The sequence below is a fragment of the Synechococcus sp. W60.3 genome (assembly GCF_047502615.1).
Classification (GTDB): Bacteria; Cyanobacteriota; Cyanobacteriia; order Thermostichales; family Thermostichaceae; genus Thermostichus.
The window spans coordinates 1-45,000 of sequence record NZ_JANSHJ010000019.1; the positions used below are offsets into that span (position 1 = coordinate 1).

Consider the following 45,000-nt stretch of genomic DNA (forward strand, 5'->3'; position numbering starts at 1 on the left):
ACCAGTCCGTTGAAGCAGCAACTCCGAGAAGTGATTCTCGGAAGCTCCCGTCTACGGCCCGTCAGGGCTTAGCGGGAGAGGATGTCACTTGGATACGCTCTATGCCTGCGTTAAGCTGCTGGAATACTCTCTTCAGCCGGGGGCCCGTTCGAGTTGCGGATCCCCTTGGTAGCCCCTTAACTCTTGCGGACTATGCTTGAAAACGCCATTGTGCTCATCACCGGCGCCAGCAGCGGCATCGGGGCAGCCTGTGCCACGCTTTTTGCCCGTTCTGGAGCCAAGCTGATCCTGGTGGCCCGCCGTCAGGAGCGGCTACAGGAGCTGGCCGCGGAGTTGCAGCAGGCTTACGGTGCTTCCTCATACTTGCTGACTTTGGATGTGCGAGATAGGGCAGCCGTGCAGCAGGCGTTCCAGTCTTTGCCGCCGGCCTGGGCTGAAATCGACATTTTGATCAACAACGCCGGCCTCAGTCGCGGCTTGGACAAGCTCCACAGCGGGGCTGTGCAAGATTGGGAGGAGATGATCGATACCAACCTCAAGGGCTTGCTGTATGTTACCCGCGCCGTCTTGCCCGGCATGGTGGAGCGGGGCCGGGGCCATGTGGTCAACATCGGCTCCATTGCCGGTCGCCAGACCTACCCCGGCGGCGCCGTCTATTGCGCTTCCAAGGCCGCCGTGCGGGCCATCTCCGAGGGACTGAAGCTGGATCTGCTGGGCACCTCCATTCGCGTCACCGAGATCCAGCCCGGCTTGGTGGAAACCGAGTTCAGCCAAGTGCGCTTCCGCGGCGATCGCGAGCGGGCGGCAGCCGTCTACCGGGGCCTCACCCCCCTGACGGCGATGGATGTGGCCGAGGTGGTGCTGTTTGCCGTTACCCGTCCCCCCCACGTCAACCTGAGCGAAGTCTTGCTGCTGCCCACCGACCAGGCCAGCACGACGATGGTGCATCGTCGCTAGGGATGTGATGCCGTATCCGTCGTTGTTGGGTATTCACTCCCCCATGCCTGGGCGACAATGGCGGCAAAGGGGGTGGGCCCATGGGACTGGAAAGCGGGATCCTCATTGGGTTGGGCATCGGCCTACTCGGCACGCTGATTTTGCTCTGGCAGAGCCGGCGCCGCTTCGGCCGCCAATTGCAACAGTTGGGATCCCTGATGCACCTGGCCCTGCCTCTCAGCTCGCCTGAACAGATGCTCAGCCGGCTCAGCCACCACCTTCGCCAACAAGAACTGGAGTGGGCCCGCCAAAAACGATACCTACAGGACTGGCGGTATCTCAGCCACCACCTGCCCTGGGGATATCTGCGGGTAGACGAGAACAACGTGGTCTGGGAGTGTAACCCTGCCGCCCAGCGTCTGCTGCGCATCAGCCAGTGGCAGCCGGGCATCAAGCTCCTGCTGGAGTGGGTGCGCTCCTACGAGTTGGATCAGCTTATCGAAGCCACCCGCCGCCAGGAAGCTACCGCTCCCATCCAGAGCCGCGAGTGGATCTTCTACCCTTCCGGGGGCGAGGACAAACCGGTGCCGCTGCGGGCTTGGGGGCTGCCCCTGCCCCAGGCCCACGTGGCCATCTTCTTGGAAGACCGCCTAGAGGCAACTCTGCTGGCCCAACAACGGGATCGCTGGGCCTCGGATGTGGCCCACGAGCTGAAGACCCCCCTCACCTCGATTCGCCTGCTAGCGGAAACCCTGCACAGCCGCGTCGATGCCGCGCAAGCAGTTTGGGTGGAACGATTGCTGAACGAGACGCTGCGCCTCAGCCAGTTGGTGCAAGACTTGCTGGAACTGAGCGCCCTCAACCTGGGGGCCGCATCGCGATCCCAATGGCGCTGGGTGGATCTGGCAAGCTTGGTGCGCGAAGCCTGGCAGAGCCTGGAACCGCTGGCCAAGCCCCGCCAGCAGGAACTGGATCTAAGCGGCCCCTCCCAGCTCTATCTCTGGGGAGATGAACAGCGCCTCTACCGCCTCGTCCTTAACCTCTTGGACAACGCCATCAAATATGGCGGAACCGACTCCCCCATTCACGTGGCCCTGTCGGAACAGGAATCGCAAGTGCGGCTGGAGGTGTACGACCATGGCCCTGGCCTGCCGGAGGATCAATTTGAGCTGGTCTTTCAACCCTTTTACCGCACCGACGCGGCGCGGGCCCGCAGCAAAGGCGGCACCGGCCTGGGGCTGGCGATCGTGCGGCAAATCGTGGAACTACACGGGGGTACAATCCGTCTGCGCAATCACCCGCAAGCAGGTGGGCTGTGGGTGCAGGTGGAGCTGCCCCGGAAACACGCCGATGCCCTGTGAAAGCTGCCCAGAAGCGCTCCCATCAACATCACCAAGCCCTTCGACCTGAGAACTGCCCCAGATTTTCCTCCGGCGGGGCTATCCATGTTGGAGGGGATCCCCTAGAATTGGTCTAGGTAATCCTTACAGTTTGTACACTGGGCATTCGGAATGGGCGCAGACTATCATTCCGCTGATTTGTTGTCGGAGCGTGAGCTGCAGGTTCTCGAGTTAATCGCAGCGGGCCTGACCAATCAGGACATTGCAGAGCGCTTAGAGATTAGCAAGCGCACTGTTGACAATCACATCAGTAATATTCTGAGCAAGACGCGAACGTCAAATCGCGTCGCTTTGGTGCGCTGGGCCTTGCAATGGGGAAAAGTTTGCCTAGATCAGGTCAATTGCTGTACGTTGGCCAACGACAAAATTGCTTAGCCACATCTCGGAGACTCTCTCTGCCCCCTCTTTGTTTTGGCAGGCAATTAAATGCAGAGCAGGGCTTTTTTACCTCAAAAGTAGCGAGACATTCGCAAGATGTCATTGGCCGTTGTGGTGAAGCTGTTTGTTACCTGGATCCCTAGTTTCTCCTTTCCTTGCCTATCGTGAGCCTTGCTGAGTTGAAACGCTACGCTGTTCGTTATGATTCCATGCCCCTGATGGTTTATCGAGAGGTGGCTGCCCATCTGGCCTGCATTCCAGGGGTGGAAGCAGAGCTGGAATGCAGAAAAGACTCCATCTTTCGCTACTCCGATAGCCAAATCGAGGCGCTGCAAATTCGCCAAGAGGCCGACGCTGACCCAGAGCAAGTTCAGCGCGTTCTTGACCACTACGGGACATGGCAGTACAGCCCGTTACAGGACTAGCCCTCCTGCATTGCCGAAGAGGGATTACCGGAAGGCCAGACCTTTGGGTTGTTTGGTGAGCACTACCACCTCCCCGCAGGGCGATACCGACCCACCTCCCAACTGGAACCGATAACTGGGCAGCCGCTCCAAACCAAGTCGAGACAGACCTTGAGCGCTCTGCGCCGCTAACGAGCTCCCGCTAGCGCATACAGGCCCCTCACCCTTAACCCCTCTCCCAAAAAAGGGAGAGGGATCCGCCGAGCAGCACAACGAACTGTCTTAGCAGGAATTGCCCGTACGACGGGGGTAACTCTGTCGATGGTTCTAGAAGCTCTGAGGCAGAGACTGTTTAGCGAGTTGGCTGACTTTGAGCAGGCAAGTGCAACTTACGAGCCAAACCCAGTCTTGCCAACACCCAAATGACCCAGTAGGTCATGTCAATTTCCCACCAGCGCAAACCTGCTTTCACGCACTTCGGGTCGGCGTGATGGTTGTTGTGCCAGCCTTCACCGTAGGTGAGGAGAGCCGCCCACCAAAGGTTACGGGCATTGTCGTCGCTCTCGAAAGTCCGGTAGCCCCAGAAGTGGCTGGCAGAGTTGATCAACCAGGTGCAGTGCAGCAGCAGCACTGTCCGCACGAAGATGCCGTAGATAACGAACGGCCAACCGCCGAGCAGGTAAAGCACTCCAGCCAGCGGCAGTTGCAGCAGCAGCCCATACTTGTCTAGCCAGCGATAAAAAGGATCCCGAGCCAAATCCGGCGCAAAGGCAGAATACTTCTCACGGTTAAAAAACTCTTCCCGTTGGTAAATGAGCCAGAGCATGTGGCTCCACCAAAAGCCCTTGCGAGCAGAGTAGGGATCCCGCTCTTCGTCTTCAGTAAAAGCGTGATGCTGACGATGGCCGGCCACCCAAAAGATCGGCCCCCCCTGGATGGCGAGAGCACCGAAGGTAGCAAAGACATATTCCAGCCACTTGGGCACTTGGAAGCTGCGATGGCTAAGCAGACGATGATACCCCAGGCAGATGCCCAAGCTGCCGAAGCACCAGTGAAGCAATAGGGCCACCCCCAAGGCTGGCCAGGAAAAGCAAACGATGCCGCCCACTAAAGCGAGGGCGTGAAAAACAACGAAAAAAAGAACAAATTCCCAGGCAAACCGAAAAGACTTTTGGGGCTCAGGCTGAGCTAGCGAAGCAAAACGGTTGGGATTGTCCAGCGATTGGGTGGGAAGGGAAACGGCCATGAACCAGCAAAACCTCAGAAAAGGAGTAAGGGCAGCGCAGGATCAAATACCTCCTCGCAAAGTTGCTTCTCATGCATAGGCCACCGCATCCCTGGCTTAGCTTACAACGAGCTCATGTCCCTGAAAGGCAAGCCGGGATCCCCAAAGGCCTGGCCAAGCAAGCTTCAGCAGTGAGAGCCGCTATGAGAGAGCAGAAAGGCAGCAGGTTTGATCTCGCCTGAGGCTAAGCTTAACGATATTTCACCTCAAATGCAAGTGCTGCTTGCAGATTGCCACTACCTTGAGCGCCTTCTCTCGACTCCTTACCCCATCACCTACCATGGCACGTCCTTCTTCCCGGCAAAGGCTGCTGAACGCGGCTCGAGACCTCTTCGTCCGCCAGGGCATCACTCAGACCACCACCCGTCAAATTGCAGACTTGGCCGGCGTTCATGAAGTAACCCTGTTTCGTCACTTTGGCAGCAAGCAGGGGCTGCTCCTGGCTGTATTTGCTGAGCTGGGAGTTTTCTCCGGCATTGCCGACTTACCCCTCCCAGCAGACCCCACTACCTTCCGGGGCTCTGAGCTACAAGCCATTCTCCTCCGCTATGTCCAAACCTGCTTCCAAGCTCTAGCTAATAACCCTGAGCTGGTGCGCTCGTTGGTGGGAGAAGCAGGCTTCTACTCCGAGGAGCATCGCCGCGCCTTGAGAGCAGGCTTCCTGCAGGCCCAAGAGCAGCTAGCCCACTACCTCCAGCAGCTCCCTAGCCCGGAGCTACAAGCCGTCGACTCTGGGTGCCTTCACGCAGCTGCTGGAGTTCTCCATCTGATGATTTTGGGGACGGCTGTATTAGCCGTTACCGCTGGCTTGCCTGCTGGCGACGGCGACCAGCCCTCCTCCGACCCAGCGGACAAGGGCACTTATGACAACAACAGCAGCACTCCCCCTCTCCTCTACGCCTGCGTAAAGCTGTGGATGGCAGCCTTGAGGGGCATGAAGGAAACCTAGTGCAAAAGACTCTCTCGGGGTTGGAAGGAGGCAATCCCAAAAGAAGAAGAAGAGATGAGGAGGTTGTAAGCCGGGTTCTGTAGTGGGGTGCTCCAAGGAGCAGCCCGCACTGGCGGTCATCTCTCTGGGAGTGATGTTGCCATCACCCTCTAGCGGCTCACCACCACCGAGACCACCCTCCCCCAACCGCTTGGCTGAGTACCGTGACCTCGATGCAGCCGACAGGGGCGAAGAACAGCCATAGTCCTGCGGCTGCGGCCTTGCTTTCCACCGGGGTTTACCGAGCCAGCGCCTCACGACGCTGCTGGTGGGCTCTTACCCTACCTTTGCACCCTTACCTGTGCTGGGATCCCAGCCATCGGCGGTATGTTTCTGTGGCACTATCCTCGCGGTTTCCCGCACTGGGCTTTCCCCAGCGGTGTGTTCTTCTGAAAGCCCGGACTTTCCTCATCCTGCTGCCTGGTGGCGGCAGCGAGGACGCGACCGCCTGCCCCTCCTATCTCTTCATTTCAATCCTAGCGCATCCCCCCAGCGCAGAAAATCTCTCTGCGCCTAGGCTCCGCGTTGCTGGCCAGCCGGCCTGCAAAGCTGACCCCGCTGTTCCTGCTCCGCAGGGACTCCATCCCCCTAGGTCTACGTTCCTGGTCGAGGAAAGCGCTGCATCAGCTCTTGGACAGCCTCGGCATGGTAGGAGCTGCGGGTAAGCGGGGAGGACACCACCTGCAAAAAGCCCAACTCTTCCCCCACCTGTCGCCAGTGGTCAAACTCCTCTGGGGGCACGTAGCGCTCCACCGGCAGGTGTTTGGGGCTGGGAGGAAGGTATTGGCCAAGAGTGAGGATGTCGCAGCCTACCCGGCGTAGATCTTGCATTATCTGCAAAATCTCCTCAGCGGTCTCTCCCAAGCCCAGCATCACCCCCGACTTGGTGTAGAGGCCGGGATCCCATTGCCGCGCCAGTTCCAAAAGCCGCAGGGAACGCTCGTAGTTCCCCTGGGGGCGCACTCGCCGGTAGAGGCGGGGCACGGTTTCCGTGTTGTGGTTGAGCACCGTCGGGCGGGCGGCGAGAATTTGCTCCAAGGCCTGCCAGTTGCCGCACAGATCTGGGATCAAGACCTCGATGGTTGTCTGGGGCATGCGGCAGCGGATTTCGGTAATGCAAGCAACAAACTGGCTGGCTCCCCCATCGGGGAGGTCGTCCCGATTCACCGAGGTAATCACCGCATGGCGTAGCCCTAGCCGTTGCACCGCTGTGGCCACCCGCAGCGGCTCAGTGGGATCCAAAGGCGGAGGCCGTTTGGTGAAGTCGATATCGCAGTAGGGGCAGGCGCGGGTACAGGCCGGGCCCATGATTAAAAAGGTGGCGGTGCCGTTGGCAAAGCACTCCCCTAGGTTGGGACAGGAAGCCTCCTCGCAAACGGTATTCAGGCCCAAGTCCCGCAGCAGTTGCTGGACGGATCCGGCCCGCTGGGGGGCTTTGGCCCGCAGCCAGGGAGGTTTGCCGCTAGGCGAAGAAACAGCGCTCAATGAAACCCTCCAACCAGAAATGGCGGCAAGCGTATCTCTCAGCTTAGCCTGTCATTATTGCCCAGCCGAGACCGGGCTCGGTGGCCAAAGCCCGAAAAAGGATAGCTCAGTAGCCCCGCCCTTAAAGGCGAAGCAAACTTTAGCTGCTCGCCAATGGTATAGTTGTCACCGAGGCGTACCGTTCTCAGGCGAGCCCCTAGTCACGGTGAAAAACCCAACCGGTGGCAAGCGTCCGGGAAATGCCAACGTCTCAGCCAACCTGCCCAGACAAGCCAGCAGAACCTTGGGGCCTTGCCTCAAGGAACTGTCTAGAGGCATCTTGACAGCGCCTTGACGAGAATCCCCCGCCTTTAGGCGGTGGGCGTGTCAAGGCATACTGGAAAGCGAATGTCGAGCGATAGGGATCCCCACATGGTTGTTGCTGCTCCTCCCTCTCTGGAACAACTTGCCATCAACACGATTCGTTTTTTGGCGGTGGATGCTGTTCAGAAAGCCAACTCGGGTCACCCCGGCCTGCCAATGGGGGCAGCACCCATGGCCTATGTGCTTTGGCAGCAGTTCCTGAAGTTCAATCCCCGCAACCCCAAATGGGTGGATCGGGATCGCTTTGTCCTCTCGGCAGGCCACGGCTGCATGCTGCAGTATGCTCTGCTGCACCTGACCGGCTTTGATGTGAGCCTAGAGGACATCAAGCAGTTTCGCCAGTGGGGATCCAAAACCCCCGGCCACCCGGAAAACTTTGAAACCCCCGGTGTGGAGGTAACCACCGGACCGCTGGGGCAGGGGGTGGGCAACGCCGTTGGGCTGGCCATTGCCGAGGCCCACTTGGCCGCCCGTTTCAACAAGCCCGGTCACACCATTGTGGATCACTACACTTATGTGATCTTGGGCGACGGCTGCAACATGGAGGGGGTAGCCTCGGAAGCGGCCTCGCTGGCCGGCCACCTCAAGCTGGGCAAGCTGATCATGCTCTACGACAGCAACCACATCTCCATCGACGGCAGCACGGAAATTGCCTTTACCGAAGATGTGGGCAAGCGCTACGAGGCCTACGGGTGGCATGTGCAAAAAGTGGAAGATGGCAACCACGACCTGAAGGGAATTGCCGCCGCTATCCAGAAAGCTAAAGAAGTTACCGACAAGCCTTCCTTGATCATTGTCGAGACCACCATCGGCTACGGATCCCCCAACAAAGCCGGCACGGAGAGCGTCCACGGGGCGCCGCTGGGGCCAGAGGAGGTGAAACTCACCAAACAAAATCTGGGCTGGCCGCTGGAGCCGGAGTTCTACATTCCCGACGAGGTGCTGGCCCACTTCCGCCAGGCCATCGATAAGGGGGCCAAGGCCGAGGCGGAGTGGAACGAGCGCTTTGCCGCCTACGAGAAGGCCTACCCGGAAGAGGCCGCCGAATTCAAGCGCATCATGGCCGGGGAGCTGCCCGCAGGCTGGAAAGAAGCGTTGGCTCCCATTGCCGAAACCGGCAAAGAATCCACCCGCAACCTCTCCAAGTTTTGTCTCAATGCTTTGGCCAAGGCGGTGCCAGAGCTGCTGGGCGGATCCGCCGATCTGGCCCACTCCAACATGACCTATTTAAAGGGGATCCCGGAGTTCCAGGCCGGCTCCTATCATGGGCGCAACTTCCGCTTTGGCGTACGGGAACACGGTATGGGGGCGATTGCCAACGGCATAGCCCTGCACGGCGGCCTCATTCCCTACGACGCCACCTTCTTGGTCTTCAGCGACTACATGCGGCCGGCCATTCGCCTGTCGGCCCTCTCGCGGGCGCGGGTGCTCCATATTATGACCCACGACTCCATTGCCCTGGGAGAAGACGGCCCCACCCACCAGCCCATTGAGACGCTGGCTTCCCTGCGGGCCATCCCCAACCTCTACGTCATCCGCCCCGCTGATGCCCGCGAGACGGTGGGAGCCTACCAAGTAGCCCTTGAGTCCACCTCCACCCCTTCGGTGCTGGTGTTTACCCGGCAGGCGGTTAACCCCGTGGAAGGCACCTCCATTGAGGGGGTGGCCAAGGGGGCCTATGTAGTGGTGGATACTCCCAACCCAGAACTGATCCTAATCGCCACCGGCTCAGAGCTGGAGCTGGCGGTGAAGGCCGCTGCCCAACTGCAGCAGGAAGGCCGGGCGGTACGGGTGGTCTCCATGCCCTGCATGGAGCTATTTGAGGCCCAGCCCCAGAGCTACCGCGACGAGGTCTTGCCCCCCAAGGTCACCAAGCGCGTCTCCGTCGAGGCGGGATCCACCTTTGGCTGGCACAAGTACCTGGGCTTTGAGGGGGTGGCCATCGGCATCGACCGCTTCGGCGCTTCTGCCCCCGGCCCCGTGTGCATGGAGAAGTTCGGCTTCACGGTGGAGAATGTGCTCAATACCGCGCGCCGTCTCCTAAGCTAAGGTTTCTGCTCCTCCGGCCTAAACCCAGCAGGGATCCCTTCTCTGCTGGGTCTTTTTTGCTGCCCAATGGTGGCACAACTTGACAAGACTTAGCGAAGGCTGACAACTTGTTCAGCAGGACTTGCAAAACATTGCAGTTGTTTCAAACAAGGTTAAGACCCTTGCCCCCTCCCCCCCACCTCCTTTCCCCTTGTGGGAGAGGGGAGCGAGAAAGTTGTTTCATAGTTTCATAACTTTGTTTAAAACGACCCCAGATCCGCTTTCCTCTGGAAAGCTAACCCTTTCCACCCCCGCCTTGAAGGGAAAACGTTGGCTTCTGGCGACATGCTGATGTTCCTGGAGCAACTGAGGATCTGACAGCTCGGCCTACTGCAGGAAGCCCGCCAGCAAAATCACCGCTCCCCCCACGACGGCCAAAATCGTCAGTACCCGGCCTGCGTTGGCACTGCCCTTCCAGGAGTAGTTTTTCTCCGGTTTTTCCAGTTTTTCTGGCATAGCCATGCCTCTTTATGCCCCGTTAACTCTAATTTAACCTTCTCCCCCGGAATTTCTGCCGTGCGGTGCTGCGGTAGCTGGAAGGGGAGCTTGCTGAGGCGTACCCTTGAAAAAACAGCGACCACCTGGCCCGGCCAGCCCTTTTTGGGAACAATACAAGCAGGCAAGGAAGGGGATCCCAATTTCAAGGCGCATTCTGAGGCAGAGGCATGAGGTACGCGAAAGGAAGCAAAAGACTCGGCTTGATCATGGTCGCTTTGTCAGCCTGGGTGGGTGGACACCGTGCTGTCGCTCAGCCTGCCTTTCGGACAGTGCCGCTGCCTCGCCTGCCGGTGGGTGTGGATCAATTGGTCTTCGATCGCCCGGTGGCCCGCTTCAACCCCAACCTGCCTGCTGAGCTGGTGATCCACAATCGCACCGGCCTGCCTCTGGAATACGGCTTTACCGATCCGCACCAGAAGGTGTCGGAACTTCCGCCGGGAGAAACGCTGCGTCTGAGCAACCTGCCGATCCCCAACTGCATGGCCATCAACACGCCGATGTTGTCCCCAGTGGGCTACCGGGTGAGCGTGGATCCCTTGAATGTAATCACCGTAGAGGTGCGCCTGGTCAACGATGTCTCCGGCGACCATTGTCTCGATTTACAAGAGACAGGCGCTATTTTCGTGAATTGATGCCAGCTTGAACGGGCAAAAGATAGCCTTTGGGATCCCGACCGGGTTCTAAACTTTGCGAAGATGAACGCCGCATCCCCCTATATCCCCCCGTACACGGGGGGACTGGGGGGCGGGGGGATCCGGGAACGTAGCCACCGACCGCCGCGCAGCAAAACCGAGCGTCGGCGGTCCAATAGTTGGGCGTTCTATCAACTGAGGCAGTTTGTGCACTACAAGGCAGCGAGAGCAGGTATCCAGGTTGTGGTGGTGCCACCTGCCTACAGCTCGCAGACCTGCCACCAGTGTTTTTGGATTGAGCAACGGGAAGGGAAGCATTTTCGTTGTGTGAACCCGCTCTGTGGTTGGGAAGGGGATGCAGATTTTAACGGTGCCAACGGGATTGCACTTTTGGGGGTTGCTGTAAACCAGCCCCCCTACATCCCCCCGCCCCCCTGCCCCCGTATACGGGGGTTGGGGGCTGGAAGGGGGGCGGTCGGAGCCGGGTAGTTTACATGGCAGTCAACCTTACTCGAATCTGACGTTGGAGCTGGGTCTGTTGGAGAGCCAACCCGAGGTTTAGGCGTATCGACAGCAATCGACCCCTATGACAGGATGCAAACAGGATGTCCAGGTCGATGTTCTTGTAGACTTTGCTCTGCCTTTGAGCTACTCGCCTGTAACCTAACTGAAGTGTCCTTTACTTTTACTTTTTTTGGATGGTCTCATGAGCGATAACTTGTATTCTTGGTTTCCCCGTGCCTTGGTGATGGGCGCTGCGGTGGTGGGGTTGTCGGGCCTGCCGGCAAGGGCTCAACAAATTACGGATCCCAGCCCGGCTCAAGCGGCCACCAATGTGGAGCCCACCTCGCCAATCTCGGCTTCTTTTCGCAGCCAAGATGGGGTCAGCGTGCGTCCGGAGACGGTGCGGGTTTTTGTTGATGGCAAAGATGTTACTGCCGAGTCGGTGATTACCCGGGATTTCTTCACCTACCGTCCCTCGCAGCCGCTACCGCCGGGACGGCGGGAAGTCCTGCTGGAGTTCACCAATACCCAGGGGGTGACCCTCCGCGTGACCTGGAGCTTCACCGTGGGTAACCCCGTCCGCGCCTCTATCGACCTGGTGGATCACAACGCCGGCAATCGCCCCTTGGCGGCGGGCGAGATCCTGCTGGTAACCGTCAAAGGCACTCCTTCCAGCCGGGTAACCGTTTACCTTGTCCAGGACGGGCGGCAGGTGCAAACCCTGCCGGCTCAGGAAGTTTCCAGCGGCACCTATGTGGTCAACGCCCTGATCGAGCCAAAAGATGCCACCCGCGAAGGGATCGTCATCGCTCGCCTGGAAAACGGCGGCCAGGTGCGCTTTATGACCGCAGAACAGCCCGCCCGCCTGATCGAGGGGGCCGCCGGTGGTATCCAGCGGCTCGCCACCCAAGAGGTTGCCGCGACGATCAGCCTCTCCAGCCTGCTGCCCCAGATCACCAACCTGCGCGATGGGGATCGGGTTTCCGGCTCTTCCTTTACGCTGCAGGGCACGACGGCTCCCAACGCTTCGGTGCGGGTGAATGTAACGGCTTCGACCTCGCTGGGGGGCATCATCAGCGCCCAACAGACGGTGACCAACCAAACTGTGCAAGCCGATGCCCAGGGCCGCTTCACCGTTACGGTGCGGCCGCCCATTCCGGCCTCCGGCACGGTGTATCAGATCAATCTCACGGCCACTTCCGGCAACCAAACCAGCCCGACGGTAACCTTGCGCCTCACCCAGCAGTAGCCTGTCGCCTTGGCTGGACTGAGAGTGTCGCCCTGCCGGCCTGGCAGTGGCGCCCAAGCTCCCCTCTCCCAGAGGGAGAGGGGCTGGGGGTGAGGGTCAATGGAAAGGCGGCTGAGAGATTTTTGGATTCTCAGAGTTTGCAGTTGGCGGGGATCCCTGGCGGTCTTGAGCGCGGGTTGGGGAGAGAGAAGACCGCTGTTGCCAGCGCCACAGGATCCCGGCCATGACCAGGGCGGGCGAGACGATCATGGCCAGGATCACCGGCAGGGTCTCCGGCAAGGCCAAGTAGGGGCCGCCATATTTGATGGCCGCGCTGATCCCGGCAGCGGCCACCATCAATTGCAGGGCAAACCAGAGGGTTTTGGGTTTCATGGTTGGCTGGGATCCCCTACCATGGCCGTGAGGATGCCGGCAACGCTCTCCAGATCTTCCGGTACTCGGTACAAAGTCAAGTCTTGTCGGATTGTCCGCGGATCCCCAAGGATCTGCCCGAACTGCCAGATAGATCCAATGGTAACAGCGCCGTAGATCTGCGCTTGCGGCTCCACCTGGGCCAGGGCGATCATCTCCACCGCCATTTGGACAAAAGCCCGCGTCAGATCGTCCTTTTTGGCTTCAACCACCAGCAGGATGTTCTTGCCCCGCAAGAGATAATCAAGGCTGCCCTTGAGCCAATTGTTGACCATCAGGGGATATTCCAGCCGCAAAGGAACTCGACAGTGAAGAGCCACTTCCGTCAGCACAGGGGCCACCAGCAGCTCTCGGCGGGCTGTCTCGCTGGTGAGGCTGACCAAAGGCAACAATTGTCGGATCCGGTTTTTCAGAGCTGGGGTTTGGGGTGGGGCAGGGGCAACGGGCCATGTCCACTCTCCTATCTCCAGACGGTAGCTAAACTGAGCCAGGATTTCCTCTGGCTCGTAGGGCATCTCAAAATAAGAGCGAAAAGTATAGGATTCGTCTTCCTTGAGAAGAGAGAGGTTCAGCATTGGTTACGACAAAAGCCCTGCTCAATCTGGCACAGCCAGAGCGGCAGCAATCCGCTCTTTGAGGGTAGCCACCACTTCCTCAATGGGAATTTCTACCGCTTGGCCGGTGGCCCGCTCGGCCAATTCCACCTTGCCTTGCTTAAGGCTGCGCCCGGTGGTAAGGCGGTAAGGGATCCCGATGAGATCCGCATCTTTGAACTTGACGCCGGCCCGCTCGTCCCGGTCGTCCCAGAGGGTCTCGATGCCGGCAGCAGCCAGTTCCTGCACCAATTTTTCCGCCACCTTCGTCTGCTCTGGGTCGGAGACGTTGGGCACCACCACCACCACGTGATAAGGGGCGATCGCCACCGGCCAGATGATGCCGTTGGCGTCGTGGGACTGTTCCACCGCCGCCTGGGCCAGGCGCGATACCCCAATGCCGTAGCAGCCCATCCACAGGGGCTGCTCGGATCCCTGCTCGTCGGTAAAGCTGGCCCGCATCGGCAGCGAAAACTTGAGGCCCAACTGGAAAATATGGCCGATCTCAATGCCGCGGGCGGTTTCCAGAATCTGGTCGGGGTTGAGCAGACAGCGATCCCCGGCTTGCGCTTTGCGCACGTCCACCACCTCCGGCAGGGGGTACTGCTCGCCCCAGTTGGCCCCCACTACGTGCCGCCCCACCTGGTTGCTGCCGGTTACAAAGTTTTTCAGCAGGGCTGCCGTCTGGTCGGCCAGGCGCAGGATCTGAGGGGCCAGGTTTTTCTGCCGGCCCAGGCAGCTATCCGGCAGGTCGGGCGCGATGTAGCCCACGGGGATCGGATCCCCTTGCCAGCTTTTTTGGATCTCCGCATCCGCCAAGGTGAGCTTGAGCAACTTGTTGGCTTGGTAGCGCTCCGCCAGACGGTTGAGGTGGTTGGCCAGCTTCACCTCATTGACTTCTTGATCGCCGCGGATGCTCAGCAGCACCACCACCCGTAGGCCGTTGTCGTAAAGGGCTTGGTAGAGGACGTTTTTGACAATCAGAGTGGGGGAGATCTTCAAGAAATTGGCCAGCTTCTCGATGGTTTCCGTTCCCGGCGTGTCCAGAACCTGGAAGGTGGTGTAGGGGGAGTCTGCTGCTGGCGGCGGAAGGGAGACGGCCTTCTCCACATTGGCGGCATAGGAGCCATCAGGAGTGTAGAGGATCTCGTCTTCTCCGGCAGAGGCCAACACCATAAACTCCTGCGAGGCTGCCGATGGCCCCCCGATGGCGCCGGCGTCGGCCTCCACCACGCGGAACTCCAGCCCGCAGCGGCGCAGGATGCGGCCGTAGGCCCGGTACATGTCCTGGTAGGTCTGGCGCAGGCTCTCTTCGTTGGCGTGGAAGGAGTAGGCGTCTTTCATGAGGAATTCCCGCCCGCGCAGCAGGCCAAAGCGGGGTCGAATCTCGTCGCGGAACTTGGTCTGGATTTGATAGAGAATTTGCGGCAACTGGCGATAGGAGCGAATGAGATCCCGGGCCAGCAGGGTAATCACCTCTTCGTGGGTAGGGCCCAGGGCCTGCTCGCGCCCCTGTCGGTCTTTGAGGGCGAACATGATCCCTTCCGCTTGGGTGTACACGTCCCAGCGGCCCGACTCCCGCCAGATCTCGGCTGGCTGCAACTGGGGCAGCAGACACTCCTGAGCGCCGATGGCGTTCATCTCCTCCCGGACGATGTCCGAGATCTTTTGCAAAACCCGCCAGAGGAGCGGCAAATAGGTGTAGATCCCCGGGGAGAGCCGCCGGATAAAGCCGCCCCGCAGCAGCAGCTTGTGGCTGATCAGTTCTGCTTCGGCAGGATCCTCCCGCAGGGTTACAAACAACATCTGACTCAATCTCTGGCTCCGTTGCATCCCTCCCCTCCACTTAGCAACTGCTTCCGTTGTTCTGGAGCAAATCCTCCCTCCTAGATCCCCTGGACTGGGATCCCTGCGACGCTAGGCCACCCAAATTAACTAGGCAGGAGCCAGCGTCCGCCGCTTGGTAACCATCTGGTAGACCTCGATAAGGTCCCCTTCTTGCCAGGCATCGAACTTCTCGATGCCGATCCCGCACTCGAAACCGGCGGCCACCTCCCGCACGTCGTCCTTGAAGCGCTTCAGAGAATCGAGACGGCCCTGGTAGACCACCTCCCCTTTGCGGCGAACCCGCACCAGAGCGTTGCGCTGCACCTTGCCGGAGAGCACGTAGCTGCCGGCAACCGCACCGCGGCTGATGGGGATGACTTTGCGCACTTCCGCCTGGCCCAGCGGCTCCTCCACCTCCTCCGGCTCCAGCAGGCCCTCCATCGCTGCCCGCAGATCGTCCAGCAAGTTGTAGATGATGTCGTATTCGCGCACATCCACCCCCTTGTCGTCGGCAGCCTGCCGCGCGCCGGGGGCGAAGCTGGTGTTGAAACCCAGAATAATGGCGTCGCTGGCTGCTGCCAGATCCACGTCAGTCTCGGTGATCTCCCCAGGAGCTGCTAGAAGCACTCGCAAGCGCACTTCTTCTTGCGGCAGATCCTGCAGCGCCGTCTGGATGGCCTCGGCGGATCCCTGCACGTCCGTCTTGATGATCAAGTTCAACTCCTTGAGCTGGCCTTCCTGGGCCTTGGCAGAGATGCTGCCCAAACTCACCCGCCGCGACAGCAGCGCCTGTTGCAGACGGGCTTGCCGCAGGGCTTCCGCTCGCTCCTCGGCAATCCGCCGGGCTTCTTTCTCGTCGGCGTACACCTGGAACTCATCCCCCGCTGCGGGCACCTCCTCCAGGCCCAACAGTTGCACCGCCGAAGAGGGCCCCGCTTCCTGCAGCCGTTGGCCGCGGTCGTCCATCATCGCCTTGACCCGGCCCAAGACGGCGCCGGCCACCAGGGTATCGCCCACCCGCAGGGTACCGTTTTGCACCAACAGAGTAGCCACCGGGCCGCGAGCCTTGTCCAGGTGGGCTTCGATCACGGTGCCGCGGGCAGGCCGGTTGGGGTTGGCCTGCAGCTCCGCCACATCGGCCACCAACAGGATCATCTCCAGCAGAGCATCCAGGTTACGGCGGGTGAGAGCGCTCACCTCCACCATGGGCGTGTCGCCACCCCACTCCTCTGGCAATAGGCCGTGCTCCGCCAACTGCTGCTTGATGCGCTCTGGCTGGCTGCCGGGCTTGTCGATCTTGTTGATGGCCACGATGATCGGCACCTGGGCTGCGCGAGCGTGGCTGAGGGCCTCCAGCGTCTGCGGCTGCACCCCGTCGTCGGCAGCCACCACCAAAACGGCAATGTCGGTGACGCGGGCGCCGCGAGCGCGCATGGCGGTAAAGGCCTGGTGGCCGGGAGTATCCAGGAAAACAATGCGCCGCTTCTGGCCTTCGAAGTCCACGTCCACGTGGTAAGCGCCGATGCGCTGGGTGATCCCGCCGGCTTCTCGCTGGGCCACATTGGTGTGGCGGATGGCATCGAGCAGAGTGGTTTTGCCGTGATCCACGTGGCCCATGATGGTCACCACCGGCGGACGTGGCACCAGATGGTCGATGTCCTCCAGATCGAGGATCTCGGTTTTCTTGGCTTTGGGCTCTGCCTCGGGCCGACGTACTTCGTAGCCCAACTCTTTGGCCACCGACTCGGCCAGCGACTCGTCCAAAACCTGGTTGATGGTCACCCTCACTCCTTTAAAGAAGAGGGTTTTGATGATCTCGGTTTCGGCTACCCGCAGGCGGCGGGCCAATTCTTGCACGGTGAGGCTGCCCTCCAGGAGCAATACCTTCTCTTCTGGCAAGGATTCTGCTGCGGCCTCAGGAGCAGTAGCTTCGGCGGAGGCCGAGGGCCGCTGGGGGCGCTCAGCAGCCGGGCGAGGGCGAGCTGCTGCCGCGGGCGGACGATAGGAGGGGGGCTTGGCGGTGGGGCGCGCCAAGGGTTTGAGCGCGTTCAGCTCCGCCTGCTTGACGCTGGAGAGGACGGTCAAGGGATCCAAATCCAGAACGTCTCCGTCTCCTTCCTCTCTTCTGCGGCTGCGTTTGCGCTTGGCCTGGGTGCGGCCGGCCCGTCGTTCGAGGGCTTGTAGTTCCTCGTCCTCTTCTTCCACCGTCTTGCGCTTGAGTTTGGGCGCAGCAGGCCGCACGGGAGCTTCGGCCAACACCGGCGTGGGGCGTTCCTCAGGGATCCCTTCTGGCAAGCGAGGGGAAGCATCCGGCTCAGGGGGAAGAGGCTTAGCCACAGGACGGGTAGGAGGCCCTACCAATTCCAGCCGCCGCTGCGGACGAGGAGCCTCGTCAGCTTTGCCGCTGTCGGAGCTCTCTTCCTTCTTGGCCACCGGCGAGCGCGGCTCGGGACGAGTGCCAGGGCGGACAGGCGCGCCCACCAATTGCGGACGCGGGCGCTGTTCAGCTTGAGGGAGAGAAACCTTTTCCTCGACAGGAGGAGAGGTACGAGCGCCGCTGGGGGAGGGCGCCTCCGCAAGGCCAGGGCGACGGGATTCAGGGGCCCGTTGCGGCGGCTCGGGCCCTGAGGCGGCTCGTCGAGGGGGGGGGAGCACTGTCGGTCGCTTGGCCGCCGGAGCAGGGCTAGGTTCGGGGCTGCCGGCTTTGGCGGCAGCCTCAGGGCGAGTAGAAGCAGCTGCCGGCTGCGGCTCCTGGGCAGCCGGGCGCGCAGGCGGATCGACTTGCCGCCGCGGCGGGCCTATCAATTCGAGGCTGCCACCGGCAGCCCCTTTTTCAGAGGAGAGCTGGTCGGGTCGCTGCGGCGAAGGCTTGGAAGAACTGGCCTCACCAGCAGCAGCTTGCTGCTGAGCAGGAGCGGGCCGGCGAATGCCGACAATGTGCTGAGGGCGCTCACTTGCTTTGGCTTCGACGGGAGGCTGCGGTTGAGAGCTCTCAGGTTGCAGCTTGGGCCGGAGCCGGGGACGAGTCGGTTTCACAACGCGAGGTTCACTCAGTTTGCTGCGCACCAACTCGGCTTGCTCTGGAGAAATGGTGCTGCTATGGCTTTTGAAAGGGATCCCCAACTGCTCACAAACCTCCAGCACCTCGCGATTGTCACATCCCATTTCGCGGGCAATCTCGTAAAGTCGGACTTTATCGGTCATTCGTCTGCTAGCCTCTGCTCCTTGCTCCTTGTCAGTTTTACAACCCAAGTTAATACGATCCAAATCGCCAGATGGGACTGAACCTGTTGGGTGTGTGGCCACTTCCTTCGGCACAGCGAGAGCATCTCGGCGATCCTCCAAGAGCGCGGACTGGAGGGAATCCAAGTCCGAAGCTACTTTGGAAACATCCGCAGGGGACATAAAGCTAGGACAACCGGGGAAGAAACCAACATCAACAGTGCTTTTTAGAATAACCTTTCTGCGGCTCATACAGGTTGGCCGCAGCCAGTCCTCATTCTGACAGTTGAGAGGGGCTGCCGTGTAGTTCGCGACTGGATGAACCTGAAAAGGTGTTTCAATATCTTAACTTGGCCAATTCTGGAGCTGCCTAGGTTTTGTCTAAAGCGCTTGCCCCCGGGGCTGATGTTTCCGGGGGGCTCTGGGCCTCAGAATCGCGCAGCAGTTGCTGCTCCAGCAGTTGCCACAGCGAGTCGGGCACTGCTGCCTTGAGGGCTCTGCTCATCTGGTGCTTACGCCGGGCCGCCCGCAGACATTCGAGGCGGCGACAGAGGTAGGCAGAACGCCCCATGCCCTGATCCAAAAGCACCTGGTGAGTGTCGTATTGCCTAACCAGCCGCCACAACTGGGAGCGGGGAAACAGTTGGCGACAGCCGACACAGCGACGTAGCGGATCTGCCCCTGCCAAAAGACGCCATCTCGCTGAAGCACGGGAACTAGTCCAGTCTACTCCAAATGGGGCAGCCGCGACCTGAGAAACTCAAAGAAACGCTCCACCAAGTAGGGATCCCGCCAGCCCTTGGTCGTTTCTTGCCGCAGGATGTCCATGGCCTCCTGGACAGTGAAGGCTCGCTTGTAGGGCCGCTCCGAGGTAAGGGCGTCGTAGATGTCGACAATCTGAAAGACGCGGGCCACCAGGGGGATTGCTTCTCCCTTGAGGCCGTCGGGATAGCCGCTGCCGTCCCAGCGCTCGTGGTGGTGGCGGATAAGGGGCAGCACATCCCTCATGGTGCGCAAGGGGCGGCAGATTTCCTCTCCAATTAGGACGTGGGATTTCATCACCTCCCACTCTTCCGGCGTGTGCTTGCCCGTTTTGCCCAAGATGGCGTCGGGTATGCCCACTTTGCCGATGTCGTGCAGGTAACCTCCCCAGGTCAGCACCTTGATCAGGGGACGGGGTAGCTGGAGAAACTCGCCAAAGCTCTTGGCCAGGGCTGCCAGCCGCTCGCAGTGATCCCCGGTGGTCGGATCCCGGCTTTCTACACTGCGGGCAATGGCAAATAAAACCTGGGCGGCATGATCCAAGTCTTCATTGAGATGCTTCTGGCGAACGAGGGAGCGCACCCGCGCCAGCAACTCGGACTCGTCAAAGGGCTTGCTCAAGAAGTCGTCTGCCCCCGCCTCAATCCCGCGCAGGCGATTTTTGCGGTCGCTGGCCGCTGCAATCAACACCACCGGGATCAGGCGTGTCTCTTCATCAGCCTTGATGCGCCGACAGACCTCGAATCCGTCCAACCCCGGCATCATCACATCCAACAGGACCAGATCCGGCTGCAAGCTTGGCAGCATCTGCAGGGCTTGCTGGCCGTTTTCCGCCTCGCTGACGTGATAACCAATGCTCTCCAACAGATCCCCCAGCAACAGGCGACTGTGGGGCTGATCGTCCACGATGAGGAGATGGCCCGCCGGCTCCTGCTCTCCAAAAGGTGCTATCTCAGGGATCCCAACCCTCACGGGCCTCTCAGCTTGGGCGGATTGCATCTTGGTAGAGACTACTCCTAGCTCACCGCTTCCACCGTAATTTCAGCTCCCAATTGCAAGCATCCGCCTTTCCACTGAACTTGCCAGGGCCTCAAGCCGCCGCCAATCCCTTAAAACACGGGTAAATAAGGGGATTTTTTCTGTCGCAATTCCCTCGCTAGGGATCCCATTCCTCGGCCACAATGGGGATAATGGAGGTAGTCTTGGCTACGTTTTTGGCACCCGTTTTGACTTTACCATGCCGTCTTTTTCCTCTGAGTCTCTGCAGGAGCAGGTGCGCCGCATCGATGACCAGCTTTCCCGCCGATCCCTGGAGCTAGACCCGGCAGGCTACTTTGTCATCTATGTGGATCGGCAGCAGCAGCTCATTTGCGCTAAGTACTACAGCACTGTGATCAACGAGCGGGGGCTGGCCACCGACCCGGAGACTGGAGCGGTGATCCCCGCGCGGGGGCCGGTCAATCGCTCCCCGCAGCGGGTGTACGTTGGCCGGACGGCCAAAGAGTTGTGCGTCCAGATTTTTGAAAAAGAAAGCGAAAAGGTCGTCTCTCAGCTCAGCCACGCCGCCTACCTGGGGCGGGAGTTTCAGAAGGCAGAGGCGGCCCTGCTCTCTGGCGAAGAGTACGTGCAGGACTAAGACCAAGCTCGCTGCAGGAGGCCAGCCTATGGCAGAATCGAGCCAGCTTGCCGTGACCAAGATCACTGCAGGGCAAGCTCGGCCATGGACGACAAGGTTAAGCCGGGAGCCATTCTGCGGGGACGCTACGAAATCCTCGGCCTTCTGGGGCAAGGAGGGTTTGGGGTTACCTACAAGGCGGTGGATCGCGACACTTTCAACACTCCCTGCGTGGTCAAGCGCCTGCGCCCGCTCTCGACGGATCCCTACACCCTGGCCACGGCGCGCAAGCTGTTGGAACGGGAGGCCAAGGTTCTCAACCGGCTCAACAACTACGACCGGGTACCTCGCCTCTTGGCCCACTTCGAGCAGGATCAGGAGTTCTATTTAGTCGAGGAGTTCATTGCCGGGCACGACCTCACCCACGAGCTGGTAGACGGCAAGCCGCTCAGCGAGCCAGAGGTCGTGCAACTCCTGTGGGAAGTTCTCGAGATCCTGCGCCATGTCCACGCCCACCAGATCCTGCACCGGGACATCAAGCCGGCCAACCTGATGCGCCGCGACTTCGACGGCAAGTTGGTGTTGATTGACTTTGGGGCGGTGAAGGAGGTGGGACGACTAGGCAGACCTGCCCCTGGCCAAACCCAGGTGGCGACGGTAATCGGCTCGGTGGGCTACATAGCCCCAGAACAGCTTGGCGGCAAGCCCCAACCCTGCAGCGATATCTACTCGGTGGGGGTGCTGGCCATCCAAGCGTTGACTGGCCGTCCCCCCACCAAGATCCCGGACGATCCGTGTACTGGCCAGCTCCTCTGGCGGGATCTGGTGCCGGTTAGCAAGGAGCTGGCGGAGATTTTGGATCGCATGGTCTGTCCCCGCTGGCAGGAGCGCTTTCAATCGGCGGCTGAGGTAATGGAGGCGCTGCGGCCTCTCCTGCCTACCCCCACCGAAGGTGTAGCGCCTGCTCTCTCCCAGCTTTCGGTGGATCAACTCTTGGCGATGCGCTTGGTAACCCGCGGCCAGGAAAAAGCTCGCCAAGGGGATCTGCAGGGGGCGATTGCCGACTACACGTTCGCCATCCAACTGGATCCCCAGAATGGCCGCGCCTATAGCCAGCGGGGCAGCGCTCGCTACAAAAGTGGCGACTGGGCAGGGGCTGTGGAGGATTTCACCCAGGCCATTCAACTGACAGGAGACGCCCGTGCCTATGTCAACCGCGGCATCGCCCGCTACCGACTGGGGGACTATGAGGGGGCAGTTGCCGATTACACCCACGCCCTCCACCTCAACCCCAGCTGGGCCGTGGCCTACTACAACCGCGGCAACGCCTACCGCCAGCTCGAGCAAAACCAAAAGGCCATCGAGGACTATTCCCGCGCCCTTGAGCTCAACCCCGAGGAAGTACGGGCTTATTTCAACCGCGGCGTAGTGCGCGGCCAGTTGGGAGATGCGCAAGGGGCTGTAGCCGATTTTTCCGAGGTCCTCCGACGGGATCCCCAAGATACGGAAGCTTATTTCAACCGGGGCGTAGCACGGGCGCAGTTGCTGGACTTTCAGGGAGCCATTGAGGACTATACCCAGGCGCTGCAGTTGGATCCCGGCCACTCTAAGGCCTACTACCACCGCGGCCTGGCCCGCCAAGCTTTGGGGGAGTCCCAGGGGGCCATCGAGGATTTTTCCCAAGCCATTGCGCTGCAGCCTGCTGGGGCCTCTGAGGCGGGGGTGGCAGCGCAGGCGGAGCTCTATCTGCAGCGGGCTATAGCCTACCTGGGCAGCAACGCCCTGGAGGCAGCGCTGGCTGACTGCGAACAGGCGCTCCGCCTTAATCCTGCCCTGGCGCTAGCCCATTTCTACCGGGGGCTGGCCCGCCAGGGGTTGGGGGATCCGGCAGGCGCTTTGGCCGACTTCAACCGCGCCCTGGAGTTGGATCCCCAGCTGGCCAAGGCCTACCTCAAGCGTGGGATTGCCCATCTGGAGCTGGGTCACCTGGAAGCGGCTCTGGCAGACTTGAATCAGGCCATTGCTTTAGATGCCAGCGATGTCGGCGCCCGCAGCAGCCGCGGGCAGGTTCACCGGCTTTTGGGGGATCCCTTGGCGGCCCTGCAGGACTACACGGCTGCCCTGGAGCGGGATCCCCGCAACCCGCAGCTCTACTTCGACCGCGGCCAGATCTACTTTGAGCAAGAAGATTGGGCAGCAGCCTGTGAGGATTTCTCCCAGGCGCTGCAGTGGGCAGGCCAGCCGGGGGGCCCCCATGGGCTGGATCTGATGGCTCGTATCCACTTGTACCGGGGCATGGCGCGGCAGCGGCTGGAAGACTGGCAGGGAGCGCTGGCCGATTTCACGGCCTTGATCCAAGAGCAGCCGCAGGCTTCCCAGGGATTTGCCCTGCGGGCAGCGGTACACCTAGTCTTGGGAGACGAGGAGGCAGCGTTGGCTGATCTCGACCGGGCCATAGGCTGCAACCGCGACTGGGGGCTGGCGGATGCGGCGCTGGCCTACCGGCAGCGGGGGGATCTCCACCGCCAGGCCAACCGGCTGCAGCGGGCCATTGCCGACTACACCCAGGTCCTGGCCTTGAACCCGCAGGAGCGCCACGCCCTCCTCTGGCGGGCTCTCCTTTGGGATCAGGCGGGGGAAATAGAGAGGGCCCTGGCCGATTACACCCAGCTCCTGCAACTGGAGCCAGATCCGCAGACGCGCCTCTGGGCCTTGAACAACCGCGGCTGGGCCTACGCCCAACAGGGAGATTTTGCGGCAGCTATCCGCGACTACACGCAGGTTCTCGAACGGGATCCCAGCCACATCAAAGCCCACTGCAACCGTGCCCTAGCCCGCGCTGCCGTTGGTGACTGGCAAGGAGCCTGTCAGGACTTCCAAACTGCTCTCCAGTTGCAAGGATACGAGGGTCGCCTTTGGGAAGAAGAGACTCACTCCCTAGGCAGCTCTTAGCGATCCTCTACCCTGAGCCTAACTTGCTCCCGTCGCTCCTCGAAGTCGCTCACCAGCAGCCTTACCTTGAGCTGCCATTCTCCCGCTAAGGGCAAGAGGACATCTTCCACCTCAAACTGGCCAGGTTCTCTTGGCAGCGCCTGGCGGCGCAGAGGCGGGATCCCACGTGCGGGGAGGTCAAACTCCAGGCTCAGCTCCTGGGCGGGGATCCCCTTAACTTCCACTTGGATGCGGTTGTTGCCAGGGCGGCAGGGCAGGATCTGCAGGCGGAGGCTGCCTTCCGGCCAGCTCAATGTCTCTTGGCAAGCCGGTCCCGCTCCTTGGCCAGGAGGGGCTTGGGCCACCAGAAAGCTGGTCAAGGCCAGCACCAGAACTAGCCCCACCAACTCCAGGCGGACAATTTGGCGCAGGGATCGGCCCGCCGACCAAACCCCCTCTCGCAACGCCGGCAGCAGCCGCAACTTGTTGTGGGCGCCCAAACCCACGATCATCAGCACCAGCAACAGCTTCGCCCAGAGGTACTGCCCGTAGGGGTGCTCCCAGTCCCAGCCGCGGTGGATCCCGCCCCACCCCCCCCCGCCAGCACCAGCCCCGGCACAGCCCAGGTGGCCACATCGGAAAATCGTTGGATGACACCTGCCGATTGGGAAGTCCATTCAAGGACTCCGTCCCGCTGGCGCAATCGGCTCAACAGGCGCTCCACCCCCCACAGCCCCCCCAACCAAAAAGCCGAGCCGGCCAGGTGCAGCCCCAAGAGGGCCATCGTCCCTGCTGGATACTCGCTGGTGAGGGCATGGCCGATGGGCAAAAACGACCCTATCACCGCCACCGACCCCAGGCCGTTGGCCCAGCGGGGCCCGCCCTCGCAGGCCCAGATCAGAACTCCTAGCCCCACTAGCCGCAGTAGCGTACCCCAGCCGTAGGGAGAAAGCATCACACTCAGCAGCTTTTGCCCATTGAGGTGGGGGTAAAGCTGGGCCAAGTGCAAACTGAAGGCCACCAGAGTCAAACTAAGGGTCAGCCAAGCTGCCACGAAAGCCCAGGCCTTAAAGGACTCCGTCCCGCTGGCGCGAACAGAGAGCTCTATTCCATTTGCCCCCAAAACGCTCGAACGCCCCTGCAACAGCCGCCACCAGCCCAACACCCCCACCACAAAGAGGCTGCCCAGGTAGATCCCCCAGCGCACACCTACCAGCGGCCAATATAGGGGATCCCTTTTTCGAACCTGGGCCGCCCTCACCGCTTGAACCAGCTCTGGATCTGCAGTCCCCACCTGGAAGACAAACGAGCCACTCACCGGATGGGAATCAGCGGAAATGGCCCGCCAACTGACAAGGTAAACCCCCTCTGGGATTCCCTGGGGCAAATCCCCCTGAAGCGCCTCGCCCCTGCTCACCAGGTTTTCCAGGGGCAATACCTGTCCATTTCCGTCCAAAACCTGGAGCTGCGTAAGCTGCACCGGCTCATCGAAAACCAGCCGCACTTGCGTCGGCGCTTCCTGGAGCACCGCTCCATCTTCCGGGAAAGTGGAGAGCAAGCTGGCATGGGCAAAAGCGGGCGGGATCCCAGCCGTCCACAGCAAGAGGCCGAGGATCCCAGCCCAAATCCAGGCAAAAACCCTTCTAGGGCGAGACATCCTGCCCACCAGGCCGCCTAGCGGCTGCCGTGACCATGACCCTGTCCACTACCTCCACCTGTCAGCTTCAGCAGCGGGGCCGGCTCCGGCAAGCTATGGGGATCCTCGCCCGGCTGCGCCACCTGGATCCAGCGGTGCACACCTTTTTCGCACTCCTGGATCACCGGGATGGGGATGACCTCGCCGGGCCGATCCGGCAGCTTGGCGCGGATGCTGAACTCATCCATGAGGTCATCGGGCAGCGAGCCGCCACTCCAGATCACTTCGGCAACCGTTTCGGTGATCATCTTCCCGTGGGACTCGTATGGGGTCTTCAGCGGCCTTTTGACCGTCTCGATGTTCCACAGAGGGTGCACCATCGGCTTCACGGAAACAAATCCCTCTGGGATCTGCACCCGCAAGCGCTTGGTTGGGGAGCCATCACATCCATGGGGTACGCGAAAGGTGAGCTTGGTGTAGCTGCCTGCCGGGGCTTCTTGGGGATGGACGGTAACATGAGCCCAGGCAGAAGAAAGAGGCAAAAAGCTCATACCCAAAGCCAGCAGAGATTTTCTGGCTAGAGCTAAGTAACTTTGCAGACCCATTTCCAATCTCCTTTTTTTCCAATTTCTTTAGTTTTCCAATTTCTTCAGGGATGGCGATGGGATCCGTGGGATTCGGTTACGCTCATGCTGTGCTGACCCCAACTGGAGAGGCCCATGGACACCAGGCCGGCGCTGGCCAGGCCCATCGACACCAGCCCAAAAGAGAGGGCGCCCATCGCCACCAGGCCAATGGAGAGAATGCCGTGGGTCACCACGCCTATGGCCACCACCCCGTGGGCGGAGATGCCGACGGCCACCAAACCATGCGCCCCCACACCAACCGACAAGATTTTGCGGCGGGATCCCTGTGCTCCACAGCCCTGCTCCTGCGGCACCGGGGCGACAGAATTTTTCGGAGCCAAGGTCAGATCTTGAGTCCTCTCCTGAGCCATCAGCCTTTGCTCCAGTTGTGCTCAGCCCGGTCGAGAACATAGGCGGCCACGGCTTCGATTTCTTCTGGTTTGAGGAGCTTGCCAAAAGCGGGCATGGCCCCTTTGCCGTTGCGCACCTGGGCTTGGATCAGCTCAGGGGTATCCACGTGGTACTCGTGCAGGGCAGCCAGGGAAAGGTTTTTCGCCGCCACCAGAGTGTTGCGACCGTTCAAGTGACAGCCCACACACTTGGCCTGAAAGACCTTGGCACCCAAAGCCAAATCCGGTTCCGCAGAAGCCACCTGCGGGCCCCAGAAGACGGCGGCGCCGACCAGCAAAAGGAGCAAGAAAAACTTGATGATCCGCATTTTCCTCTCAACAATCTGCAAAAAACCGCTCATGGAAAAATCCAGCTTTTGAAGCCAGACCATTATCTCCACTAGGTCAGGTTAGGTCAAAAGACAGCCTGTCAACTCCCCTGCAGGTACCATAGGGTGCAGGATCCCCAGGGCCATGAGCAGTCTGCCGCCGGAGTTCATCCAGTTGGTGCGCCAGAAGGCCGACATCGTCGAGGTGGTGGCCGAAAAGGTGGTGTTGCGCAAGCAGGGCAAGAATTTCGTCGGCCTCTGCCCTTTCCACAACGACCACAAGCCCAGCTTTCAGGTCAGCCCCAGCAAGCAGATCTACAAGTGCTTTGCCTGCGGGGCGGGGGGAGATGTCATCCGCTTTGTCAGCCAGATAGAGGGCCTTTCCTTTGCCGAGGCGGTGCGCCACCTGGCCCGCCGCTACCATGTGCCGGAGCCCAAGGGATCCCTCTCCCAGGACTACGAGCGCCAACTCTCCCACCGGGAAAAGCTGCTGGAGATTTTGGCCCTGGCTGCCGATTTCTATCGGCATGCTCTCCGCTCCCAGATAGGATCCGCCGCCCGCCAGTACCTGCACAGCCGCCGCCTGAGCGAAGAGACCTTGCAAAAATTTCAAATCGGCTTTGCTCCCCCCGGCTGGCACTCGCTCTACGAGTACCTGGTCAACCAAAAGCGCCAGCCGGTCAAACTTCTAGAAGAAGCCGGCTTGCTGGTGCCGCGCCAGCAGGGATCCGGCCATTACGACCGCTTCCGCAACCGCATCATGCTGCCCATTTTCGATTTGCAGGGGCGGGTCATTGGCTTTGCCGGCAGAGCCCTGGGAGAGGAGCAGCCCAAGTACCTCAACTCCCCGGAAACGGAACTTTTCAACAAGGGCCAGGTGGTCTATGGTCTCAACTTTGCCCGCGAGGCCATTGCCAAAGCCGACCAAGTCTTGGTGGTGGAAGGCTATTTCGATGTCATCGCCCTGCACCAAGCCGGCATCGCCTATGCCGTAGCCGCGATGGGCACAGCCTTGACGCCGCACCAGGTCAAGACTCTGCTGCGCTATACCCAGTCCAAGCGGCTGATTCTCAACTTCGATGCCGACCGCGCTGGGTTGAATGCCGCCAAGCGGGCCATCGAGGCCATTGAAGAGCAGGCGCGGCGGGGGGAAATCGAGCTGCGCATCCTCACCCTTCCTGCCGGGAAAGATGCCGACGAGTTCCTGCGGCAGCACTCGGTCTCCGCATTTGAGGCCCTGCTGGCTCAGGCTCCCCTGTGGCTAGATTGGCAAATTGACCAGGTGCTGGCCGGTCGGGATCTCGCTCAAGGTGCCGATTTCCAACAGGCCTATCAGGCGCTGGTACAACTGCTGGCTGGTTTGGGCGGGCAATGGCGCTCTCTGTACATCCACAAAGTGGCGGAATTGCTCAGCCGGGGCAACGCTCGCCTCTGCCGCGATCTGGAAGAGGACCTGCGCCGGGCCGTGCGCCAGTACCGCTGGTCCAAACCCCGGCAACTTGCTGCCCCCAAGGGATGCAAACTTTTGCAATCGGAGTCCCACCTTCTGCAGATCTTTTTGCACTTTGCCGAGTACCGCCGCGAGATCCGCCAAACCTTGATGGAGCGGGAGCTGCAGTTTAGCTTCCGTCCCCACCGGGAGCTGTGGCAGCGGATCTTGGAGCTGCTCTCGGCCCAGCCGGAGCTGGAAGACCAGGGAGAGGGTCTCCTGACCGCCCTGCGCACCCTCTGCGCCCAAGACGAGGACCTCAACGAGCGCCTCAGCCACCTGCTCTGGCTGGACGAAAATACCCGCTTGGCCCTGATGCGTCCGCGCCTGGTGGTGCGGGCTGCCTTGGCCAACATGGAGTTGGAAATTCGCCAGAAGCGCTACCGCTACTGGACGCAGCTCTGGGATCAGGCCTTTTCCGAGGGCAACACCGCTCTGGCTGCCCAGTACCAGGCCAGCATTCAACAGGAATATCAGGCTATTCAGGCCTTGCAGCGCCAGGTGCAACTCAACCTGGAAGACCTGCTGGAGGCACCGCTGGCTGAAGACTAGGGGGGCTCTTCTCCCTAAGGGAGCGGGGCAGGGGGTGAGGGCCCAGCAAAGCGCGCTGGCGAGAGGCTGGGGAGCCACTCATCCTCTTGTCCATAAGCCTGCTGGGCAAAGCGGCGAGCCAGGGCCGGCAGGATGGCCAAAGGGCTGCTGAAGCCGGAGAAGAGCTGCAGCCCTTCCCAGCCGGGCAGGGATCCCACCAAAGGCTGGTGATCGGCGCTGAAGGCCACCAAGCAGTGATACCACCGCCCAGGCAGGCGGGCCACCTGAGGCAGGTAGCGACCGGCCTGTTCCCGGATCTGGGCTTCGCTGGCAGCGGCATCTACCTCGGCCATGGGATCCGTCAGCACCCGACTAATCTGCCCCAGGCGAAGGCTGCCGTCGAGAAACTGCACGATCCCGACATCCAGGATGGGCGGGCAGAGCTCCTGTCCCGGCTGGTCCCAGAGGGGATCCCGGTCGGGGCGGCCAGCTTGCCGCTCCAGCTCCAAACGCTGCACGGGCGCGCCCATGACGATGGCTCTCAACCGCACCTCCGCAGGATCCAGCTCCAGGGATTCGGCGTGGGTGAAGTAGATAGGAGCCCAGATCCCGGCCTGGCGCAACAAAGCCCGTGTCCAGCCGCCGGCGCACACCACCACCTGAGCCGCTCCGCAGAAGTCGGTATCCGTCTCCACGCCCGTAATGCGCCGGCCCTGGCGCCGCAAGGCCCTTACGGTTTGCAAGAGCAGGGATCCCCCTAGGCGTTGGAAAGCCTTCTGAAAAGCCAGCGTCGTCAACCAGGGGTGGATGTGGCCATGCCGCGCCCAGAGTACACCCTCGAGGGCGGCAGGGTTTAAAAGCGGCTCTAGCTCACAGGCCGCCTCTACAGAAATTCGCTGCGGTGGGATGCGACAGTCGGCCAGATCGGCTTCCACTGCCTCCATCCTGTAGCCAGGGGCAACGGGCATGAGCAGATCCAGCTCGCGAAATTGAAGATCCGCCTCCAGCTCCTCTGACAGGGTGCGGTAGCGCTGGATCCCTTCTTCCCCCAGGGCTTTGAGCAGGGGGGTTTTCCCAGCCCAATGGGCCAGGCCACCGTAGCTGTAGCGAGTGGCACTGGACGGCAGCGCTTCCTTCTCAACGAGGAGAACGGATCCCCCCTGGCGGGCCAGCTCGTAGCTCAAGGCTGCCCCCGTGATCCCGCCGCCGACGACGATCCAGTCGTAGTTGGCCATGCTGCGGCCCTGAAACCTATCTTGTGGCAGAGTGGCTCTTTCAGGGTAGCAAGCACAGCAGAACCTAAGCCGTGGCGGATACCAGCTGAGGCGGAACCCACAGAGAGCCTCCCTGAGTCCTGATCGAGTGTTCCCGCCGAAGTCGAATGGCGTTCTCTGGCGTTCATCGTGATCGATAGCGTAGCAAGGGTGAAGATATGAACGAACTACTGCAAACCATCAACCGCAGTCTTCTAGAGATGGCGTTCGGGCCGTGCGGCGCCTGGCGGGATCCGCAGCCAACCGGTGGATCCCCAGCCCTTCCCTACAAATGCTGCTGGTGCAAGTCAGCCAAGTGGGTGCTTGGGTGGCAGGGATCCTGGCAGCCAGCGTGGTGGCTTTCCCAGATCTGCGCCTGGGAGATCTGATCGGGCTGTTGGGGTTAGGGTCGGTGGCCATCGGTTTTGCTTTTCAAGATATTTTCAAGAACTTCCTGGCGGGCGTGCTGCTGCTTTTGAACGAGCCTTTTCAACTCGATGACCAGATTGTCGTCGGGGATTTTGAAGGTACAGTTGAGGAAATCAGCATTCGCTCCACCCAGATTCGCACCTACCAAGGAGAACGGGTGGTGATCCCCACCAGCCCGATCACGGTCTTAACCGATCGCCCCTTTCGCCGCACCGATCTGGAGATTGGCCTCGACTACAACACACCCCTGCCCAAAGCTTTGGAGGTGCTGCTGGAGGCGATGCAAGGCGTGGAGGGAGTGCTGGCGGAGCCCCCTTTGAGCTGGACATCGTCGGCTTTGGCGACAGCTCCATCGATTTTGTGGTGCGCTACTGGACTCGGCCTCGCAAGGCGGAGGTGCGCCGCGTCCGCACTCAGGTGATATCGCCCTCAAGCAGGCCTGTGACCGGGCCGGATTGGTCATTCCCTACCCGATTCGCACGGTGTACCTGTTCGACCAGCAGGATTTTCAGGATCACCTCCCCACTTCCAGAGCCGCCTAGGGATAGCGGGCCGGCAGCATTTGGAACCGGCTCTCCCCCAGCAACACCGCCTTGGGGTTGGGATAGGTATCTTGCAAAAGGGCGCAGGCACTCCCCGCCCTCCGGCTACTGCCTGCCAGCAGGCAAGAGTCTCATCCGTAGAGGAGCCGCTCCACCGCTGCCACAATATCTGCCGGCTGCACAATGGTGGCCGCTTCTAGCGTGCCGTTGTAGGGGGTGGGAATGTCTTGGGAGGCCAGGCGCACTACGGGCGCGTCCAGCTCGTCGAAGAGTTCTTCCATGATGCGGGCCGTCAGCTCTGCCCCAATGCCGCCCGTTTTCATGTCTTCTTCCACGATGACCACCCGGTGGGTTTTGCGCACCGAAGCAGCAATCGTCTCCATATCGAGGGGCTTGAGGGAGATCAAGTCGATCACTTCCGGATCGATCTCCTGCTCCAGCAGGGTGTCCACGGCCTTAAGCACGTGGTGGCGCATGCGCGAGTAGGTGAGGATGGTAACGTCAGATCCCGTGCGGACAACTTCCGCCTTGTCCAGGGGCAAGAGGTACTCCTCCTCCGGCAGGTCTTCTTTGAGGTTGTAGAGGAGCACATGCTCGAAAAAGAGAACGGGGTTGTCGTCGCGGATGGCCGACTTGAGCAGACCCTTGGCGTTGTAAGGGGTGGAACAGGCGACGATCTTCAGACCCGGCACTGCCTGAAAGTAAGCCTCCAGCCGCTGCGAGTGCTCGGCTCCCAATTGGCGTCCCACCCCGCCTGGCCCGCGGATCACCAGCGGGATCTTGAAGTTGCCGCCGGACGTGTAGCGCAGCATGCCGGCATTGTTGGCAATTTGGTTAAAGGCCAGGAGCAAAAAGCCCATGTTCATCCCTTCCACCACAGGCCGCAAGCCGGTCATGGCTGCCCCGATGGCCAAGCCGGTGAAGCTGTTTTCGCAAATGGGGGTATCCAGGAGGCGCATCTCCCCGTATTTGCGATATAGGTCTTTGGTGACTTTGTAGGAGCCGCCGTAGTGGCCCACATCCTCTCCCAGAACAAACACATTGGGATCCCTGGCCATCTCTTCGTCGAGGGCGGCACGCAAGGCATTGTAAAGGAAGGTCTCGGCCATAGAGGGCAACCGCTGCTCAAAAATGTTGCTAAGTTTCCATTAAACCATTTTGCCGGCAGGGATCCGCTGGCAGACAACCCGCTGGGCAGGGCACCTCGCCCCTAGGGATCCCAACCCCGGTCATGTTGCCAAAAGCACACCAAAACGGTATCAGCAGCTCTGCGAGCGCCTCGCCAAAACCCGCAAATGCCGATTCTTTCGTTGACCCGCTCGATGCCTTGCGCCACAAGGCTTTCAGGCCTCTCACCCCCCCTCTTCGGGGCCCTTTTTTGCCGTTTTCGACCGACCCCCTCGCAAATAGGCCTTGCATTCCTTGCCCCGCTTGGGTTTAATAAGGGTAGAGTTCCCCCTTCGGGGGGATCCCTAGAAATTGGAAACACCACCGGGATCCAAGGAAGACCCAGCCACCAGCGGGTGTTCCCCCTTCGGGGGGATCCCTAGAAATTGGAAACAAAGCCTGCGGGTTCCGCTTGCTCTCCGAGTACCACTCTTGCGAGTTCCCCCTTCGGGGGGATCCCTAGAAATTGGAAACCCGAGTCGCACGTGTCCAACACCCTGGATCCCCGCAGTGTTCCCCCTTCGGGGGGATCCCTAGAAATTGGAAACACCTGCTCCAGAGTTCGCGTCAGCGAGATTTCCGCCTGGTTCCCCCTTCGGGGGGATCCCTAGAAATTGGAAACTACAAGGAAGCGCTGTTGAGTCCCAGCCCCAGGAACCGAAGTTCCCCCTTCGGGGGGATCCCTAGAAATTGGAAACCTTTAACTTCCCCAACCCAGCCTGGAGCATAGAGATCGTTCCCCCTTCGGGGGGATCCCTAGAAATTGGAAACCCCTGATCCCCACAGTGGCAGGGAATAAACTTCCCTGCGTTCCCCCTTCGGGGGGATCCCTAGAAATTGGAAACGACGAAGCTGAGTATCTAGAAGAGTGTTCTGTACCTGAAGGTTCCCCCTTCGGGGGGATCCCTAGAAATTGGAAACAGCCTTGAGTAAGGTTAGATCAACTGCACTTGTCTCAAGTTCCCCTTTCGGGGGGATCCCTAGAAATTGGAAACAGTGCAGCTGCAATTATGTCGTCATTCAACTTTAAGTTCCCCCTTCGGGGGGATCCCTAGAAATTGGAAACACTTTCTTACTAACCTGATAGCATCCAGGTAACTTATGTTCCCCCTTCGGGGGGATCCCTAGAAATTGGACTAGAAATAGAAAATGAGCTTGCTGCTGCCGAAGCTAGCCCTGACATTGGGAGATCCGGCGGGGATTGGGCCAGAGATTGTGCTCAAGGCGCTGGCGGATCCTCAGGTGCAGGCCTGCGCCCAGATAACGGTGGTGGGCGAGCGGCAGGTTTTGGAAGCTACCTACTGCCTTCTGCGCCAGCGAGGGGCAACCGACCTGGCCGACCCGGCAGGGATCCCGGTGCTGGAGGGCGGCAGCGGCTTCTACCTAGAGCCGTCGCGCGTGGGCCGGGGGGATGTCGCAAGCGGGGCGGCCAGCTTTGCCTACCTGAAAACAGCTATTGAAGAAGCGCTGCGGGGCCAGTTCCAGGGGATCGTGACCGCTCCCATTGCCAAATACCTCTGGCACCAGGCGGGCTACCCCTTCCCTGGCCAAACAGAAGTTCTGGCCCAGCTCAGCGGGAGCGAGCGCTACGGCATGCTGTTTGTGGCCCGTTCTCCCCACAGCGGCTGGCAGATCCGGGTTTTGCTGGCCACCACCCACATCCCCCTGAGCCAGGTGCCCCTCACCCTTACCCCGGAGCTGGTGCGCGCGAAGTTGGACTTGCTGGTTGGATCCCTGCGTAAGCTCTTTGGGATTGTCAATCCGGTGATTGCTGTGGCTGGCCTTAACCCCCATGCTGGCGAGCAGGGGCAGCTTGGGCAGGAAGAGAAAATGTGGCTGGCGGAGCTGCTAAGAACCTATCCCCACGCCAAAATCTGGGGGCCGCTTCCCCCCGATACCATGTGGCTAGCGCCCGCCCAGGCCTGGTATGGTCAAGGAGCTCCTGCTGTGGCCGATGCCTACCTGGCTCTCTACCACGACCAAGGCCTGATCCCCGTGAAGCTGCTGGCGTTTGACCGGGCCGTCAACCTAACCCTGGGGCTGCCCTTTATTCGCACCTCCCCCGACCACGGCACTGCCTTTGACCTAGCCGGGCAGGGGGTAGCCCGCGCCGAGAGCCTCAAGCAGGCCATCCTGCTAGCAGCCGAGCTGGCCCTCAGCTCTGCCGCAGCGTCTCGATCCCTTCAGGCCCAGCGATAATGGCCTCCGTGGCCATGCCGATAAACAGGCCGTGCTCCACCACCCCCACCGTTCCCTTGAGCTGCTCGGCCAGCTTGGCCGGATTGGCGATGGGGCCAAACTGGCAGTCGAGGATGTAGTGCTGCTCGTCGGTGAGGTAGGGATCCCCCTCGGCAGTGCGCCGCAGCACCGCCTGACAGCCCAGGGCCTCCACCCGCGCTAGGGTCGTCTTCCAGCCAAAGCGCACCACCTCCACCGGCACCGGGAAGCGGGTGCCCAGGTGGGCCACCTTTTTGGAGGCATCGGCGATGATGATGAGCTCAGCAGCGCTGGCCTCCACCAGTTTCTCCCGCAGCAGAGCTCCCCCTGCCCCCTTGATGAGGTTGAGGGATCCCACTTCGATTTCGTCGGCTCCATCGATGGCAAGATCTAGGCGCGGCTGCTCCTCCAGCGTGGCCAGCGGGATCCCTAGAGAGCGGGCCTGTTCTGCCGTGCGCTCGGAAGTGGGCACCCCAATGAACTGCAGCCCCTCCTTTTGCATTCGCTGGGCTAGGGCGCCCACAGCAAAGGCGGCTGTGGATCCCGTGCCCAGCCCCACCACCATGCCCGACTGCACCTTTTGGGCCGCCGCTTGGGCTGCCGCCTGTTTCAGCTCATCTGCACTGGCCATCTCGCCTTTCCGAAGTTCAACCGAATTATTCTACCGTCCGCTCCAGCTAAAGCCTGCTGGCGCCTCCACCACCTGGCCAAAGAGATCGTAGGGCTCGGCCCGCGTAATCTGCACCGGCACCAGGGATCCCAGGGATCCCGGCCCGCGCACATACACCACCCCGTCCACCTCAGGGGCAAAGCGGGGGGAACGGCCAATCCACTCGCCGGTGCGGGGGTTTTCCTGCTCCAAAAGCACAGGCACCACCTGCCCCACCTGCTCGCGGTTGCGGCGGAAGGCGATCCCTTGCTGCAGTTGCATTAGGCGGGCGCGGCGCTCTTCCTTGAGGGGCTCCGGCACCTGCTGGGGCAGATGGTAGGCGGGCGTGCCCTCTTCCGGGGAAAAGGTGAACACCCCCACATGGTCAAATTGGTGGCGCTGGACAAACTCCAAAAGATGCTGGAAGTGCTCCTCCGTCTCGCCGGGAAAGCCGACGATAAAGCTGGTGCGCAGGACAGCCTTGGGCAGGGCCTGGCGCAGCCGTTCGATGAGCCGGTCGTTAACCTGGCCCTGCCAGGGGCGGTTCATGGCCTTGAGGATCGCTGGGTGGCTGTGCTGCAGCGGCAGATCCAGATAGAGCAAGAAATTGGGCGTCTCCTGAATGGCCTCCACCACCGCCGGCGTAATGCCCGTGGGGTAGGCATAGAGCATGCGGATCCAGGGGATGGGGATCTGGCCCAGAGCGCGGATAAGCTCGGCCAGCCGCGGCTCCCCGTAGAGGTCGAGCCCGTAGTTGGTGGTGATCTGGGAAATGAGGATTAGCTCCTGCACCCCTTCTGCAGCCAGTTGTTCTGCTTCCCGCAGAATGGACTCGATGGGGCGGGAGCGTTGCTTTCCCCGCAGGTGGGGGATGATGCAGAAGGAGCAGCGGTAATCACACCCTTCCGCCACCCGCAGGTAGGCCACCGGGGCATGGGTGGTGCGATAGCGGGGGACGGTCTCGTCGGCAATGTAATCTAAGCTCGAGGTAACGGCGTTAACCCGCTCTCCCCGCTCTGCCCGCTGGATAACCTGGACAATCTGGTGGTAGTCGCCGGTGCCGACGATGGCCACCGCCTCGGGGATCTCCCGCAGCAGCTCCTCTTGGAAGTGCTGCGCCAGGCAACCAGCGATGATGATCTTCTTGCCCTGCACCGCCAGCTCCATCAGGGTGCTGACCGACTCCCGCCGCGCCGCTTCGATGAAGCTGCAGGTGTTGACGATGACGTAGTCAGCGCTGTCTTCGTCGCCCTCCACCCGGTAGCCTGCCTGGGCCAGCAGGCCCAGCATGTGCTCGGTGTCCACCCGGTTTTTCTCACAGCCCAGGTGCAAAACGGCAACAGCCGGCGCTTCCTTGAGGGAAGAGGTAGACAAAGCGGTTTCTAACCAGTTCATAGCCCCAGGAGAGGACGCGCAAATGGCGACAAGAGCTGAGAAGATTAAAGCCTTCTTATTCTAGTTCTAGTTGGGTTTTGCTTTTAAAGGCGGGGAAGAGAACCGTCTATCTTGTCTAACTCGCTGCCAACCCGCTCAATCGGGATAGCCCCCAAAGTTAACCAAAACCAAGCCAACAGCCACTGCCAGCGCCAGCCCGGTGGCCGCCCAACTGCAGGGATCCCCGCCAGCCGCTGGCGGCACCAAGGGCGCCCGCCCGTAGCCCCGCAGGCGCAGCGCCTGGTAAACTCGCTGCGAACGTTCGTAGCTGCGAACCAACAAAGTGCCCACGGCAGCAGCCAGAAAGGGCAGGTCTTGCCGCCAAGTTGGCCCAGGCTGCCACAGGGATCCCCGCGGTCGCCAGCCCCTCAGCCGCGCGGCCCGCTGCATCCGCTGCCACTGGCTGCCCACTTCCTGCAAATAGCGCTGGGTTAGCCAGGCCAGTTCCAGGAGGAGGTCGGGGATCCCCAGCGCCCGCAAAGCTGCCAACAGGGCCGGTAGGGGAGTGGTCTCCAACAGCAGCGTCGCCAGCGCTAAAAGCGCCAGGCTGCGCCCGCCAAGGCAGAGGGCCCTCTCCAGCCCCTCCCAGCGCAAAGCCAGGGATCCCCAGCGCCAGAGGAGGGTGTCCCCAACGGCAAAGGGCAGGAAGAGGACAAAGGCTATCAACAGAACGCCGGGAGCGGCCAGGCGTCTGAGCCCTCGGCGCAGAGGCAATCCGGAGAGCCCCCAGAGAAAAGCCACCACCGTCCAGACCAGGGGTAGCAAGGCCAGGCGCTGCACCTGGGCAAAGGCCGCCATCAGTGCCAGCAGGCCAACCAGCTTGGGCAGGGGCCGCCAGCGGTGCAGCCAAGAAGGTGGCGGCGGCAGGGGAGCTTGTGAAGAAAGCATCCTCTCCCTAACCGGCATGGCCCGACGACAGGGATGAACAGCCTCAGCCCTATCTTTGGGCATCTTCTCCCAGCAGCTCCGGCTGCACCCGCTGCAAAAACCCCACCACCCAACGGGTAAACAGCCCCTCCACCACCGCCAGCGGCAGGTGGGCAGCTACCAAACTGGTCAGAGCCAGGTGCTCTGCCGAGGTGGAAGGGATCCCCTCCCTGCGCAGCGCCGCCAGCACCACGCCGTAAAACAGCAGCGCCGCCAGCACCACCCCCACCGCTCCCGCCCAAAAAGCGGCCCAGCCCGTGCCCAACCAGCGCCGGCTTGCCCGGAAGATCCCTCCTGCCAGAAGCGCCGGGATCCCCATAATGGCGGCGTTGATCCCCAGGGTGGTCAACCCCCCATGCCCAAAAGCCACCGCCTGAAAAAACAGGCCCACCACAATTGCCGGGTAGGCCAAGGCCCCCAGCATCACGCCCATCAGCCCATTGAGCAGCAGGTGCAGGCTGGCCGGGGGAAAAGGCAGGTGAAGGGAGGAGGCGACAAAAAAGGCCGCCGTGAGCAGCGCTGCCTTGGGGAGCTGGCGGCGGGGATCCTTTTCCAACCGCTGGAGGAGGTGTAGGCTCCAACCCGTAAGCAGGGCAGTGATGCCATAACCCCCCAGCCAAAGCGGTGCTGGCAAAAGGCCCTCGCTGATGTGCATGGCTAGTCTTGGCTCAAAGCGGCAGCATCCACTGGGGAGTCGGGGAGTTCTGGGCCTTGGAAGGGGCGGGGCCGGGAAAAAAACAGGGCCGTGCCCAAACAGCCCCAGATAACACAGGCAGCCATAACCCCCCGCTGCAGGGGGCCAAAGCCAGGGGAGGAGGGGCTGGGGATCCCTTCTGCCTGCATACCCTCCTCGCCCACCGGCACGTTCACCACCCCGCCGTGGCCGGCCTGGCGAATGCGCACCTGCCACAGTCCCTTAAGCTCAGGATCCGGCTGCAGCCAAAACCGGCCCTCTCCGTCTGTCTCTCCCTCCTGCCAGGGGAGAGTGGGATTGGTGGGCGCAAACACCGTAACTCGAGCAAAACGCATCGGCTCGCCGGAATCGTAGCGGGCCTGGATCTCAAAGGTGGGAACAGCCCGCCAAGAGGCCTCCACCCCATGGCCCCAAGCCGGCGGAGATAGGAGCAGGCCCAAGGCCAACCAGCTCAGTTGCCAGGAAGGGGAAAAAGGGATGCGCTTTGGCCAGACTGAGTTCATCGGTCAGCAAAAGACAGAGGACACCCTTCGATCTCAAAAGCCACCCAGGCCTAAAACCTAAGGCAAGGATCCCGTCCCGCCGAGGCCGCCAGAGGAGGCGCGGCAGTGGCCCTCTCCCACGTGCCCCAAGCTCTGCAGGCTCTGCAAGACGGCCTGGGCCCTAGGGGATCCCTCCTGCAGGCTGCCCCAGTCCACCTCCAGCGGCTGGGATCCCGCCTTTAGCCCTTGCTCGAGGGAGACTGGGTCGACTGGGTCTAACTTCACAAGGGAGGCAAACCCCAGCGCCGCTGAGTTGAGGTCGTCCTTGGGAGGCAGGCTGCCATTCCCAAACAGGTGGTCGAAGTGGAAAGTCGCCTCCAGATCCGCCACCTGGCCTGCCCGGACAAAGCCCTTGCGCGTCTCCCCCACGTACTCGCCGCAGACAAAAGCCAGCTCGGGGCTGAACTTGAGCACAAAGGGGATCGCCTCTCCCTCCCCTTCTGCCGGTCGAGCTCTGCCCTCGATCCAGAGGGAGTAGCCCTTTGCTGGCCCCTCCGCTGCCGGCACTAGGCGCCAGGCCAGGGCGTTGTAGTGCCCAGGGGGGGCTTCCAGGGATCCCAGCAGGGCTCGCTCCGGCACCAAATCCACCGTAAGAGGCCCTGTCAGGCTGACCAAGGCCTTGGCCTGGAGCTCGCCTTCCCCTTGCGGATCAAAAGGGGGATCCGTCTGGTAGGCCGTAATGTCCGCCAGCGTCACGTACACATGCTCAAACTGCAACGCCCAGCCCTCTTTGGAGACCAGCCCCTCCCGCAGGAACGCTTCGCCGTTGGCCCACAGCTCCAGCGTGCCCGTAGCCGAGGCAGAGATCGCCTGCCCATCCCTGGCTGGCCCCGGCTCGACAGGCGGGCGACAAGCCGTCATGCCGGCTCCCAGACCCAGGGCCACCAGAACCATCTCTTTGGCCAGGGGTCGCAGCAATGACCACTGAAACCAAGACACCAGGTGCTGCCTCCAGTGTAAGAACTCCCTCCCGCTAGCGCGCCTGCCCCTCCCGACAGCGGCTGGCGGTACTGTCCCAGCCAACCACAAGCTCTCGCCAACCTACAATCCCCCACCGGGGCATCTTGCTACTCTTGCGCCAGGTTGCCGGCCCGCACCCAACCTTCCTGCCCGTTCTGGCGCCGGATGCGCTGCCAGCGGCCATCGGCGCTGTACTCCAACACCGTCACCACCTCATTCATGGGCAGGCCACCAATGTAAGCCCCTTCCCGGTCAGGAGTGGCCCGTAGCGCCAGGCCAATCGGCTCGATCACCCGCCCCTGCGCACCTGGGGCAATGCTTGTTGCTGCGGGGGGCCGAGTCGGCAAAGGAGTGGACTCTGGTGTGGATTCGACCGCAGGCGTTGCAGCAGTTGTGGCTGAAGCAACCGCTGCCCCACCCTCCACGGGGCCCAAATTGCCGGCCCGCACCCAGCCTTCCTGGCCGTTTAGCTCCCGCCGCACCCGCTGCCAGCGGCCATCAGCGCTGTACTCCAGCACCGTCACCGTTTCCCCCGCCACAATTCCCCCTTGGTAGGCTCCGTCAGCAGAAGGCTGGCTGCGAATGGCTAGACCTATGGGCTCGATTACCCGCCCGCGGCTGCCGGGGGGAAAGGCCTCAGGGTCGATGGTGCCCGCCGCCGGCAAGGACTCCGTCCCACTGACGCGAACAGAGGGGGAGGAAGGCAAACTTGTCGGGCTGGGTAAGGGATCCACACGCACCGCGCGAGGAAACTGAGGCGCCGCAGGAGGAGCCAGCAGGGGGGCAATGAACCGCCACGCCTGCCAACCCAGAGCAGCCAAGACCCCAACCGAGAGGCTCAGTGCCATTAAGGTGCCGAAGGGAAAACCGCTGGCAGCAGGAGAAGAACGGCCTCGCATTGGGTAGTTAGCCATCCAAAACTCAGCTCCCAAAAGCCGGAGACGAAAGCAAAGGGCTTTGCCAACGCTTGCAAGTACCAGAGCATCTCTGGTACTTCTAGTTTCGCCTCTGTGTACTGCCTTGGGAAGCCACCTACCCAGGGGCAACGCTGTCTGGAGCAAATCAGTAGCAAGTTTAGTTTCTACTTAGTGAACATATTCTCCCAGTCGGTGGTGAGAACCTCGTGGCCAAATGTCCACCCGGCCAGGAGCAAGGGCAAGGCCAAGCCCAGGAAGCCGAAGAAACTGATGACCTGGGCAATTTGTCGCTGGGCCCTTTTCTTTTTCGGGTCGGGGATGTAATTAGCAGCTACTGTGAGCTTTGAGCAAAAGGCCACCACCACCGCCCCCACCGGTCCCAAAACCAGCGAAGGCCACAGCCAATCCGCTACCTGCGCATACTCGTAGGCCCGGGTAAACGGCATGATGACAAAACACGCCAGCTCCAGGATCCCCCAGGTGAAGAGGGCCAACTGGATATCTTTGCGAAAGACTTCGTTGGGATTGTACATAGGCTTCTGGGATAAACCGGCGTGCAACTTTAAGGTTTGGCCTGCAAGTACAGAAGTGGCGAGGTTTTTGAATGGGCTTCTCTCTGCGGGCAAGAAGCTGCTGCGCGAATCCCTTTTACCTTACCCTTTCCCTTTCCTCCGGACAACCCAGTAGAATGAATAATGCCTGAGATTCTTGGGTTAGCCTCCCTTGATTTACCCAGAGAAAGAGGGTTCCAGAAAGGCCAAGCTCCTGGTGCAATCCAATGGGTAATGTAAAAACCTGAAGCTATTTGTTGTAGTCTGGATGGGCTGCCCTCTCCTGCCCAGGCGCAAAATGCGTTTGCCCTGCGGGCAGGGCTTTTCTACAACTCTGCCTCGTGCTGACTGTGAGAGCGTCAAGCTGCCATGTTACGCATCCTCATCATCGATGACGATCCCAGCATTTGCGCGCTGCTCAAGCGGTATTTGCAGAGGCAGGGGTACTCAGTCGAGGTAGCGACGACGGGGGCCGAGGGCCTCCAGCAGTTGCGCGCTTTTCAGCCAGGCTTGGTGATTTTGGATCTGAATTTGCCGGATGTGAGCGGCTACGACCTTTGCCAGCAGATGCAAAAAGAGACCGGCGTGTATGTGTTGATGTTAACCAGCCGAGTGAATCCTGCCGACAAGCTGCAAGGATTTCAGCTAGGCGCAGATGACTACCTGACCAAACCCTTCAGCCTGCCGGAGTTACAGGCGCGGGTACAGGCTATCCTGCGCCGAGGGCGGACGAGAACGGAAACAGGCAGCGCGCCGGTTTTGACTTTTCCCTCCTTGGTGATCGACCCGACCACCCGAGAAGTTATCCGTGACCGTCGCCCGATTAACCTGACCGCTCTAGAGTTTGATTTGCTCTACGCCATGGCTCGACACCCAGGACGGGTGTGGCGACGGTCTGAGCTGATTCAAGAGGTGTGGGATTTTAACCACGAGGGAGATGAACGGGTGGTCGATGTCCACATCGGCCAAATTCGCAAGAAGCTGGAAACCGATACCAGCCAACCGGAGCTGATCCGCACCGTGCGCGGAGTTGGCTACAAGTTCGAGCCCCCCACTCCAAAGGAGGGATGGGGAGAGGAAAAACCGTAACCTCCCTCTTTCCGAAGGAGAGAGGTTGAGGCTGAGGGCGCGCTAATCCAGGCGACGGCCCGTCAAGCGTACAAAAATATCTTCTAAGTTGGCAGGGCGCACCATCAGGCCGGTTTTGTCGGGTTCCGCTTCCAACTGCCGCTGGGCCTCCGCCAAGCTGGGGAAAAAGGTGTAGCTCACCTCCTGGCCAGGGCGGGAGCGCACCAGCAGGGCTTCTCCGTACTTGGCCCGCAACTGGTCGGTGCTGCCCAGCTCGATTAGCTTCCCGCCGTCCATGATGCCGATGCGGTCACACAGCTCCTCGGCCTCTTCCATGTAGTGGGTGGTAATCAGCAAGGTCATCCCCTGCCGGTTCAGATCCCGCAGGATCTCCCACAGCAGCCGCCGCGCCTGGGGATCCAACCCAACGGTTGGCTCGTCCAAAAACAAAATTTGAGGCCGGTGCAACAGCGCCCTGGCCACCTGGAGGCGCCGCTTCATGCCGCCGGAGAGGGTCTTCACTTTGTCGTGCCGCCGGTCGGCCAGCTTCACGTACTCCAGCCACTCGTCGATGCGCTGCTGCCGCTCCGGGTTGGGGATGTGGTGCATGCGCCCATGGAACTCCAGGTTTTCCCAAACCGTCAGCTCTGCTTCCAGGGTGATGGGCTGCAACACCACGCCGATCTGCCGCCGCACCGCCAAGGGATCCCGCACCACATCATACCCCCCTACGCGGATGGATCCCTGGCTGGGGCGGGTCAGGCTGGTGAGCATGCGGATGGTGGTGGATTTGCCGGCGCCGTTGGGCCCTAGCAGGGCAAACACCTCCCCCTGCGGGATCCGCAGGCTCAAGTCCTGAACCGCCACCTGCTGCCCAAAACGCTTCCACACCCCCTGCATTTCCACTGCCGCCGGCTGGGTCTGGGACAGGGCCGGGGCCATCGAAAGAGCGCTTACAGTCGGCTCCATCTGCGGGTGTAAAGAAATCTTTCTCCTTTAGCATACGCCAGGGCAGCCCCCCAAAACAGGTTTCTGGCGGGGAGCCCTTGGGCGGTCTCCTTTTGCTTTTTCAACTTCTCTAGGGCTGTGATCTCGCTCATCATCGTTTTCCCGTCAGCATTGAAAATGGTGAACGAGACCCAGTATTGACAAAACCACACCTAGCCCAGCAAATTGCGCAGAACAGCTCAGGCATTGGCCTAGCTGCTGAGCAACAATGAAGAGGCAAGGTGGGGTCAAGCCCCAGCTTTTCCCCAGCCAACAAAACGCAGCAATAGCCAGATGCAAAACAGAGACCGATTTGACCAAATTGATTTCCGCCTCGATCGCCTGGTAGGGGCGGTACTGACTTTGGCTGAAGCCGTCAATATCCCTCACCTTTTGTCAGCTCAAGATCCCAGGTCGTAAGGGATCCCCAAAAGGCGTGCCAAAATGGCAGCAGAGCTGAGGTTGTCCGCCGTTGGAGTTCCAGCAGGGTTCTGTTGACGCAGAAGAGTTGCTGGCCTTTTTTCGCTGTCGGCGCCTGCCCTACCTAGATCGCTTTGGGCCTCAAGAAGCCAAGCTGCCGCCGGAAAGCCTGCTGGAGCAATGGCGTCGGGATCGTCAAGCCCTGCAAGCTGCTGTGCTGGAGCGATTTCCGGGAGAAGAGGTGGCGCCGGGCAATGAAGCTCTCTTAGCAGCTATGGCAGCAGGGGCGGAACGGATCTACGGCGGCCAAGTCGTCGCAAAGCTGTTTTGGGAAGTGGATCCGGAGGGAGCGGCAGAGGCGGAGCCTACCGACTCTGAAGTTGCCCTCGCCCCCTCCCTTGAGACAGAGGTGGAGCTCACCGAAGACAACTCCACCGACAAGACATCCTCCAGCCTTGCGCTGCCGCCTGAGGCTATTCCAGAGTTTCGTTCCGTTTGGGTAAGCAGCTCCCTGGATCTCTTGATTCGGGATCCCTCCAGTATCGGCAAGGGCCAGCTCTCCTACCTACCGGTTCACATTCGCATTGGCAAGCGCCCCAAGCCGGAGTACGAGTTGTTGTTGGCGTTGCAGGCCGAGTTGCTTGGATCCCTGCAGGGTCAGGTACCCAAATGCGGCTTCTTGATCTTAAAAGACGGGAAGTGGCACCTTGTTCACCTCAGCCGACGCCGCACCCAGGTGCGTCGCTTGCTGCAAGATTATCTGCACTCCCTTGAGCAGGCGGAGCCGCCGCAGGTGTTTATGGCCCGCAGCCGCTGTCATCTTTGTCACTGGCGGGAGCACTGTCGGCAGTTGAATGCCGTCGCCCAGCCCCTCAGCCTGCTGCCGGGCGTAACCGGATTCCGCTATCCCCTTTTGCAGGAGGCAGGGATCCATTCGATTGAGGCTTTAGCTAACGCTCGCCTGGAGATGCTCCAGGCTATCCCCAAGCTGGGAGCCGGCGTGGCCCTGCAACTGCAGCTTCAAGCCCGTGCCACCCTCAGCCGCAAGCCCCTCTGGCTGCAATCCCCGCCTCAGGCTCTGCCGACAGCGCCCGTGGAGCTGTACTTCGATATCGAGGCGGATCCCCGCCACAACGTCGCTTACCTACTGGGCTTGCTCGTGGTAGAACAAGCAGAGGAGAACAAGGTTGTCAACTACTACAGTTGCCTAGCTGCTGAGCCGCGAGAGGAAGGGCAAGCCTGGCAACAATTCCTACAGCTAGTTCAACGCTACCCTGAGGCCCCCATCTATCATTTTCACAGCTTTGAAGTACAGACTTGTCGGCGACTGGGGGAGCAGCACCAAACGGATCCCCGAGAGGTGCGGCAACTGCTGAAGCGCTTTGTAGATTTGCACAGCTGGGTTCAGCGCTCGGTAGTGCTACCCATCGAGAGCTACTCCCTGAAAAACATCGCTCGCTGGCTGGGGTTTAAGTGGCGACTACCCGAGGGCAGTGGAGCCCACTCCATCTACTGGTACAGCCAGTGGCTGGAAACACGAGATCGCCGCTATTTGGAGCAGTCGCTCATCTACAACGAGGACGACTGCCGGGCTACCTATTGCCTTAAAAACTGGCTAAGCCAAGGTTCGGTTCTTGCCCCCGTCGACGGCCCAAGCCCAGATACTTGGGCC

The 45,000-nt window shown here is 61.1% G+C and carries 40 protein-coding genes, 1 other RNA gene, 1 pseudogene and 1 CRISPR repeat array (1 of these 43 only partly in view); of the genes and pseudogenes, 16 read left to right on the forward strand and 26 right to left on the reverse strand.

All coding sequences use genetic code 11. The features are described from left to right. The first annotated feature begins 192 nt into the window (after positions 1-192). The 4 genes from NW846_RS07960 (at position 193) to NW846_RS07975 (ending at position 3,139) form a co-directional block, all read left to right on the forward strand. Complete coding sequence (locus tag NW846_RS07960; RefSeq protein ID WP_011431153.1) at positions 193-957, forward strand: SDR family oxidoreductase; 765 nt, start codon at positions 193-195, stop codon at positions 955-957. 80 nt (positions 958-1,037) lie between these two features. Further along, on the forward strand, positions 1,038-2,297 hold the full coding sequence (locus tag NW846_RS07965) for a sensor histidine kinase (protein ID WP_011431152.1): 1,260 nt from the start codon (positions 1,038-1,040) through the stop codon (positions 2,295-2,297). 150 nt (positions 2,298-2,447) lie between these two features. After that, positions 2,448-2,711 (forward strand): helix-turn-helix domain-containing protein, encoded by a 264-nt coding sequence (locus tag NW846_RS07970; protein ID WP_011431151.1) that lies wholly within the window; start codon positions 2,448-2,450, stop codon positions 2,709-2,711. 182 nt (positions 2,712-2,893) lie between these two features. Then, positions 2,894-3,139, forward strand: coding sequence for a hypothetical protein (locus NW846_RS07975; protein ID WP_240527823.1), 246 nt, complete (start codon positions 2,894-2,896; stop codon positions 3,137-3,139). Between the two features lie 331 nt (positions 3,140-3,470). Here NW846_RS07975 and NW846_RS07980 read toward each other — a convergent pair whose 3' ends face one another. Then, positions 3,471-4,364 (reverse strand): acyl-CoA desaturase, encoded by an 894-nt coding sequence (locus tag NW846_RS07980; protein ID WP_011431149.1) that lies wholly within the window; start codon positions 4,362-4,364, stop codon positions 3,471-3,473. Between the two features lie 319 nt (positions 4,365-4,683). Here NW846_RS07980 and NW846_RS07985 point away from each other — a divergent pair, with 319 nt between their 5' ends. Next, positions 4,684-5,352 carry a TetR/AcrR family transcriptional regulator gene (locus NW846_RS07985; RefSeq protein WP_099812859.1) on the forward strand — a complete coding sequence of 223 codons (669 nt, stop codon included), beginning with the start codon at positions 4,684-4,686 and terminating at the stop codon, positions 5,350-5,352. 49 nt (positions 5,353-5,401) lie between these two features. Here NW846_RS07985 and rnpB read toward each other — a convergent pair. Both rnpB and lipA read right to left on the reverse strand, forming a co-directional pair. Beyond that, an RNA gene (gene rnpB, locus NW846_RS07990) (RNase P RNA component class A) lies at positions 5,402-5,853 on the reverse strand. 132 nt (positions 5,854-5,985) lie between these two features. Beyond that, a complete protein-coding gene (gene lipA, locus NW846_RS07995) occupies positions 5,986-6,876 on the reverse strand; it encodes a lipoyl synthase (protein WP_011431147.1) in 891 nt (296 codons plus the stop codon). Between the two features lie 411 nt (positions 6,877-7,287). Here lipA and tkt point away from each other — a divergent pair, with 411 nt between their 5' ends. Further along, positions 7,288-9,288 (forward strand): transketolase, encoded by a 2,001-nt coding sequence (tkt, locus tag NW846_RS08000; RefSeq protein WP_011431146.1) that lies wholly within the window; start codon positions 7,288-7,290, stop codon positions 9,286-9,288. Between the two features lie 366 nt (positions 9,289-9,654). On the opposite strand, the gene NW846_RS08005 is transcribed toward tkt, so the two are convergent. Continuing rightward, entirely contained in the window at positions 9,655-9,789 is a 135-nt protein-coding gene (locus tag NW846_RS08005) for a hypothetical protein (RefSeq protein WP_255322487.1), read from the reverse strand. 203 nt (positions 9,790-9,992) lie between these two features. On the opposite strand from NW846_RS08005, the gene NW846_RS08010 reads away from it, so the two are divergent. The 3 genes and pseudogenes from NW846_RS08010 to NW846_RS08020 all read left to right on the forward strand — a co-directional run bounded on the left by NW846_RS08010 (position 9,993) and on the right by NW846_RS08020 (position 12,210). Next, the gene (locus NW846_RS08010; protein ID WP_414515714.1) at positions 9,993-10,457 is read left to right on the forward strand and encodes a hypothetical protein; all 465 of its coding nucleotides are present in this window, start codon (positions 9,993-9,995) and stop codon (positions 10,455-10,457) included. A gap of 117 nt (positions 10,458-10,574) precedes the next feature. Then, positions 10,575-10,946: pseudogene (locus NW846_RS08015) on the forward strand (zinc ribbon domain-containing protein); the annotation flags it as partial. A gap of 217 nt (positions 10,947-11,163) precedes the next feature. Beyond that, positions 11,164-12,210, forward strand: coding sequence for a hypothetical protein (locus NW846_RS08020; RefSeq protein WP_414515716.1), 1,047 nt, complete (start codon positions 11,164-11,166; stop codon positions 12,208-12,210). A gap of 96 nt (positions 12,211-12,306) precedes the next feature. On the opposite strand, the gene NW846_RS08025 is transcribed toward NW846_RS08020, so the two are convergent. The 6 genes from NW846_RS08025 to NW846_RS08050 form a co-directional block, all read right to left on the reverse strand. Next, positions 12,307-12,582 (reverse strand): hypothetical protein, encoded by a 276-nt coding sequence (locus NW846_RS08025; protein ID WP_011431141.1) that lies wholly within the window; start codon positions 12,580-12,582, stop codon positions 12,307-12,309. After that, complete coding sequence (locus NW846_RS08030) at positions 12,579-13,196, reverse strand: hypothetical protein (protein ID WP_099812861.1); 618 nt, start codon at positions 13,194-13,196, stop codon at positions 12,579-12,581. The genes NW846_RS08025 and NW846_RS08030 overlap by 4 nt, the downstream gene beginning before the upstream one ends. 21 nt (positions 13,197-13,217) lie before the next feature. Continuing rightward, positions 13,218-15,047, reverse strand: coding sequence for a proline--tRNA ligase (locus NW846_RS08035; RefSeq protein ID WP_099812862.1), 1,830 nt, complete (start codon positions 15,045-15,047; stop codon positions 13,218-13,220). 102 nt (positions 15,048-15,149) lie between these two features. Next, positions 15,150-18,245 carry a translation initiation factor IF-2 gene (gene infB, locus NW846_RS08040; RefSeq protein ID WP_414515718.1) on the reverse strand — a complete coding sequence of 1,032 codons (3,096 nt, stop codon included), beginning with the start codon at positions 18,243-18,245 and terminating at the stop codon, positions 15,150-15,152. Between the two features lie 388 nt (positions 18,246-18,633). Further along, positions 18,634-18,951 (reverse strand): YlxR family protein, encoded by a 318-nt coding sequence (locus NW846_RS08045; protein ID WP_099812864.1) that lies wholly within the window; start codon positions 18,949-18,951, stop codon positions 18,634-18,636. Positions 18,952-18,989: 38 nt separating this feature from the next. Continuing rightward, a complete protein-coding gene (locus NW846_RS08050) occupies positions 18,990-20,024 on the reverse strand; it encodes an HD-GYP domain-containing protein (protein WP_414345970.1) in 1,035 nt (344 codons plus the stop codon). Between the two features lie 238 nt (positions 20,025-20,262). Here NW846_RS08050 and NW846_RS08055 point away from each other — a divergent pair, with 238 nt between their 5' ends. After that, complete coding sequence (locus NW846_RS08055; RefSeq protein WP_099812866.1) at positions 20,263-20,661, forward strand: DUF4346 domain-containing protein; 399 nt, start codon at positions 20,263-20,265, stop codon at positions 20,659-20,661. Between the two features lie 84 nt (positions 20,662-20,745). Further along, positions 20,746-23,592, forward strand: a complete 2,847-nt coding sequence (locus tag NW846_RS08060; protein ID WP_414345972.1) for a tetratricopeptide repeat protein — start codon at positions 20,746-20,748, stop codon at positions 23,590-23,592. On the opposite strand, the gene NW846_RS08065 is transcribed toward NW846_RS08060, so the two are convergent. Genes NW846_RS08065 through NW846_RS08085 form a run of 5 tightly spaced genes read right to left on the reverse strand, consistent with a single transcriptional unit; the run spans position 23,589 to position 26,614 of the window. Then, positions 23,589-24,083: a hypothetical protein gene (locus NW846_RS08065; RefSeq protein WP_414515720.1), complete on the reverse strand. Its 495-nt coding sequence runs from the start codon at positions 24,081-24,083 to the stop codon at positions 23,589-23,591. The genes NW846_RS08060 and NW846_RS08065 overlap by 4 nt on opposite strands. Further along, the gene (locus NW846_RS08070) at positions 24,083-25,228 is read right to left on the reverse strand and encodes a copper resistance protein CopC (protein WP_414515722.1); all 1,146 of its coding nucleotides are present in this window, start codon (positions 25,226-25,228) and stop codon (positions 24,083-24,085) included. The genes NW846_RS08065 and NW846_RS08070 overlap by 1 nt, the downstream gene beginning before the upstream one ends. 17 nt (positions 25,229-25,245) lie before the next feature. Continuing rightward, positions 25,246-25,812 carry a YcnI family protein gene (locus NW846_RS08075; protein ID WP_414345977.1) on the reverse strand — a complete coding sequence of 189 codons (567 nt, stop codon included), beginning with the start codon at positions 25,810-25,812 and terminating at the stop codon, positions 25,246-25,248. A 44-nt stretch (positions 25,813-25,856) separates the two neighbouring features. Then, on the reverse strand, positions 25,857-26,204 hold the full coding sequence (locus NW846_RS08080) for a hypothetical protein (protein WP_011431131.1): 348 nt from the start codon (positions 26,202-26,204) through the stop codon (positions 25,857-25,859). Beyond that, positions 26,204-26,614 (reverse strand): c-type cytochrome, encoded by a 411-nt coding sequence (locus tag NW846_RS08085; protein WP_414515724.1) that lies wholly within the window; start codon positions 26,612-26,614, stop codon positions 26,204-26,206. The genes NW846_RS08080 and NW846_RS08085 overlap by 1 nt, the downstream gene beginning before the upstream one ends. Positions 26,615-26,696: 82 nt before the next feature. On the opposite strand from NW846_RS08085, the gene dnaG reads away from it, so the two are divergent. After that, positions 26,697-28,592, forward strand: a complete 1,896-nt coding sequence (dnaG, locus tag NW846_RS08090) for a DNA primase (RefSeq protein ID WP_099812871.1) — start codon at positions 26,697-26,699, stop codon at positions 28,590-28,592. A 14-nt stretch (positions 28,593-28,606) separates the two neighbouring features. On the opposite strand, the gene NW846_RS08095 is transcribed toward dnaG, so the two are convergent. Further along, a complete protein-coding gene (locus NW846_RS08095) occupies positions 28,607-29,806 on the reverse strand; it encodes an NAD(P)/FAD-dependent oxidoreductase (RefSeq protein WP_099812872.1) in 1,200 nt (399 codons plus the stop codon). Between the two features lie 253 nt (positions 29,807-30,059). Between NW846_RS08095 and NW846_RS08100 the strand changes: the two genes are divergently transcribed. Further along, complete coding sequence (locus tag NW846_RS08100; protein ID WP_414345981.1) at positions 30,060-30,674, forward strand: mechanosensitive ion channel family protein; 615 nt, start codon at positions 30,060-30,062, stop codon at positions 30,672-30,674. A 252-nt stretch (positions 30,675-30,926) separates the two neighbouring features. On the opposite strand, the gene NW846_RS08105 is transcribed toward NW846_RS08100, so the two are convergent. Continuing rightward, on the reverse strand, positions 30,927-31,904 hold the full coding sequence (locus NW846_RS08105; RefSeq protein ID WP_011431127.1) for an alpha-ketoacid dehydrogenase subunit beta: 978 nt from the start codon (positions 31,902-31,904) through the stop codon (positions 30,927-30,929). A gap of 342 nt (positions 31,905-32,246) precedes the next feature. Next, positions 32,247-33,101: direct repeats of the CRISPR family, unit length 36 nt; unit sequence GTTCCCCCTTCGGGGGGATCCCTAGAAATTGGAAAC. A gap of 10 nt (positions 33,102-33,111) precedes the next feature. Here NW846_RS08105 and pdxA point away from each other — a divergent pair. Further along, complete coding sequence (gene pdxA / locus NW846_RS08110; protein ID WP_414345985.1) at positions 33,112-34,161, forward strand: 4-hydroxythreonine-4-phosphate dehydrogenase PdxA; 1,050 nt, start codon at positions 33,112-33,114, stop codon at positions 34,159-34,161. On the opposite strand, the gene rpiA is transcribed toward pdxA, so the two are convergent. From rpiA to NW846_RS08150, 8 genes are all read right to left on the reverse strand, one after another. Next, complete coding sequence (rpiA, locus tag NW846_RS08115) at positions 34,118-34,810, reverse strand: ribose-5-phosphate isomerase RpiA (RefSeq protein WP_011431125.1); 693 nt, start codon at positions 34,808-34,810, stop codon at positions 34,118-34,120. The two genes, pdxA and rpiA, sit on opposite strands and share 44 nt — an antisense overlap. Positions 34,811-34,840: 30 nt before the next feature. Continuing rightward, entirely contained in the window at positions 34,841-36,223 is a 1,383-nt protein-coding gene (gene rimO, locus NW846_RS08120) for a 30S ribosomal protein S12 methylthiotransferase RimO (protein ID WP_049749783.1), read from the reverse strand. Between the two features lie 135 nt (positions 36,224-36,358). Further along, positions 36,359-37,150, reverse strand: a complete 792-nt coding sequence (gene cbiQ / locus NW846_RS08125) for a cobalt ECF transporter T component CbiQ (protein WP_414345990.1) — start codon at positions 37,148-37,150, stop codon at positions 36,359-36,361. 49 nt (positions 37,151-37,199) lie between these two features. Then, positions 37,200-37,844: a cobalt transporter CbiM gene (cbiM, locus tag NW846_RS08130; RefSeq protein ID WP_099812876.1), complete on the reverse strand. Its 645-nt coding sequence runs from the start codon at positions 37,842-37,844 to the stop codon at positions 37,200-37,202. A gap of 2 nt (positions 37,845-37,846) precedes the next feature. After that, complete coding sequence (locus tag NW846_RS08135; protein ID WP_011431121.1) at positions 37,847-38,386, reverse strand: hypothetical protein; 540 nt, start codon at positions 38,384-38,386, stop codon at positions 37,847-37,849. 57 nt (positions 38,387-38,443) lie between these two features. Next, positions 38,444-39,364 (reverse strand): hypothetical protein, encoded by a 921-nt coding sequence (locus tag NW846_RS08140; RefSeq protein WP_414345992.1) that lies wholly within the window; start codon positions 39,362-39,364, stop codon positions 38,444-38,446. A 128-nt stretch (positions 39,365-39,492) separates the two neighbouring features. Then, positions 39,493-40,299: an SH3 domain-containing protein gene (locus tag NW846_RS08145; RefSeq protein WP_011431119.1), complete on the reverse strand. Its 807-nt coding sequence runs from the start codon at positions 40,297-40,299 to the stop codon at positions 39,493-39,495. Between the two features lie 167 nt (positions 40,300-40,466). Next, positions 40,467-40,835, reverse strand: coding sequence for a hypothetical protein (locus NW846_RS08150; protein WP_099812877.1), 369 nt, complete (start codon positions 40,833-40,835; stop codon positions 40,467-40,469). Between the two features lie 387 nt (positions 40,836-41,222). Between NW846_RS08150 and NW846_RS08155 the strand changes: the two genes are divergently transcribed. After that, positions 41,223-41,942 carry a response regulator transcription factor gene (locus NW846_RS08155; protein ID WP_011431117.1) on the forward strand — a complete coding sequence of 240 codons (720 nt, stop codon included), beginning with the start codon at positions 41,223-41,225 and terminating at the stop codon, positions 41,940-41,942. Between the two features lie 42 nt (positions 41,943-41,984). Here NW846_RS08155 and NW846_RS08160 read toward each other — a convergent pair whose 3' ends face one another. Then, positions 41,985-42,863 (reverse strand): ABC transporter ATP-binding protein, encoded by an 879-nt coding sequence (locus tag NW846_RS08160; protein ID WP_099812878.1) that lies wholly within the window; start codon positions 42,861-42,863, stop codon positions 41,985-41,987. 553 nt (positions 42,864-43,416) lie between these two features. On the opposite strand from NW846_RS08160, the gene NW846_RS08165 reads away from it, so the two are divergent. Next, positions 43,417-45,000, forward strand: partial view of a TM0106 family RecB-like putative nuclease gene (locus tag NW846_RS08165; protein WP_414515728.1) — the 5' portion only. 9 nt of this gene lie beyond the right edge of the window; only the first 1,584 of its 1,593 coding nucleotides appear in the window; the start codon lies at positions 43,417-43,419; the stop codon falls past the right edge of the window.

Excerpts from the sequence above, each read along its gene's own strand:
- NW846_RS08075 (WP_414345977.1), bottom strand. The coding sequence starts at position 25,812 with ATGGGTCTGCAAAGTTACTTAGCTCTAGCCAGAAAATCTCTGCTGGCT.
- NW846_RS08055 (WP_099812866.1), top strand. The coding sequence starts at position 20,263 with ATGCCGTCTTTTTCCTCTGAGTCTCTGCAGGAGCAGGTGCGCCGCATC.
- NW846_RS07970 (WP_011431151.1), top strand. The coding sequence starts at position 2,448 with ATGGGCGCAGACTATCATTCCGCTGATTTGTTGTCGGAGCGTGAGCTG.
- NW846_RS08155 (WP_011431117.1), top strand. The coding sequence starts at position 41,223 with ATGTTACGCATCCTCATCATCGATGACGATCCCAGCATTTGCGCGCTG.
- NW846_RS08135 (WP_011431121.1), bottom strand. The coding sequence starts at position 38,386 with ATGAACTCAGTCTGGCCAAAGCGCATCCCTTTTTCCCCTTCCTGGCAA.
- rimO (WP_049749783.1), bottom strand. The coding sequence starts at position 36,223 with ATGAACTGGTTAGAAACCGCTTTGTCTACCTCTTCCCTCAAGGAAGCG.
- NW846_RS08070 (WP_414515722.1), bottom strand. The coding sequence starts at position 25,228 with ATGTCTCGCCCTAGAAGGGTTTTTGCCTGGATTTGGGCTGGGATCCTC.
- NW846_RS08095 (WP_099812872.1), bottom strand. The coding sequence starts at position 29,806 with ATGGCCAACTACGACTGGATCGTCGTCGGCGGCGGGATCACGGGGGCA.
- NW846_RS07960 (WP_011431153.1), top strand. The coding sequence starts at position 193 with ATGCTTGAAAACGCCATTGTGCTCATCACCGGCGCCAGCAGCGGCATC.
- NW846_RS08080 (WP_011431131.1), bottom strand. The coding sequence starts at position 26,204 with ATGGCTCAGGAGAGGACTCAAGATCTGACCTTGGCTCCGAAAAATTCT.
- NW846_RS08010 (WP_414515714.1), top strand. The coding sequence starts at position 9,993 with ATGAGGTACGCGAAAGGAAGCAAAAGACTCGGCTTGATCATGGTCGCT.
- NW846_RS08160 (WP_099812878.1), bottom strand. The coding sequence starts at position 42,863 with ATGGCCCCGGCCCTGTCCCAGACCCAGCCGGCGGCAGTGGAAATGCAG.
- dnaG (WP_099812871.1), top strand. The coding sequence starts at position 26,697 with ATGAGCAGTCTGCCGCCGGAGTTCATCCAGTTGGTGCGCCAGAAGGCC.
- NW846_RS08085 (WP_414515724.1), bottom strand. The coding sequence starts at position 26,614 with ATGGTCTGGCTTCAAAAGCTGGATTTTTCCATGAGCGGTTTTTTGCAG.
- cbiM (WP_099812876.1), bottom strand. The coding sequence starts at position 37,844 with ATGCACATCAGCGAGGGCCTTTTGCCAGCACCGCTTTGGCTGGGGGGT.
- NW846_RS07985 (WP_099812859.1), top strand. The coding sequence starts at position 4,684 with ATGGCACGTCCTTCTTCCCGGCAAAGGCTGCTGAACGCGGCTCGAGAC.
- rpiA (WP_011431125.1), bottom strand. The coding sequence starts at position 34,810 with ATGGCCAGTGCAGATGAGCTGAAACAGGCGGCAGCCCAAGCGGCGGCC.
- infB (WP_414515718.1), bottom strand. The coding sequence starts at position 18,245 with ATGACCGATAAAGTCCGACTTTACGAGATTGCCCGCGAAATGGGATGT.
- NW846_RS08050 (WP_414345970.1), bottom strand. The coding sequence starts at position 20,024 with ATGCAATCCGCCCAAGCTGAGAGGCCCGTGAGGGTTGGGATCCCTGAG.
- tkt (WP_011431146.1), top strand. The coding sequence starts at position 7,288 with ATGGTTGTTGCTGCTCCTCCCTCTCTGGAACAACTTGCCATCAACACG.
- NW846_RS08105 (WP_011431127.1), bottom strand. The coding sequence starts at position 31,904 with ATGGCCGAGACCTTCCTTTACAATGCCTTGCGTGCCGCCCTCGACGAA.
- cbiQ (WP_414345990.1), bottom strand. The coding sequence starts at position 37,150 with ATGCTTTCTTCACAAGCTCCCCTGCCGCCGCCACCTTCTTGGCTGCAC.
- NW846_RS08005 (WP_255322487.1), bottom strand. The coding sequence starts at position 9,789 with ATGGCTATGCCAGAAAAACTGGAAAAACCGGAGAAAAACTACTCCTGG.
- NW846_RS08025 (WP_011431141.1), bottom strand. The coding sequence starts at position 12,582 with ATGAAACCCAAAACCCTCTGGTTTGCCCTGCAATTGATGGTGGCCGCT.
- pdxA (WP_414345985.1), top strand. The coding sequence starts at position 33,112 with ATGAGCTTGCTGCTGCCGAAGCTAGCCCTGACATTGGGAGATCCGGCG.
- NW846_RS07965 (WP_011431152.1), top strand. The coding sequence starts at position 1,038 with ATGGGACTGGAAAGCGGGATCCTCATTGGGTTGGGCATCGGCCTACTC.
- NW846_RS08145 (WP_011431119.1), bottom strand. The coding sequence starts at position 40,299 with ATGGCTAACTACCCAATGCGAGGCCGTTCTTCTCCTGCTGCCAGCGGT.
- NW846_RS07980 (WP_011431149.1), bottom strand. The coding sequence starts at position 4,364 with ATGGCCGTTTCCCTTCCCACCCAATCGCTGGACAATCCCAACCGTTTT.
- NW846_RS08020 (WP_414515716.1), top strand. The coding sequence starts at position 11,164 with ATGAGCGATAACTTGTATTCTTGGTTTCCCCGTGCCTTGGTGATGGGC.
- NW846_RS08060 (WP_414345972.1), top strand. The coding sequence starts at position 20,746 with ATGGACGACAAGGTTAAGCCGGGAGCCATTCTGCGGGGACGCTACGAA.
- NW846_RS08035 (WP_099812862.1), bottom strand. The coding sequence starts at position 15,047 with ATGCAACGGAGCCAGAGATTGAGTCAGATGTTGTTTGTAACCCTGCGG.
- NW846_RS08030 (WP_099812861.1), bottom strand. The coding sequence starts at position 13,196 with ATGCTGAACCTCTCTCTTCTCAAGGAAGACGAATCCTATACTTTTCGC.
- NW846_RS08150 (WP_099812877.1), bottom strand. The coding sequence starts at position 40,835 with ATGTACAATCCCAACGAAGTCTTTCGCAAAGATATCCAGTTGGCCCTC.
- NW846_RS08065 (WP_414515720.1), bottom strand. The coding sequence starts at position 24,083 with ATGATCGTGGGTTTGGGCGCCCACAACAAGTTGCGGCTGCTGCCGGCG.